The 43,226-nt window shown below is 70.8% G+C and carries 44 protein-coding genes, 1 rRNA gene and 3 pseudogenes; 15 read left to right on the forward strand and 33 right to left on the reverse strand.

Annotation, left to right across the window (positions count from 1 at the left end):
- Positions 1 to 465: 465 nt before the first annotated feature.
- Positions 466 to 1,365 (reverse strand): NADP-dependent oxidoreductase, encoded by a 900-nt coding sequence (locus ABZ865_RS38800; protein WP_361241173.1) that lies wholly within the window; start codon positions 1,363 to 1,365, stop codon positions 466 to 468.
- Positions 1,366 to 1,499: 134 nt separating this feature from the next.
- Between ABZ865_RS38800 and ABZ865_RS38805 the strand changes: the two genes are divergently transcribed.
- Positions 1,500 to 1,922, forward strand: a complete 423-nt coding sequence (locus tag ABZ865_RS38805; protein WP_361241176.1) for a helix-turn-helix domain-containing protein — start codon at positions 1,500 to 1,502, stop codon at positions 1,920 to 1,922.
- Here the strand turns inward: ABZ865_RS38805 and ABZ865_RS38810 are convergent.
- Positions 1,919 to 2,398 carry a MarR family winged helix-turn-helix transcriptional regulator gene (locus tag ABZ865_RS38810; RefSeq protein WP_361241179.1) on the reverse strand — a complete coding sequence of 160 codons (480 nt, stop codon included), beginning with the start codon at positions 2,396 to 2,398 and terminating at the stop codon, positions 1,919 to 1,921. The two genes, ABZ865_RS38805 and ABZ865_RS38810, sit on opposite strands and share 4 nt — an antisense overlap.
- Positions 2,399 to 2,510: 112 nt before the next feature.
- The gene (locus ABZ865_RS38815) at positions 2,511 to 2,858 is read right to left on the reverse strand and encodes a hypothetical protein (protein ID WP_361241182.1); all 348 of its coding nucleotides are present in this window, start codon (positions 2,856 to 2,858) and stop codon (positions 2,511 to 2,513) included.
- Positions 2,859 to 3,160: 302 nt separating this feature from the next.
- Here ABZ865_RS38815 and ABZ865_RS38820 point away from each other — a divergent pair, with 302 nt between their 5' ends.
- From ABZ865_RS38820 to ABZ865_RS38830, 3 genes are read left to right on the forward strand one after another with little or no spacing between them, the layout of a single operon-like run.
- Positions 3,161 to 3,499, forward strand: coding sequence for a YnfA family protein (locus ABZ865_RS38820; protein ID WP_361241185.1), 339 nt, complete (start codon positions 3,161 to 3,163; stop codon positions 3,497 to 3,499).
- A 50-nt stretch (positions 3,500 to 3,549) separates the two neighbouring features.
- Complete coding sequence (locus ABZ865_RS38825; protein WP_361241187.1) at positions 3,550 to 4,326, forward strand: SDR family NAD(P)-dependent oxidoreductase; 777 nt, start codon at positions 3,550 to 3,552, stop codon at positions 4,324 to 4,326.
- Positions 4,326 to 4,508, forward strand: coding sequence for a hypothetical protein (locus ABZ865_RS38830; protein ID WP_361241190.1), 183 nt, complete (start codon positions 4,326 to 4,328; stop codon positions 4,506 to 4,508). The genes ABZ865_RS38825 and ABZ865_RS38830 overlap by 1 nt, the downstream gene beginning before the upstream one ends.
- 18 nt (positions 4,509 to 4,526) lie before the next feature.
- Here the strand turns inward: ABZ865_RS38830 and ABZ865_RS38835 are convergent, their stop codons facing one another.
- From ABZ865_RS38835 to ABZ865_RS38850, 4 genes are all read right to left on the reverse strand, one after another.
- Positions 4,527 to 5,165: a hypothetical protein gene (locus tag ABZ865_RS38835; protein WP_361241192.1), complete on the reverse strand. Its 639-nt coding sequence runs from the start codon at positions 5,163 to 5,165 to the stop codon at positions 4,527 to 4,529.
- Positions 5,162 to 5,725, reverse strand: a complete 564-nt coding sequence (locus ABZ865_RS38840; RefSeq protein ID WP_361241195.1) for a SigE family RNA polymerase sigma factor — start codon at positions 5,723 to 5,725, stop codon at positions 5,162 to 5,164. The genes ABZ865_RS38835 and ABZ865_RS38840 overlap by 4 nt, the downstream gene beginning before the upstream one ends.
- A 77-nt stretch (positions 5,726 to 5,802) precedes the next feature.
- Positions 5,803 to 6,351 carry a hypothetical protein gene (locus ABZ865_RS38845; RefSeq protein WP_361241198.1) on the reverse strand — a complete coding sequence of 183 codons (549 nt, stop codon included), beginning with the start codon at positions 6,349 to 6,351 and terminating at the stop codon, positions 5,803 to 5,805.
- Positions 6,352 to 6,506: 155 nt separating this feature from the next.
- Entirely contained in the window at positions 6,507 to 7,700 is a 1,194-nt protein-coding gene (locus ABZ865_RS38850) for an RtcB family protein (protein WP_361241200.1), read from the reverse strand.
- Between the two features lie 238 nt (positions 7,701 to 7,938).
- Between ABZ865_RS38850 and ABZ865_RS38855 the strand changes: the two genes are divergently transcribed.
- From ABZ865_RS38855 to ABZ865_RS38865, 3 genes are all read left to right on the forward strand, one after another.
- Positions 7,939 to 8,835, forward strand: coding sequence for a DUF3558 domain-containing protein (locus ABZ865_RS38855; RefSeq protein WP_361241203.1), 897 nt, complete (start codon positions 7,939 to 7,941; stop codon positions 8,833 to 8,835).
- Positions 8,836 to 8,948: 113 nt separating this feature from the next.
- Positions 8,949 to 9,866, forward strand: a complete 918-nt coding sequence (locus ABZ865_RS38860) for a DUF3558 family protein (protein WP_361241206.1) — start codon at positions 8,949 to 8,951, stop codon at positions 9,864 to 9,866.
- Positions 9,867 to 9,962: 96 nt separating this feature from the next.
- The gene (locus tag ABZ865_RS38865) at positions 9,963 to 11,270 is read left to right on the forward strand and encodes a DUF2637 domain-containing protein (protein ID WP_361241301.1); all 1,308 of its coding nucleotides are present in this window, start codon (positions 9,963 to 9,965) and stop codon (positions 11,268 to 11,270) included.
- Between the two features lie 79 nt (positions 11,271 to 11,349).
- Here the strand turns inward: ABZ865_RS38865 and lysS are convergent, their stop codons facing one another.
- Positions 11,350 to 13,092, reverse strand: coding sequence for a lysine--tRNA ligase (gene lysS, locus ABZ865_RS38870; RefSeq protein ID WP_361241209.1), 1,743 nt, complete (start codon positions 13,090 to 13,092; stop codon positions 11,350 to 11,352).
- A 128-nt stretch (positions 13,093 to 13,220) separates the two neighbouring features.
- Here lysS and argS point away from each other — a divergent pair, with 128 nt between their 5' ends.
- Both argS and ABZ865_RS38880 read left to right on the forward strand, forming a co-directional pair.
- Positions 13,221 to 15,002 (forward strand): arginine--tRNA ligase, encoded by a 1,782-nt coding sequence (gene argS / locus ABZ865_RS38875; RefSeq protein WP_361241212.1) that lies wholly within the window; start codon positions 13,221 to 13,223, stop codon positions 15,000 to 15,002.
- Between the two features lie 133 nt (positions 15,003 to 15,135).
- Positions 15,136 to 15,351: pseudogene (locus ABZ865_RS38880) on the forward strand (helix-turn-helix domain-containing protein); the annotation flags it as partial.
- Between the two features lie 68 nt (positions 15,352 to 15,419).
- Here the strand turns inward: ABZ865_RS38880 and ABZ865_RS38885 are convergent.
- On the reverse strand, positions 15,420 to 16,115 hold the full coding sequence (locus tag ABZ865_RS38885) for a DUF5701 family protein (protein ID WP_361241304.1): 696 nt from the start codon (positions 16,113 to 16,115) through the stop codon (positions 15,420 to 15,422).
- A 153-nt stretch (positions 16,116 to 16,268) separates the two neighbouring features.
- Between ABZ865_RS38885 and ABZ865_RS38890 the strand changes: the two genes are divergently transcribed.
- Positions 16,269 to 17,120 (forward strand): DUF4253 domain-containing protein, encoded by an 852-nt coding sequence (locus tag ABZ865_RS38890; RefSeq protein WP_361241215.1) that lies wholly within the window; start codon positions 16,269 to 16,271, stop codon positions 17,118 to 17,120.
- 13 nt (positions 17,121 to 17,133) lie between these two features.
- Here the strand turns inward: ABZ865_RS38890 and ABZ865_RS38895 are convergent, their stop codons facing one another.
- From ABZ865_RS38895 to hemB, 3 genes are all read right to left on the reverse strand, one after another.
- Positions 17,134 to 18,348, reverse strand: coding sequence for a PLP-dependent aminotransferase family protein (locus ABZ865_RS38895; RefSeq protein WP_361241218.1), 1,215 nt, complete (start codon positions 18,346 to 18,348; stop codon positions 17,134 to 17,136).
- A gap of 180 nt (positions 18,349 to 18,528) precedes the next feature.
- Positions 18,529 to 18,885 (reverse strand): DUF805 domain-containing protein, encoded by a 357-nt coding sequence (locus ABZ865_RS38900; RefSeq protein WP_361241221.1) that lies wholly within the window; start codon positions 18,883 to 18,885, stop codon positions 18,529 to 18,531.
- A 277-nt stretch (positions 18,886 to 19,162) separates the two neighbouring features.
- Positions 19,163 to 20,155, reverse strand: a complete 993-nt coding sequence (gene hemB / locus ABZ865_RS38905; protein ID WP_361241224.1) for a porphobilinogen synthase — start codon at positions 20,153 to 20,155, stop codon at positions 19,163 to 19,165.
- 201 nt (positions 20,156 to 20,356) lie between these two features.
- On the opposite strand from hemB, the gene ABZ865_RS38910 reads away from it, so the two are divergent.
- Positions 20,357 to 20,737, forward strand: a complete 381-nt coding sequence (locus tag ABZ865_RS38910) for a phospholipase D-like domain-containing protein (RefSeq protein ID WP_361241227.1) — start codon at positions 20,357 to 20,359, stop codon at positions 20,735 to 20,737.
- Between the two features lie 39 nt (positions 20,738 to 20,776).
- Here the strand turns inward: ABZ865_RS38910 and ABZ865_RS38915 are convergent, their stop codons facing one another.
- The 5 genes and pseudogenes from ABZ865_RS38915 to ABZ865_RS38935 form a co-directional block, all read right to left on the reverse strand.
- Positions 20,777 to 21,556 (reverse strand): hypothetical protein, encoded by a 780-nt coding sequence (locus tag ABZ865_RS38915; protein WP_361241230.1) that lies wholly within the window; start codon positions 21,554 to 21,556, stop codon positions 20,777 to 20,779.
- Between the two features lie 29 nt (positions 21,557 to 21,585).
- The gene (locus tag ABZ865_RS38920) at positions 21,586 to 22,341 is read right to left on the reverse strand and encodes a hypothetical protein (protein ID WP_361241233.1); all 756 of its coding nucleotides are present in this window, start codon (positions 22,339 to 22,341) and stop codon (positions 21,586 to 21,588) included.
- 13 nt (positions 22,342 to 22,354) lie between these two features.
- Positions 22,355 to 23,239, reverse strand: a complete 885-nt coding sequence (locus ABZ865_RS38925) for a DNA-processing protein DprA (RefSeq protein ID WP_361241236.1) — start codon at positions 23,237 to 23,239, stop codon at positions 22,355 to 22,357.
- A 71-nt stretch (positions 23,240 to 23,310) separates the two neighbouring features.
- Positions 23,311 to 24,306, reverse strand: a complete 996-nt coding sequence (locus ABZ865_RS38930; protein WP_361241239.1) for a helix-turn-helix domain-containing protein — start codon at positions 24,304 to 24,306, stop codon at positions 23,311 to 23,313.
- A gap of 273 nt (positions 24,307 to 24,579) precedes the next feature.
- A pseudogene (locus ABZ865_RS38935) lies at positions 24,580 to 24,851 on the reverse strand (hypothetical protein).
- Here ABZ865_RS38935 and ABZ865_RS38940 point away from each other — a divergent pair.
- Positions 24,835 to 24,981: pseudogene (locus ABZ865_RS38940) on the forward strand (transcriptional regulator); the annotation flags it as partial. The pseudogenes ABZ865_RS38935 and ABZ865_RS38940 sit on opposite strands and share 17 nt — an antisense overlap.
- Positions 24,982 to 25,114: 133 nt before the next feature.
- Here ABZ865_RS38940 and ABZ865_RS38945 read toward each other — a convergent pair.
- The 6 genes from ABZ865_RS38945 to ABZ865_RS38970 all read right to left on the reverse strand — a co-directional run bounded on the left by ABZ865_RS38945 (position 25,115) and on the right by ABZ865_RS38970 (position 31,216).
- Positions 25,115 to 25,351 carry a hypothetical protein gene (locus tag ABZ865_RS38945; RefSeq protein WP_361241242.1) on the reverse strand — a complete coding sequence of 79 codons (237 nt, stop codon included), beginning with the start codon at positions 25,349 to 25,351 and terminating at the stop codon, positions 25,115 to 25,117.
- 85 nt (positions 25,352 to 25,436) lie between these two features.
- Positions 25,437 to 27,149: a bifunctional uroporphyrinogen-III C-methyltransferase/uroporphyrinogen-III synthase gene (locus ABZ865_RS38950; protein WP_361241245.1), complete on the reverse strand. Its 1,713-nt coding sequence runs from the start codon at positions 27,147 to 27,149 to the stop codon at positions 25,437 to 25,439.
- On the reverse strand, positions 27,146 to 28,105 hold the full coding sequence (gene hemC, locus ABZ865_RS38955; protein ID WP_361241248.1) for a hydroxymethylbilane synthase: 960 nt from the start codon (positions 28,103 to 28,105) through the stop codon (positions 27,146 to 27,148). The genes ABZ865_RS38950 and hemC overlap by 4 nt, the downstream gene beginning before the upstream one ends.
- Positions 28,102 to 29,838, reverse strand: coding sequence for a glutamyl-tRNA reductase (locus tag ABZ865_RS38960; RefSeq protein WP_361241250.1), 1,737 nt, complete (start codon positions 29,836 to 29,838; stop codon positions 28,102 to 28,104). Before ABZ865_RS38960 ends, hemC begins: the two co-directional genes overlap by 4 nt.
- Positions 29,835 to 30,599, reverse strand: coding sequence for a redox-sensing transcriptional repressor Rex (locus ABZ865_RS38965; RefSeq protein WP_361241253.1), 765 nt, complete (start codon positions 30,597 to 30,599; stop codon positions 29,835 to 29,837). Before ABZ865_RS38965 ends, ABZ865_RS38960 begins: the two co-directional genes overlap by 4 nt.
- A 332-nt stretch (positions 30,600 to 30,931) precedes the next feature.
- A complete protein-coding gene (locus ABZ865_RS38970; protein ID WP_361241256.1) occupies positions 30,932 to 31,216 on the reverse strand; it encodes a glutaredoxin family protein in 285 nt (94 codons plus the stop codon).
- A 94-nt stretch (positions 31,217 to 31,310) separates the two neighbouring features.
- Here ABZ865_RS38970 and ABZ865_RS38975 point away from each other — a divergent pair, with 94 nt between their 5' ends.
- The 3 genes from ABZ865_RS38975 (at position 31,311) to ABZ865_RS38985 (ending at position 34,864) form a co-directional block, all read left to right on the forward strand.
- The gene (locus tag ABZ865_RS38975) at positions 31,311 to 32,240 is read left to right on the forward strand and encodes an HAD-IB family hydrolase (protein WP_361241259.1); all 930 of its coding nucleotides are present in this window, start codon (positions 31,311 to 31,313) and stop codon (positions 32,238 to 32,240) included.
- A gap of 356 nt (positions 32,241 to 32,596) precedes the next feature.
- A complete protein-coding gene (locus ABZ865_RS38980) occupies positions 32,597 to 33,376 on the forward strand; it encodes an ECF subfamily RNA polymerase sigma factor, BldN family (protein WP_361241262.1) in 780 nt (259 codons plus the stop codon).
- 249 nt (positions 33,377 to 33,625) lie between these two features.
- The gene (locus ABZ865_RS38985) at positions 33,626 to 34,864 is read left to right on the forward strand and encodes a DUF5667 domain-containing protein (RefSeq protein ID WP_361241265.1); all 1,239 of its coding nucleotides are present in this window, start codon (positions 33,626 to 33,628) and stop codon (positions 34,862 to 34,864) included.
- Between the two features lie 247 nt (positions 34,865 to 35,111).
- Here ABZ865_RS38985 and ABZ865_RS38990 read toward each other — a convergent pair whose 3' ends face one another.
- From ABZ865_RS38990 to rrf, 10 genes are all read right to left on the reverse strand, one after another.
- Positions 35,112 to 36,167 (reverse strand): lysophospholipid acyltransferase family protein, encoded by a 1,056-nt coding sequence (locus ABZ865_RS38990; protein ID WP_361241267.1) that lies wholly within the window; start codon positions 36,165 to 36,167, stop codon positions 35,112 to 35,114.
- 34 nt (positions 36,168 to 36,201) lie between these two features.
- Positions 36,202 to 37,263 (reverse strand): NAD-dependent epimerase/dehydratase family protein, encoded by a 1,062-nt coding sequence (locus ABZ865_RS38995; RefSeq protein ID WP_361241270.1) that lies wholly within the window; start codon positions 37,261 to 37,263, stop codon positions 36,202 to 36,204.
- A 233-nt stretch (positions 37,264 to 37,496) separates the two neighbouring features.
- Positions 37,497 to 37,595, reverse strand: a complete 99-nt coding sequence (locus ABZ865_RS39000; RefSeq protein ID WP_003948845.1) for an AURKAIP1/COX24 domain-containing protein — start codon at positions 37,593 to 37,595, stop codon at positions 37,497 to 37,499.
- A gap of 133 nt (positions 37,596 to 37,728) precedes the next feature.
- Positions 37,729 to 37,941 carry a helix-turn-helix domain-containing protein gene (locus ABZ865_RS39005; protein ID WP_159399367.1) on the reverse strand — a complete coding sequence of 71 codons (213 nt, stop codon included), beginning with the start codon at positions 37,939 to 37,941 and terminating at the stop codon, positions 37,729 to 37,731.
- A gap of 129 nt (positions 37,942 to 38,070) precedes the next feature.
- Positions 38,071 to 38,886 carry a phosphatase gene (locus tag ABZ865_RS39010; RefSeq protein WP_361241273.1) on the reverse strand — a complete coding sequence of 272 codons (816 nt, stop codon included), beginning with the start codon at positions 38,884 to 38,886 and terminating at the stop codon, positions 38,071 to 38,073.
- Between the two features lie 228 nt (positions 38,887 to 39,114).
- Entirely contained in the window at positions 39,115 to 40,287 is a 1,173-nt protein-coding gene (locus tag ABZ865_RS39015) for an acetoin utilization protein AcuC (protein ID WP_361241275.1), read from the reverse strand.
- A complete protein-coding gene (locus tag ABZ865_RS39020; protein ID WP_361241278.1) occupies positions 40,238 to 41,476 on the reverse strand; it encodes an MFS transporter in 1,239 nt (412 codons plus the stop codon). Before ABZ865_RS39020 ends, ABZ865_RS39015 begins: the two co-directional genes overlap by 50 nt.
- A gap of 86 nt (positions 41,477 to 41,562) precedes the next feature.
- Positions 41,563 to 42,327: a VC0807 family protein gene (locus ABZ865_RS39025; RefSeq protein WP_361241281.1), complete on the reverse strand. Its 765-nt coding sequence runs from the start codon at positions 42,325 to 42,327 to the stop codon at positions 41,563 to 41,565.
- Positions 42,328 to 42,419: 92 nt separating this feature from the next.
- On the reverse strand, positions 42,420 to 43,064 hold the full coding sequence (locus tag ABZ865_RS39030; protein WP_361241284.1) for an HAD family hydrolase: 645 nt from the start codon (positions 43,062 to 43,064) through the stop codon (positions 42,420 to 42,422).
- Between the two features lie 71 nt (positions 43,065 to 43,135).
- Positions 43,136 to 43,226: ribosomal RNA gene (gene rrf / locus ABZ865_RS39035) — 5S ribosomal RNA — on the reverse strand; the annotation flags it as partial.

Genomic DNA, 43,226 nt, shown 5'->3' on the forward strand with positions numbered 1-43,226 from the left:
ACCCCCTGACGACCCGCACCCGACCGCCTGCGATCGCCACAGCCGACGACCCACCCCACCGACCGCACCCCCAACGGCCGACGCCCCATCCGCCGACCGCGCTCCCCACCCCAGACCACCCGCACCCGCCGACGGCGGCTCCGCCCCCAGAACCCCTGACGACCCGCACCCGACCGCCCGCGCTCGCCGCGGCCGACGATCCACCCCACCGACCGCACCCCCGACGACAGGCGACCCACCCCACCGACCGCACCCCCAACGGCCGACGACCCACCCCACCGACCGCGCCCTCAGCGGCCGACGCCCCATCCGCCGACCGCGCTCCCCACCCCAGACCACCCGCACCCGCCGACGGCGGCTCCGCCCCACAGGGGCCACCCGCACCCGACGACGAAAGTGGTACGGGTGGTGCGGGTGGGAACCCGATCCCGGCCGAAGGCCGGGCACTGAACCACCCCGCCACCCCTACGGCACCAGCACCAACCTCCCCCGCACCCCACCCTCCGCCATCCGCGCATGCGCCTTCCCGGCATCCTCCAGCGCGTACGTCTCAGCCACCCGCAGCCTCAGCACACCCTCCTCCACCAGCCGCACCAGCTCCCCGAGCCGCGCCCCGTCGGCCCGCACCTCCACCGCCCCGGTCCGCACCCCCCACACCGACCCCGGCTGCCGCCCCGGCATCACACCGACGTACGCACCCCCGTCCCGCACCCACTCCAGCGCCCGCTCACCGAGCACCGCCGCGTCCAGCACCGCGTCCACCGCACCCGGCGCCACCCCCTCGGCCCCCTCGGCCGTGAAGCGCGCGGCCCCCAGCGACCGCACCAGCTCCTCGTCACCGGCCCGCGCCAGCCCCGTCACCGTGATCCCCCGGTGCGCGGCCAGCGCCACCGCGAACCCGCCGACCGCCCCCGCCGCACCGGTCACCAGCAGCGACGCCCCCGGCGCCAGATCCAGCAGGTCCAGCGCCTGCGCGGCGGTCAGGGCGTTCAGCGGCAACGTGCCCGCGTGCACCGCGTCCACCGTCTCCGGCGCCTTGGCCACCGCGCCCGCGTCCACGACGACGTACTCGGCGTGCGCCCCCAGCGGCTCGGCCACCCCCGGCACCAGCGCGACCACCTCGTCACCGACCTGCCAGGCCGCGGCCACGCCCACCGCGTCCACCGTCCCGGCGACGTCCCAGCCGAGCCCGAGCGTCTTGCCCGCACCGCCGAAGAAGCCGGCCCGCACGGCCGCGTCCACCGGGTTCAGCGCACCGGCCGCCACCTTGATCCGCACCTGCCCGGCCCCCGGCTCCGGCACGGCCACGTCCACGATCTCCACGGCCTCCGGACCACCGAACGCCGTCACCACAGCAGCACGCATGTCAACTCTCCTACAAATAAGCCCAATTGATGGATTTCATGTCGGTTTCCCGACCACTGCGTCCACCGTAGGAGAGCTACTATCTATCCGTAAGTAGTTACCTCAGAGTGCGTAGGTGTCCCCGAGGAGAGCCCATGGCGACCATGACCGCGGCCCAGCGACGCGAGCAGGCCCGTATCGAGTACGACGCCTTCCTGCGCGAATGCCCCACCAACCAGCTCCTCGGCCGGCTCAGCGACAAGTGGGTCAGCCTCGTCGTCGCCGCGCTGGCCTCCGGCCCCATGCGCTACAGCGACATCGGCCGCAAGGTCGCCGGCGTCAGCCCCAAGATGCTCACCCAGACCCTGCGCAGCGTGGAACGCGACGGCATCGTCTCCCGCACGGTCACCCCGTCCGTCCCGGTCCGGGTCGACTACGAACTCACCCCGCTCGGGCACAGCCTGGCCGCCCTGCTCACCGCGGTGAAGACCTGGGCCGAGACCCACTTCGAAGAGGTCCGGGACGCCCGCGAACGCTACGACGCGGAGAACCCCGAACAGAACCGCTCGGGGGACTAGACCCGGCCCTCCCGCAGCCGCGCGATCTGCTCCCCGCCGAACTCCACCGTCCGCTCCATGTGCCGGACGATCACCGCCAGCTCGGTGTCGTCCAGCTCGTCGAAGATCCTCGACCAGTCACCGGCCAGGCCCTCCCACATCCGCCCGAACTCGGCGATCTTCTCCGGCACGGTCACCACCAGCACCCGCCGCCGGTCCCTCTCGTCCCGCCGCCGCACGACGTACCCGGCCCGCTCCAGCCGGTCCACCAGCCGGGTCGCCGACCCCGTCGTCAGCCCCGTCAGCTCCGCGACCCGGCCCGTCGTCACCGGCTCCCGCTCCAGCGTGAGCAGGTTCAGGCACTGCAGATCCGTGGGGTGCAGCCCGATCCGGTCGGCGACGGCCTGGTTGAACAGGGCGTACGAGGCCATGTACCGGCGGGACACCACGTTCAGCTCTGCCAGCAGCCTGGACCGCGCGGTCCCGTTCCCGGCCATGCCGCACTCCCTTTCGTCTGCGCGATGCAGAGATCGTACGACGCCGGTACCGCCGCCCCACCGGACGGAAGCCCCACTACACGGACCCACCGGACGGACCCCGCCGGACGGATCAGAAGGAGTACGCGTCCCCGGTGTCCAGCACCAGCACCTTCTGCTGGTCGTTCGAGCGGTCCGTGTCCTCCACGCCCCCGCCCCACGCGGTGTCCACCTCCAGCGTCACCTCCGCCGGCCGCTCCCGCAGCCACACCGCCATCTGGAGCTCCTGCCCCACCTCACCCACGGCCAGCGCCCCCGTCCCGCACACCACGGACCGCTCGTCCGTCCGCGCGCACCCCTCCGGCAGCAGCTGCCGCTCGGCCAACGGCACCGACCAGCGCAGCAGCACACTCGCGTCCGGCACGGCCATGGGCCCGTTGTTGCGCGGGGTGAGCCGGACCTGCACCTGATCCCCGTTCATCACCGCGCTCCCGTGGAACGCGAGGTCGGCTTGCGGACCCGAGTCCGCCCGCGCCGCACCCCCCACCCCCAGAACGGCCCCCGCGCACGCACCCACCAACGCCCAGGCCCTCATTCGCACACCACTCGCCATTCCACGCCTCCGATCCCGTATATGCCGTAAATACCGCATATACCGAATGTGCCGTACGGATGTATGCCACGCGAGCCGCCCCCCAGGCGCCCTCCAACAGGTGACACCCCCCATCTGCACGCCGCTGTCCCCCGATCCGCCCCCGAATCCCCGCATGCGAAGCTGCCCCCATGTCGATCCTCCGATCCGCCGCCCTCTTCGTCGTCGCCGCGCTCTTCGAGATCGGTGGCGCCTGGCTGATCTGGCAGGGCGTACGCGAACACCGGGGTTGGCTGTGGACGGCCGGCGGGGTCCTCTCCCTCGGCGCGTACGGATTCGTCGCCACCTTCCAGCCGGACGCCCACTTCGGCCGCATCCTCGCCGCGTACGGCGGGATCTTCGTCGCCGGCTCGATCCTGTGGGGCGTGATCGCCGACGGGTTCCGTCCCGACCGCTGGGACATCATCGGAGCCGTGATCTGCCTCGCGGGAATGGCCGTGATCATGTGGGTGCCGAGGAACGGCGGCTGACCCTCGCCTACGCTGGAGGAGCGCCCACCCCTCTCGTCCTGGAGCAGCCCATGGCCACCGCCGTCCCGCCCGCCGCCTCCCGTATCGCCGTCGTCACGGGTGCGAGCAGCGGCATCGGCGCCGCCACGGCCCGGCAGCTCGCCGCGGCCGGCTACCGCGTCGTCCTCACCGCCCGCCGCCAGGACCGTATCGAGGCGCTGGCGAAGGAGATCAACGCGGCGGGCCACTCCGCCACGGCCTACCAGCTGGACGTGACCGACCGCGCGGCGGTGGACGAGTTCGCGACGGCCTTCGACACGATCGGCGTCCTGGTCAACAACGCCGGCGGAGCCCTCGGCGCCGACCCGGTGGCCTCCGGCGACCCGGCCCACTGGCGCACGATGTACGAGACGAACGTCATCGGCACCCTCAACCTCACCCAGGCCCTCCTCCCCAAGCTGGAGGCGAGCGGCGACGGCGTGGTGGTCGTGGTGTCCTCCACCGCCGGCCACGGCACCTACGAGGGCGGCGCGGGCTATGTCGCCGCCAAGCACGGCGCCCACGTCCTCGCCGAGACCCTCCGCCTGGAGATCGTCGGCACGCCCGTCCGCGTCGTCGAGATCGCCCCCGGCATGGTGAAGACGGAGGAGTTCGCCCTGACCCGGTTCTCCGGCGACGAGACGAAGGCGGCCAAGGTCTACGAGGGCGTCGCCGAGCCCCTCACCGCGGACGACGTGGCGGAGACGATCACCTGGGCGGTCACCCGCCCCAGCCACGTCAACGTCGACCTCCTGGTCCTGCGCCCCCGCGCCCAGGCGTCCAACACCAAGGTGCACAGGGAGCAGTGATGTCCGACGAGTCCGCCGTCGACCGGACCCCCGAGCAACCCCTCGACCGGTCGCTCGAGAAGCGCCGCCTGGAACAGGAGAAGAAGGACGAACGCAAGGTCTGGTACTTCCTCGCGTACTTCCTCTTCGGCATCCACATCGTCGCCTTCGTCATGATCTACGCGGTCCGCCACGCGAAATGAGCCACCCTGCCTCCGGTGTCACAGGCGGGTGGTCAGCAGCAGGGAGCCATCGGCGGCGTAGACACGGATGGTGGGCTTGACGGAGGCGTGGCCGGGGGTGGACGTTTCCGCGCAGTAGGCGACCCAGCCCGGGGAGCCGGTCAGGGTGTACAACCGGGCCCGCACCGTCCGGGAGCCGACCTCCAGGGTGATCCTGGACGGTGCCTCCGGGCCGCGGTAGACCCCGGCCCAGACGGTGCCCGAGCCGGTGCCCCACGCCACGCCGCCGACGTGCCCGGCGGGCGTGTCCGCGACGAGGGCGGTGTCCGGTGCGGAGGCGGGATGACCGGCACCCGCCAGGAACACCCCCCGCCCGGTCAGCCACAGGGACGCGCCCGAGGGGGTCGTGACCTTCTCGCCGGACGCCACGACCTCGGCCTGCGCGGAGGTGCTCGCCGAGGCCGTGCTGCCAGGCCGGACGGGTGAGGTGTCACCGTGCGGGACGGCCAGGAGGCACACGGGGGCAAGAACCGTCGCGGCCACGGCCAGGCCGACGGCGCGACGGCGGCGCCGCAGGGCGCGTCCCTGTCGGACCACCGCGGCCACGGGAGGTGGACCGACCGAGATCCGGGAGGCGGCCTGACGCAGCGCCTGGGCCAAGGCGTCGTCGGTGTTCATCGGCCGTCCTTTGCTGTCGAGCGAATGGGTGCGCAAGGCGCGAGCGGGGCGGCGGCGGTGCGGCCGGTCAGCTCGGCCAGCAAGCCATCCTGGCGCAGCTTGGCCAGGGCGCGGGAGAGCTGGCTGCGCACCGTGCTCTCCCTGGTCCCCAGCGCTTTCGCCGCCTGGGCGTGGGTCATGTCTTCGAAGAAGTGCAGTACCACCGCCGTACGCTGTCGGGACGGCAGCTGTCCCAATGCCTGCACCAGGGCCTCGCGTTGGTCCCTTGACGTCTCGGGGGAGGGCGCCGCGGTGTCGGGCAGGTGCGCGGTGAGCCATTCGCGGACCCGGCTGCGGCGGAACTGGTCCGCGTGGCAGCGGATCATGATCTGGCGCACGTAGGCGGCCGGATCGTTGCTGTCGCGCACTCGGTGCCACTTCACGAAGGCTCTGGCCAGCGCGGTTTGCGCGAGGTCCTCGGCACTGTGGTGGCCCCCGGTGAGCAGATAGGCGGTGCGGACCAGGGCCGACCAGCGGGCGGCCATGAAGTCCTGGAACTCGTCGTCGATGGTGCTGGTCACTTGGTCCTTGCCCGAAGTCGGCGTACAGCCCAGCAAGCGGGCGGCCGCCGCCCGGGGGGCGGCGGCCGCTTGTTTCGCTAGCTCTCCACGGTGATGACCGGCTTGTCCGCGCCGACCTTGTGCGTGTCGAACACGTAGTAGGCGCCCCAGCCGGGCTTGCCCGCCAGCGTGACCACCTGGGCGTCCAGGGTGCGGTCGCCCAGCTTGATGGTGACCTTCGTGGAGGCGGAGACCGGGCCCCGGTAGATTCCGGCCCACAGGGTGCCGGATGCGTCCCCGCAGGCCACGGTGGTGACCTTGCGCGGCAGGACGTCGGCGACCCGGACCAGCTCCGGCTGGTCGGAGCCCGAGGACTTCGGCGCCACGATGGACAGCCCCTCCGGGGTCAGCCACAGCGTGTCACCACCAGCGGTGAGCTTCTGGCCCGGCGTGACCGTCCGCACACCGCCGGCCGACGCCTTCACCGCCTTGGCGACGGTGGCCGCGTGCGCCGGGGACGCCTTGGCCGGCGCGTTCGCGGCAGCAGCCGCCGCCACCCCGGCACCCGTCGCCAGCACTGCGGCCACGGCCACCGCCACCAGCGACGCGCGCCCCCGGTTCCGCTTCTGCACACCAAAAGACGTCACAACAACTCCCTTGCGTCTGGAAGGCGTTGCTCCAGCCCAGAAGGCGGAGCGGACGGGCCCACTTGCCCATCCACCCCCCAGACGGACCCCCGCCGCCCGAACGCTGCTCCGGCTGCTCGACGATTCGCTGTGACGCCCCTCACATGACCACAGGCCTAGCCCTTCACGCAGACGACCTGCTTCAGCTTGGCCACGACCTCCACCAAGTCCCGCTGCTGGTCGATGACCTGGTCGATGGACTTGTAGGCACCCGGGATCTCGTCCACGACGCCGGAGTCCTTGCGGCACTCCACGCCCCGCGTCTGCTCCTCCAGGTCCTTCGTCGAGTAGCGCTTCTTGGCCGCGTTGCGGCTCATGCGCCGGCCCGCGCCGTGCGAGGCCGAGTTGAAGGCCTTCTCGTTCCCGAGGCCCTTCACGATGTACGACCCCGTGCCCATCGAGCCCGGGATGATCCCGTACTCGCCGGAGCCGGCCCGGATCGCGCCCTTGCGGGTGACGAGCAGGTCCATGCCGTCGTAGCGCTCCTCGGCCACGTAATTGTGGTGGCAGGAGATCTCCGGCTCGAAGGTCGGCTTCGCCTTCTTGAACTCCTTGCGGATCACGTCCTTCAGGAGCGCCATCATCAGCGTGCGGTTGTACTTGGCGTACTCCTGCGCCCAGAACAGGTCGTTGCGGTAGGCCGCCATCTGCGGGGTGTCCGAAACGAAGACCGCCAGGTCGCGGTCGACCAGGCCCTGGTTGTGCGGGAGCTTCTGGGCCACGCCGATGTGGTGTTCGGCGAGTTCCTTGCCGATGTTCCGGGATCCGGAGTGCAGCATGAGCCACACAGAGCCGGTCGTATCCGTGCAGACTTCGACAAAATGATTTCCGCTGCCGAGCGTTCCCATCTGCTTTCCGGCGCGCTCGTGACGGAACTTGACCGAGTCGGCAACCTTGTCGAACCGCCCCCAGAAGTCGTCCCACCCGGCGGTGGCCAGGCCGTGGAAGTCCCCCGGTTCAACGGGGTCCTCGTGCATCCCCCGTCCCACCGGGATCGCCTGCTCGATCTTCGAGCGGAGTCGGGAGAGGTCTCCGGGGAGGTCGTTCGCCGTCAGGGACGTTTTCACCGCGGACATTCCGCAGCCGATGTCCACGCCCACCGCCGCGGGGCACACCGCGCCCTGCATCGCGATGACCGAGCCGACCGTCGCGCCCTTGCCGTAGTGGACGTCCGGCATCACGGCCAGGCCCTTGATCCAGGGCAGGGTGGCGACGTTCTGGAGCTGGCGCAGGGCGACGTCCTCGACGGTCGCGGGGTCGGTCCACATGCGGATCGGGACCTTCGCGCCCGGCATCTCCACGTACGACATGGCTTCCTCGTTCCCCCGGTTTCGGCAACAAACGTGATTGAGCGACAAAACGCAAAAGCGGCGCCAAGGTCGTCGAAAAGGGACAAGGGACCGGCGTCCACGGCAGTGCGTGCGATACACATTGTCTCCAGGGGGCGCCCCGCTGCGGCAAGCGAATAACCAGCGGGGACACTGGAGCACCGGAGCACCGGGCGATCACCACCGTCACGGATCGCCCACTGTCGAGAGGAGCCCGACCGTGCAGCGGAAGGCGTATGTACCCGGCACCGCCGCCCTCCTCGCGGCGCTGCTCGCCGGCTGCACGAGCGGTTCCGGGGGCGGCGGCCCGACGGATGACGCCAATCCCGGCACCACCAGCGCCGCCACGGCCGAGGCCCAGCCCGGCAAGTACCGCACGCTCCCCGAGCCCTGCGGCGCGGTCGGCCATGACACGCTCGACTCGCTGCTCCCGGGCATCCCGCAGATCGCCGACGCCGACCTGCGGGACAAGGCCTACCGGGGCGAGGCCGCGCTGACGTACGACACCGACCGCAAGGTGGGCTGTCACTGGAAGGTCGAGTCGACGGCCGCGACCGACCGGCTCTCGGTCGACTTCGAGCGCGTGGTGTCGTACGACAACACGGTCAGCGACGACGACCAGGCGCAGACGCTGTTCCAGCGGATGGAGACGGCCGCCGACCTGCCCGAGCCCAGCCCGTCGGCCCCCTCGGCTTCCTCGGCTTCCTCGGCTTCTTCGACTCCCCCCGCCTCCTCGACCTCCTCGGCCTCGGCCACGCCGTCGGCGACCGCGAGCGGCAAGGCCTCCTCGCCGTCGTCCTCCGACCCCTCCGCCAACCCCTCGTCCGGGACGTCCGGCAGTTCCTCCGGGTCCGCCTCCGGCTCCGCTTCGGCCGATCTCCAGCCCCGCGCCTTGTCCGATCTCGGTGACGAGGCGTACCTCGACGACCAGCTCGGCGGCTCCGGTTCGACGGCCGAACAGCGGACGGTGACTGTGGTGTTCCGCACGTCCAACGTCGTCGTCACCATCCAGTACGAGGAGCAGCCGATGGCCGTCGGCGTGGTCCCGGACAGCAAGGAAATGCAGGACAGGGCCCGTAATCTGGCCTCTCAACTGGCCGACGCGCTCAACGGGTGACGGCCCCGTGGGCCCCACCCGTCGCCCACCGCAATGCACTCGAACGGAGACCGCACCGCTCCTTCACCGCGTACCGTGGGGCCCCGCAGGAACCCGCACGAACACACAGCGTCATGAGTGAAGGAACCATGCAGCGAGCAGCCCAGCGAGACGACCGTGCCCAGCGAGACCAGCGAGCCAAGCGCCTGCGCCGTGCTCTTGTGTGCGCGGCAGCCGTTCCCGCGGTGCTGATCACCGCCGCCTGCTCCTCGGACTCGGACTCAAAGGGCACGGACGGTTCGAGCGCCCAGCAGAGTGCCGGAAGCGGTTCGGGGCAGTCGTCGGCCAGCGCCTCCCCGACCGTGCAGGCGGCCGCGTTCCGCACGCTGCCCGAGGCGTGTGGGGTGCTGTCGAAGGACACTCTGGGTGATCTGGTGCCGAAGGGTGCCAAGTCCGGCAAGGAGGGCAGCAGTGACGACACGGCGACCCGTGCCTCCTGCTCCTGGAACAGCCTGGACAACAACGGCGTCAAGGGCTCCCAGTTCCGCTGGCTGAACGTCTCCCTGCTGCGTTTCGACTCGGACGCCGGCCGTGGCTCCGGTGACAAGCAGGCGCAGGCGTACTACACGCAGCAGGTCTCGGACGCCAAGGGCGTGGCCGGTGCGAAGAACACCACGTCGGAGCCGGTCGCCGGGACGGGCGACGAGGCGACGATCGTGCGCTACGACCTGAAGAAGAAGGAAGGCGCCTTCAAGCAGCAGACGGTCGTCACCCGGGTCGAGAACGTCGTCATCACCCTCGACTACAACGGTGCCGGTCTGGCGGGCGAGAAGACCCCGGACGCCGGTGACCTGGCCAAGGCCGCCGAGAAGGCCGCGAAGGAAGCGGTGGCGTCCGTCACCGCCGCCAACAGTGGGGATTCCGGGTCGGGTTCGTCCACGAAGAGCCCGTCCTCGTCCGCGAAGCCGGGTTCGACGGCGTCGTCCGATTCGTCGTCCAAGTCCCCGTCCGCGAGCGCTTCGCCGTCGAAGTCGGCCGCGAAGAAGGGCTGACCGGCACCACGTCCGCCGCACACGTGTGCCACCCTGTTGCGCGCAACAACACGCAAGGGGAGGGGAGTACGAGTGGCCGCGCCACAGCTGACCCGAATGCACCGCGTTCTCATCGGCGTGGTCGTTTCCGGTGCTTTGATCATCGCCGGTATCGGCTTCGCCGGTTCGTACGCGGCCGTCCGTGAGCTGGCCATCAAGAAGGGCTTCGGGAACTTCTCCTATGTCTTCCCGATCGGCATCGACGCGGGCATCTGTGTGCTGCTCGCGCTGGACCTGCTGCTGACCTGGATCCGGATCCCCTTCCCGCTGCTGCGGCAGACGGCCTGGCTGCTGACAGCGGCGACCATCGCCTTCAACGGCGCCGCCGCCTGGCCGGACCCGCTGGGTGTGGGCATGCACGCGGTGATCCCGGTCCTGTTCGTGGTCGCCGTCGAGGCGGCCCGGCACGCGATCGGCCGGATCGCGGACATCACGGCCGACAAGCACATGGAGGGTGTCCGCATCACCCGCTGGCTGCTCTCGCCGGTGCCGACGTTCCTTCTGTGGCGCCGCATGAAGCTGTGGGAGCTGCGCTCCTACGACCAGGTCATCAAGCTGGAGCAGGAACGCCTCGTCTACCAGGCCCGCCTGCGCTCCCGCTTCGGCCGCGCCTGGCGCCGCAAGGCCCCGGTGGAGTCCCTGATGCCGCTCCGTCTCGCCCGCTTCGGCGTCCCCCTGGCGGAGACGGCCCCGGCGGGCCTGGCGGCGGCGGGCATCGAGCCGGTGCTCATACCGCCGGCGCCCGCGGACGGTCGTGCCGCCGGGCCGGCGCCGGTCCTCCAGCAGGCGGCGCCTCCCGTCGGGCAGCGCCCCGTCCTGCCGGGCCAGCGCACCGGTGAGCCGGAGCACCTCCGGGCCCCGGAGGGCAGCCCCTGGCTGCACGCCAGGCACCCTCAGCAGATCGACTACCACGGCGGCTACGACCCCACCTACGACCCTGCCCCGGACCCCCAGTACGTCCCCGAGGAGCAGTACGAGGAGTGGTACGAGGAACAGCCCGCGGAACACTTCCAGCAGCCGTCCCCCGAGCAGTTCCAGCAGCCCTCCCCGGAGCAGTTCCAGCAGCCGTCCCCCGAGCAGTTCCAGCAGGCGTCCCCCGAGGACACCGGCAGCTTCCCCATTCCGGTCACCGGCAACCGCACCCGCGAACTGGGCGAGGGCGGCGGCACGCCGGAACCGGCCGAGGACGACTACTACCAGGTCTTCCGCCAGTCGATCGACGGCAGCTACCCCACGGCCGCTCAGTTCCGCGAAGACGTGGAGGCGACGTTCAGCATCACCTTGCCCAAGGGTGAGGCCGAGCGCATGGTGGCCCGCTTCGCCAACCGCCACGCGGCGCAGTTGGAAGACGAGCACATCGCCTGACGGCGCTGAACAACAGGAACGGAAGAGGGGCCCTCGAAACCGAGGGCCCCTTTCCGTTGCCGTTGTCGCCGGTTGGCGCTTACTCGCCGAGCAGGCGTCGCACGCGGTCCTGGCCCACGGCCAGGAGGAGGGTGGGCAGGCGGGGTCCGGTGTCCCGGCCGACGAGCAGGTGGTACAGGAGGGCGAAGAAGGTCCGCTGGGCCGTCTTGATCTCCGGCGGCAGCTCCTTGGGCGTGGCGTCGGCGGAGAACCCGGCCTGCACCTTGGGGACGCCGTAGACGAGGTGGGTCAGCCCGTCGAGGGACCAGTGCTCGGCGAGGCCGTCGAGCAGGAGTCGTACGGACTGCTGGGACGCCTCGTCGAGGGACTTCAGCAGCTCGGCGTCCGGCTCGTCCCGCACGATCGTCCGCTGGTCGGCGGGGACGTGGGTGTTGATCCACGCCTCGGCCTTGTCGTACCGGGGCCGGGCCTCGTCCAGGGAGGACAGGGGCTGGTCCGGGTCCAGCTCGGACAGGATGCGCAGGGCCTGGTCCTCGTGGCCGGCGGTGATGTCGGCGACGGAGGCGAGCGTGCGGTACGGCATCGGACGCGGGGTCTTGCGCAGCTCACCGGCGGCCGTGCCCACGGCGCGCGAGTAGGCGGCGACGTCACCCGGGAGAGCGGAGCCGTCGGCGACCTTGCCGGCGAGCTTGTCCCACTCGTCGTACAGCCGCTGGATCTCCTGGTCGAAGGCGATCTTGAAGGACTGGTTGGGCCGGCGGCGGGCGTAGAGCCAGCGCAGGAGCTGCGGCTCCATGATCTTCAGGGCGTCCGCGGGGGTCGGGACACCGCCGCGCGAGGACGACATCTTCGCCATGCCGGAGATGCCGACGAACGCGTACATGGGCCCGATGGGCTGCTTGCCGCCGAAGATCCCGACGATCTGCCCGCCGACCTGGAACGAGGAGCCCGGCGAGGAGTGGTCGACGCCGGAGGGCTCGAAGATCACGCCCTCGTAGGCCCAGCGCATCGGCCAGTCGACCTTCCAGACCAGCTTGCCGCGGTTGAACTCGCTGAGCCGGACGGTCTCGGAGAAGGCGCAGTCGTTGCAGGTGTACGTCAGCTGGGTGGTGTCGTCGTCGTACGAGGTGACGGTGGTGAGGTCCTTGCCGCACCGGCCGCAGTACGGCTTGTACGGGAAGTACCCGGCGGAGCCGGAGCTGCCGTCGTCCTCGGCGGCGGCGCCGGAGCCCTCCTCGGCCTCCAGCTCGGCCTCGTCCACCGGCTTCTGCTGCTGCTTCTTGGCCGGCTTCGGCTTGGTCCGGTACTGGGCGAGGATCGCGTCGATGTCACCGCGGTGCTTCATGGCGTGCAGGATCTGCTCGCGGTAGACGCCCGAGGTGTACTGCTCGGTCTGACTGATCCCGTCGAACTCGACGCCCAGCTCGGCCAGCGACTCGATCATGGCCGCCTTGAAGTGCTCGGCCCAGTTCGGGTACGCGGAGCCCTTCGGGGCGGGCACGGAGGTCAGCGGCTTGCCGATGTGCTCGGCCCAGGAGTCGTCGATCCCGGCGATGCCCTGGGGCACCTTGCGGTACCGGTCGTAGTCGTCCCAGGAGATCAGGTGCCGGACCTGGTACCCGCGCCGCCGGATCTCGTCGGCGACGAGGTGCGGGGTCATGACCTCGCGGAGATTGCCCAGGTGAATGGGGCCGGAGGGGGAGAGTCCGGACGCGACGACCACAGGTTTGCCCGGGGCCCGGCGCTCCGACTCCTCGATGACCTCATCCGCGAAACGGGAGACCCAGTCGGTGGTCTCGGTGCTCTGAGCCACGATCGGCACGTCCTTCTTTCTGAACGGGGTGACACCCCATTCTCACAGACCGCCACGCGACGGCGAAAACCGCTTTACCCACCGTGAGAGACTGGGCGTGTCTATCCATCCCCACGAGGAGAACGGCACCCCTTCCTATGGCCTCGGTCACGTCCCTCAGCGATTCCGTCCAGCAGCACCTCGCGTCCGCTCTCTCGGCCACTCTGCCCGAGGCCGCCGGCGCGGACCCGCTGCTGCGACGAAGCGACAGGGCCGACTACCAGGCCAACGGGATCCTGGCGCTCGCCAAGAAGGCGAAGGCGAACCCCCGGGAGCTGGCCGTGCAGGTCGTCTCCCAGGTGGTGACCGGTGACGTGATCGAGGAGATCGAGGTCTCCGGGCCCGGCTTCCTGAACATCACGATCGCGGACCGGGCGATCATCGAGAACCTGGCCGCGCGGTACGCGGACGAGGCGGGCCGGCTCGGCGTGCCGTACGCCGAGCAGCCGGGCACGACGGTGATCGACTACGCGCAGCCGAACGTGGCGAAGGAGATGCACGTCGGCCACCTGCGGTCGGCGGTCATCGGTGACGCGGTGGTGCAGCTGCTGGAGTTCACCGGCGAGAGCGTGGTCCGCCGCCACCACATCGGCGACTGGGGCACCCAGTTCGGCATGCTCATCCAGTACCTGGACGAGCACCCGCACGAGCTGGACCACAAGGCGTCCGCCGCGGACACCGCGGCCTCGGGTGAGGAGGCGATGTCGAACCTCGACCGCCTCTACAAGGCCGCGCGGAAGAAATTCGACGCGGACGAGGAGTTCAAGACCCGCTCCCGCCGCCGGGTGGTGGACCTGCAGGCCGGTGAGCCGCACACGCTCGCCATGTGGCAGAAGTTCGTGGACGAGTCGAAGATCTACTTCTTCTCCGTCTTCGAGAAGCTGGACATGGAGATCCGGGACCCCGACATCGTCGGCGAGTCCGGCTACAACGACATGCTCGCGGAGACCTGCCGGCTGCTGGAGGAGTCCGGCGTCGCGGTGCGCTCCGAGGGCGCGCTGTGCGTGTTCTTCGAGGACATCAAGGGCCCGGACGGCAACCCGGTCCCGCTGATCGTGCAGAAGTCGGACGGCGGCTACGGCTACGCGGCGACCGACCTCTCCGCGATCCGCGACCGCGTCTTCAACCTGAAGGCGAACTCGCTGCTGTACGTGGTGGACGCCCGTCAGGCCCTGCACTTCCGGATGGTCTTCGAGACGGCCCGCCGGGCGGGCTGGCTGAACGGCGACGTGAAGGCGTTCCAGCTGGCCTTCGGCACGGTCCTCGGCAAGGACGGCAAGCCGTTCAAGACGCGTGAGGGCGAGACGGTCAAGCTGCAGGACCTGCTGGACGAGGCCGTCGACCGGGCCACGGCGGTGGTGCGGGAGAAGGCCGAGAAGGTGGGCCTGACGGAGCAGGAGATCACGGAGAACGGCCGCTACGTCGGTATCGGCGCCGTGAAGTACGCGGACCTGTCCACCTCGGCGGTCCGGGACTACAAGTTCGACCTGGACCAGATGGTCTCGCTCAACGGCGACACGTCCGTCTACCTCCAGTACGCGTACGCCCGTATCCAGTCCATCCTCCGCAAGGCCGGCGAGGCCCGCCCCGTCGCCCACCCGGAGCTGGGGCTGGCCCCGGCGGAGCGCGCGCTGGGTCTGCACCTGGACCAGTTCGGTGAGAACGTCCTGGAGGTCGCGGCGTCCTACGAGCCCCACAAGCTCGCCTCGTACCTGTACCAGCTGGCGACGCTGCTGACGTCCTTCTACGACCAGTGCCCGGTCCTGAAGGCGGAGACGCCGGAGCAGGTGGAGAACCGCCTCTTCCTGGTCGACCTCACGGCGCGCACGCTGCACCGGGGCATGGCGCTGCTGGGCATCCGGACCCCCGAGAAGCTCTGACGCCTGACGCGCACCGGACGAGTTTCCGCACCGGCCCCGGCGCCCCTCTCGTACACGCGAGGGGCGCCGGGGCCGCTGCCGTACTCTCCGTAACAGTCCTGGATGCGTATTCGCATCGTGCTCTCGCTGCGGATCGCCATGGATGCGCCACCTGACGGTACGTCGCCTGCAGGAGGCCCGGCGGCTGCTGGCCGACACCTCCGTGCCGCAGCAGGACATCGCGCTGCGCATCGGCTACCGCAGTCAGGTCGGCTTCCACCTCGCCTTCCGCAAGGAGTTCGCCATGACCCCGGGCGAATACCGCACCCGACGAACCCCCCGCCCCAAAGCCCCCAAGACCCGCCCCTGACGACGCGGACTCCGCCGGCACCGTCGGCGCGTTCGGCGAGGGTGCCGCCACTTCGGGGCGCATGACGGTCAGGTAAGGGCCTCGCGGGCCGTCGCCGAGGCGAATCCCAGCCAGGTGTGGCGGTTGCCCGCCCAACACCAGCCGACCTTGGGCGCGTTGCGGCGCTCGCGGCCGTCGCGGCCGGTGCCGTTGCTGATCCAGATCGCCGGGGTGCGGGCGTCCAGGGTGCCGCCCGGCTTGCGCAGCCGGGAGCCGATGGTCATGAAGCAGTGGTTGCGCTCCAGCACGGCGGGCTGCTGGAGCAGCCAGTGGATGCCCTCGGTGAGCAGCAACGGGGTGCGGGCCTCGGCGGTGAGCGCGGGCAGCGCCTCGTCCGGGCTCCAGTTGGCCATGTGGTCGCCGCGGTCGAGGCCGGTGAGGAGGTAGAGCGGGGCGTCCGGCGGCGCGGCGGTGTCGAGTGGGGCGAAGAGGTCGACGTCGGGCATGTCGGTGACGACGAAGCCCGGCTTGTCCTCGCGGCGGAGCAGCGGCGCGAGGGCGGAGGCGGGGGCCCGGTCCGGGTGAACGGCGAGCAGGGCGCCGTCGCGTACACGTCCGGCGGGGGTCTCGGCCGCCGCGGCGAAGGTGCGCAGCTCGGCGGCGGACAACCCGGCGATCTTGTGCACCCCCAGCTCGATCAGCCGTTCGGCCTGCGCGCTCAGGGAGGGGAGAGCGGGAAGGGAGGGAAGGGCGGGACGGGGGTCGGCCGGCTTGGCTGCGGGCATGGCGTCGGGCATCGCTTCGGGCATGGTGCTCCCAGGGTCGGCGATGGGTGGACGGGCCCAGGGGCAACGAGACAGTCCGCGGAAATGTTCCCGCCTCCGCCGCGACCGGTCGCGCCAACTCTGTTGTCAGTGGTGCCCTTTACAGTCACCGGCATGGCGACTCTTCCCAACCCGCTGCCCAACCTGGCCACCGATCCCAGTGGCCGCTCCCTCGGGCTCCGGCTCCCGCCCGGCAGGCTGATCGACGCCACGTACGACGGCCGCTGGCACGAGCCCCTGCTGTGGCACGCGGACAAGCCGGCCGCGCCCGGAACGTGGAAGGCTCTGGGCGCGCCGGCCGCCCGGGCCGGTCTGCTGCCGGTGCTGGTCGACGTGGGCGGGCACCAGGAGGGGCCCGGGAACTGGGAGTTGATGCCGGACCGGATGTCGTACCCCGGCGATCACGACGCCGAGGAAGTCCTCGCGGAGTACTGGGAGGACGGCGCGGAGGACGAACTGGCCGAGGCGGCCGAGGAGGCCCAGGAGACCGAACTGGCCGAGGAGGTCGAGCCGTTCGGGAGCGAGTGGCCCGGACTCGCGCCCGCTCTCACACCCACCGCCGCCCCGGACGTCCGGGCCGCCGCGGTCGCGGACTCGCTGACGGACGGCACGCACACCTGGTTCAAGGAACCACACCTGGCCCTGGTCCCGGCCCGTCGCTCCGCCGACATCCCCGCGGCGATCGGCTGGACGGGCCCGCTGAACTACGACAACGACGTGGCCCGTCTCTGCGCCGTCCTGCGCTCCTGGGAGGAACGCTTCGGCATACGGGTGGTGGCGCTCGGCTTCGACACCCTGACCGTGTCCGTCGCGGCCCCGCCGGCCACCCGGGCCGAGGCCGAGGCGGTGGCGGCGGAGCACTTCGCGTTCTGCCCGGACACCCTCACCCAGAACGGCTCGGACGCCCTGCGCGCCTACGCCGAGGAACTGATCGGCGAGCCGGCCTGGTCCTTCTGGTGGGACTGAGCCGTGCCGGCAATCACCCACTGAGCCCCTTGCCGAGCCTGCGCAGCCCCTCGGCGATCTCCTCCGGGGTCTGCGTGACGAAGCACAGCCGGAGGGTGGAGGGGTCGGGGTCGCCGGCGTAGAAGGGCGCGCCGGGGACGTAGGCCACGTCCTGCCGCACCACCTGGGGCAGCAGGGCCGTGGTGTCGTACGACTCCGGGAGCCGGGCCCACAGGAACATGCCGCCCTCGGGACGGCTCCAGGTGGAGCCCTCCGGGAGGGCGGCGGGGAGGCCGGCCAGCATGGCGTCCCGGCGTGCGCCGTAGACGGCGCGGACGCGGGCCACATGGGCGTCCAGGACGTCCAGGTAGCGGGCTGCGGCGAGCTGGTTGAGGGTCGGCGTGTGCAGGTCCACCGCCTGCTTGGCGACCGCGCACGCCCGCCGGAGTTCCGCGGGCGCCCGGAGCCAGCCGAGGCGGAGGCCGGGGGCCATGATCTTGGAGAAGGAGCCGAGCAGGACGACACGGTCCTCGGCGCCGGGCCGGGAGGCGATCCAGGGGACGCGCTCGCCGTCGTAGCGGAGTTCACCGTAGGGGTCGTCCTCGACGATCCACAGGCCCTGGCGGGCGGCGACGGCGGCGACCTCCTGCCGGCGCGGCGCGGGCATCGTGCGGCCGGTGGGATTCTGGAAGGTGGGGACCAGGTAGAGGAGCTTCGGGCGCTCCCGCTCGACGAGCGTGTCCAGGGCCTCCGGGTCCACCCCGTCCTCGTCCCCGGGCACCGCCACCACACGGGCGCCCGCCAGTCCGAAGACCTGAAGTGCCGCCAGATAGCAGGGGCTTTCGACCAGGACCGTGTCGCCGGGTTCGAGCAGCGCCGTCGCCAGCAGGGACAGGGCCTGCTGGGAGCCGGTGGTGACGAGGAGGTCGTCGGGGTCGGTGGGCAGGCCGAACGCGCTGATGCGGGCGGCCAGTCCGGAGCGGAGGGCCGGTTCGCCCTCGGTGGTGGAGTACTGGAGCGCCTGCGCCGGGGCCTGGTCCAGCACGTCCCGGAACGCGGCCGCTATGCCGTCCCGGTCGAACAGTTCGGGCGCCGGGAGGCCGCCCGCGAAGTTGATCACCTCGGGGCGTGCGGTGACCGCGAGGATGTCCCGCACCGGCGAGCCGCCCACCCTGCGGGCACGGGCGGCGAGCGGCGGAACGGGGGCGCGGGTGGGCGTGGGTGTGGGCGCGGGCTCGGTGACGGCCATGGCACGGCTCTCCTTCGGCTCCGGGGCGGGTCTCCCGTCGCGCAGCCTAGGGATGTACGTGCCGTATGCACCCGGAATTCCATGATCCGGAACGGCGGTGAGGCCGCCCGGAACGACGGCCGGGCGGCCTCACCTGTGCGCATGCCGGACGAGCGGTCACCCGGCACGGAACGCTCGGCGTCAGACGACCGCCGGGGTCTCCTTCGGGTTCGGGCCGTACTTGTTGGCGCCGGGCTCGCCTTCCGAGGCGTAGAAGACCAGCAGCACGATGAAGCCGACGAGCGGGATGATCCCGAGCAGGATCCACCAGCCGGAGCGGCCCGTGTCGTGCAGGCGGCGCACCGACACACCCCAGTGCGGCAGCAGGAGGCCGACCACGACGATGGCGACGAGGGCCGGGACCTTGATCGCGAGGCCCACGCCGAAGAAGACGGCGTAGAGGATGACGTAGAAGAGCAAGAAGTACCAGTACTCCGAGCGGCGCGCGCGCCCGCTGAACACGGCGTACTTCTTGAGCGCCTCGAGGAACCAGCTCATGGGAAACCCCCTGGGGACGACGTTCAGCCGGATCCGAACAGACCAGGCCAAGCGCAGAGATTAAGGGTTTTGCCAAGAACACGTCAGACCTTGGCGAGCCTGGTTCAAACGTCGCTTCCCGGACAGATTTCAGGACAGATACGAGCAACGCCGCAGGTCGTTTCCACTACAGCAGCCCGGAGTTCCCGGAACCGACGTCGTTCCGTTGCCGAACCGAGGGCGTACCGAGGCCGGTTCGCCTCCGATTCGGTACCGGAACGATGTCGGTCCGTGTCCGTCAGCGCAGCTTCTGCGCCGCCTCCGTCGCCCAGTAGGTGAGGATGGTGCGCGCCCCGGCCCGCTTGATGCCGGTCAGCGTCTCGAAGATGGCCCGGTCGCGGTCGAGCCAGCCCTTCTCGGCGGCGGCCTCGACCATCGAGTACTCGCCGGAGATCTGGTAGGCGACGACGGGCACGTCCACCGAGTCCGCGACCCGGGCGAGGATGTCGAGGTACGGTCCGGCCGGCTTGACCATCACCATGTCGGCGCCCTCGGCCAGGTCCAGCTCCAACTCCCGCAGGGACTCACGCCAGTTGGCGGGGTCCTGCTGGTACGTCTTGCGGTCGCCCTGCAGGGAGGAGGCGACGGCCTCGCGGAAGGGGCCGTAGAAGGCGGAGGAGTACTTGGCGGTGTAGGCGAGGATGGCGACGTCCTCGCGGCCGATCTGGTCCAGCGCGTCGCGGACGACGCCGATCTGACCGTCCATCATCCCGCTCGGGCCGACCACATGGGCGCCGGCGTCGGCCTGCACCTGGGCCATCTCGGCGTACCGCTCCAGGGTGGCGTCGTTGTCGACGCGGCCGTGCTCGTCGAGCACACCGCAGTGCCCATGGTCGGTCGTCTCGTCGAGGCAGAGATCGGACATGACGAGCAGTTCGTCCCCGACCTCGGCGCGCACATCGCGGATGGCGACCTGCAGGATCCCGTCCGGGTCGGTCCCCGGGGTCCCGATCGCGTCCTTCTTGCTCTCCTCCGGCACGCCGAACAGCATGATCCCGGAGACGCCGGCCTCGACCGCCTCCAGCGCGGCCTTCTTCAGGCTGTCCCGGGTGTGCTGCACGACCCCGGGCATGGCCGCGATCGGCACGGGCTCGCTCACGCCCTCCCGGACGAACGCCGGGAGGATGAAGTCGGCGGGGTGCAGGCGCGTCTCGGCGACCATCCGCCGCATGACGGGCGTGGTCCGCAGCCGTCGGGGACGCGTACCGGGGAAGGATCCGTACTTCGTCATGCCCTCTACGCTACGCCCGCCCGGCCCCCGCCTTTGCCGACGCCATGTCGGCCCAAGACGGGCATAGCGGCCGCTCGATACGAAGTTCTTGCGCTCTTCTGGTCACCCCTGGAATCACCGGTCTCCACAGCGTTCTACGCGCGTGGCGTCATGCCCGCGCCACCCCCTCCAGGCTCTCCCCCACCAGGAGTCCCCCAAGCTGTGGAAGGTCCTCGCCCGGCGGGCGTCGCCCTGGCGGCCGGCACCGCCGTCGTCGCCACCGCCGTCCCCGCGAACGCCGCGAGCTACTCCGCCTTCGCCTTCTCCCGGACCGGCAGCCAGCCCACCGTCTACGACTTCGTCAACTCGGCCACCAGCACCCTCGACATGACGATCTACGAGCTGGAGGACACGACGGCCGTCAACGACCTCATAGCCCTGAGGAACAAGGGCGTCACGGTCCGCGTGATCCTCGACCGCCAGCACCAGAGCGCCAACAGCGGGCATCATCCTGACCGGCACGGGCGTGGCCCAGCCGGTGGCGCAGACCGTCGAGACGACCTTCAACAGCGACTACGCGGGCGGCGCGGCGGCCTGACCTGACAGCGGCCGGCGGATCACCACTCCGGGCCAGCCGGCCGCTCAGCCCCCACCGAACTCGGTGAGCACCCTGTCGGCGAGCTGGCCCCGGTCGCTGTCGCGCGGCATCCGGGAGCGGAACTCCTCCAAGCGGCGGACCACACCAAGCGGAACGTGCTCCGCTCCCGTCTCTTCAACGCCTCTGCCGACCACGCGCAGCCCCCAGTACTGGTTGAAGGCGAGCGGTTCAGCGGTCACGACGTCGACCAGGGCGCCGAGCAGCTCCGGCTCGGGCAGCGCGTACAGGCGCGCGTAGGCCGCGAGCCGCAGCCCGGCGTCCTGCGAGCGCAGCAGCGTCTTGGCGTCGAAGTCCCGCACCCGCTGCGTCGCTCGTACCAGGCGGGCGAAGATCTGGTCCATCCTGTGGGTCCGCGCCGGACCGCTGGGCAGTTCTTCGCGCACCTTCCCGTACTCGGCGGTCAGTTCCTGGACCGCTTCCCAGGTTGCGGTGTCGTCCCCGATCCCATCCTGCGGACCGTCACCGACAAGAGCCGCGTTCGCCGTCCGCTGCACTGCTTCGAGCTGACGTTGCATGTCCCGGAACTCGATCCGCCCGAGGCCCGGTACGTCGATACTGCGGACCAGGTCCCCGAGCCACGGCACCACCGCCACCGCGAGCAGCGCGACCGTGACACCGTCGATCCTCAGCCCGGGCGCCACGACGTGGACAATGGCGGCCCCCACCCCGACGCATGTCAGCACCACCGCCACAGCACGTCGCCGAAACCAGGCAGCAACGCCCTGGCCCCGTCCCCGATCACCCTCGCCCATGCCGGCCAGCATCGCAGACGCGCGGTTACCGGGCGGACGATTCAGCCACCCGGATGGTTCCAAGGACGCAGGGCGCAGGCATCCCAGGAAAAGCAGCGTAAGCGTGCCTGCTCGACGTGGTCGGCCGTGTGGTCGTAGTTGATGTTGAGGTGGCGACCGAGAACCACGATGGCCACGCTGTCGGCACCGGCCGCCTTCAGCGCGGCGGCAGCGGACTGCGCGTGGTTGCCCGTGGTCCAGGTGTCATCGATGAGCAGGACGTTCTCGCCCCAGAGCGCCGCTGACGCATAGCGCCCAGAGGAGGCCGCCCGGCCCAGGTCGACGGCCTCCGGTGTCGGCGTGAGCAGGTCGCGATAGCGGTCCCGGGTGACACCGACCGTTTCGGCGAGCATGGCGCGGAGGGGATGATCTGGACGCCCGCTGGTGCTGGGCACCATGGTCACGGTGTCGAAGGAAGGCGCTGCACAGTGAGCCCTGATGCAGCCCTCGTGCAGAGTGAGAAAACGCCACAGAACGGCCGCCAGACCCATGCGGAAGTACTGCTGCTGAGGGCCAACCGCGTTCTTGTAACGCCAGAGTTCGTTGGCATATTGCTCGCCCTTGAGGGCCAGGCTGACAGGGACGACGGCATCGGCCACTCCCGTCCCGAGCAGCTTGGCGGCCTCGTTGCAGGGCCAGCACATGGGATACCCGATCTTGGCGGGACCGCGGCAGACCTGACATACGCCTGGGCCGGGCAGCAGCGGATGGACCAGAAAGTTGGCGTAGCGGGCGGACAGCCCGACGACGGTTGCCACGCCGGTCCGCCGGCTAGGCCCAGGTCAGCTCGCCCGTGGTGGGGACGAGAGAGCCAAGGTGGCTGAAGACATCCTCCGGGCCGTCGATCACCGTCGTGTTGGGCCTGGTGGCGTACTCCCTCGCCCATGTGTGAGTCATCAGAGAGCGCATGAGGAACACCCGGCGACCGTGCTCCAGGGCGAGTCGGGCCTGCATTCGGGCGCCACTGCGGTAGGCGGCCTCGATCACGACGGTGGCCAGGCTGTAACCGCTCATCACCGCGTTGCGCATGGGGAAGGACGTCTTCGAGGGAGCGGCGTCCGGCCAGAACTGCGAGATCAGCAGCCCCTTCTGAGCGATCTCCTGCTGGAGACCTGCGTTCTGGGCCGGGTAGACACGGCGCAGACCGGTGCCGATCACGGCGACGGTTCGGCCACCGGCGGCCAGGGCGCTGCCATGCGCGGCAGTGTCGATGCCTGCGGCCAGCCCGCTGACAACGGTGACACCGCGCTCGGCAAGACCACCCGCGATGGTACGGGCGTGGGTGACACCCTCAGGAGTGGGTGTGCGGGTGCCCACGACAGCGACCCGAAGGTCGTCGTCGGCTTTCGTCCCCCGGAGGAAGAGGAAGGGTGGACGCTGGTGGACCAGTCTGAGGTAGAGCGGATAGTCGTCATCGAGGATGGTGACCAGCCGCATGCCCTCGCGCTCCCAGGCGGCGATCTCCGACACGACACTGTCCAGGTCGACCGAGGGGCCGGTGTCGAAGAGCTTCCCCTGCCCGGAGAGATCGAGTGCGTTCTCGAGAACATCGCGGGCGCTTCCCACCGCTTCGACCTGGTCGGTGACCTCGGACCATGAACGGTCGCCGCGCCGCAGCAGCGCTACGAGGGCGGCTCGCTCCAGGTCCTGGTCCATGGCGCAAGTATAGGAACGGCTCCCACTGACGCAGGCGGCTTGCGCAGACGGCACGGATCGGTGCAGCAGACTCATGCGGCGCATGCGCTCTCCTCGGGGACCGTCCGGTCTGCGCGGCAGTCACGGCAGCGGCCGGGACATGGGGCACGGAAGGCGCGGTCACAGCCGTCGCAGGTCTGGAAGGGATCGGGCCGATGGGCGGCCCCGGATCCCGTCGCCGCGATCGGTGAGGGCGCGGGACGAGCGGGCAGCGGTACAGGCAGCAGCTCATCGAGGCGGTACGCGATCAGCTTCGCCGGGTTCCTCAGGTCGCCGGGAAGGCTGTCGGTCAGCGCGTGGTGGATGACGGCGGCCGTCGCCCCGCTGTCGAACCAGGCGGTGACGGCGGGCGCGAGCCGGTCCACGTCGCGGCGGGAGAGGATGAGGCGGTCGTCGGCTCGGCGGAGGCCTGCGAGGAGGGTGACGGCCCTGTCGTATCGACGGTCGCGAGGGCCGTGCTCTTCTGGGGTCGCGGTCGGCCTCGGCGGTGTCGGAGGCAGCGCGGGCGCGGGTGCGGGCGCAGGTTCGGGCGTATGCGGGTGACGGGGATGGTCGTCCTCCTCGGGAGCCGCCGGAGGAGTATTGCCTGCGCTGAGCCTGCGGTCGCCGGTACGACGGGGCGCCGCAGGGCGGCCGGCCACGCGAAGGGGCGCGGCGGCAGCGGCAACCGGGGTGTGGTGGGCGTACGTACGAGTGACCAGTCGGCCCGACTCGGTGTGCTCGCGGACCCGCTCCAGGTAGCCATGCGCCTCCAGCTCGCGCAGCGCGGACGCAATCCGGTCGCGTCCCTCGGGGAAGCGGTCCGCGAGGCTGCGGATGTCGACCGGGGTGCCCTCGGGCACCGACAGGATGTGGGTCGCCAGCCCGATGGCGGTCAGCGACAGCTCGCGGTGCTGGGCGAGATGGTTGCCGACGACGACGTACTGACCGGACTGATACGTGCGTACGTGGGTGACACCGGAGGGGGTGGTGGATCGCCGAACACCCGGAATCGGGCGCAGGGCGGCGTTAGGCTTCTTCTCAGCCATGGGGAAGGGTTCGCTTCCTCGTTGGTCAGGCCCTCGCACTGGGATTGCCGTCCCGGCGGGGGCCGATGCATGTGTGGGGTTGTGAGTTGGTGAGACGCATATGCCTCGGGCGCCTCGGGCTGAGCCTGCACGCCCGAACCGCCGCTGCGCCAGCCGGACCGACCAGTTTCACCCGCCCGGGTGACGGATGCCGGGTTTGGTTTGGTTGGTTGGTTATTTCCCCGGGTTCTTTGGTCTTTTACGGCCCGAAGCCCCGGCCGCGGCGCTGCCGGATCACGCCTTTCCCGGCTCCGGTGCGAGGTGCACCGACGGACTGGCCAGATCGACCTCCGCCCACACCGTCTTGCACGGCGACGGTCCATGCCGCACACCCCACTGGTCCGCCAACTCCTCGTCAACTCGGCGACGATCAGCCGAGCGGGGTCCAACGGCAGTCTCGAGGAGCGCAGTTGCTCCGTTGCGAGCAGTCGGCCGAGGCGGGCACCACGGCGGGTCGCGGAGAGAGGGACGCAGAACTGGCATGCCGAGGAGTTCGGGGCGGCCATCGGGTACGGGGAGGAGTTGGTCTCCTCGGTGGAGCGCATGCGGCGCATTCCACGGCCGGAATACCTGGACGCGGCGGACGAGGTACTGGAGGCGGGCGGCAAGATCGCCGTCATGAAGAGTGACGTGGCTGCACGCCGCCGCCCAATGACACATCTACCAACGCGGGCCGCGCTCACGTCGTCACTCGGCAGCCGGAGCCGCCTCCGGTGCCTCGCCCTCGCCGCGCGCCTGCTGCAACGTCTCCGCGACCGCGGCGAACTCCTCAAGCGCTGCCTGAAGATCCTCGACGATCTCGGCGGCCAGCACCTCGGGGCGGGGGCAGTTCGTCCGCGTCGTCGAGGCTCGGGTCGCGGAGCCAGGTGATGCCGAGGTTGGCTTTGTCGCGGGCGATCAGTTCCTCGTACGTGAACGCCTTGAAGCGCTCGGTCTCGACGCGCTTGGAGCGGTCCTCGTACGGGCGGTAGTACTGCACGAAGTCCGGATGGTCTCGCCCGCGCACCCGACAAGCGCGCGAGTCTGGACCTGGCCAACCTGCCCTTCGGCAATCCGGCGGAGCGCCCCGGCAAGGAGCACTCCGCCACACCTCACGTCGTCGTACGGCGCCTGCGCGCCCCCGGCCGGCGCTCGCTCGGCCGGGTCACCGGGTCGCCCGCCTCCAGCGCGGCGGCGCGGCGCTTCAGGCCGAAGTCGGCCAGCGCCTCCGCCAGCTTGTGCACGGACGGCTCCGGGGCCATGACGTCGACCCGCAGGCCATGCTCCTCGGCCGTCTTGGCCGTGGCCGGGCCGATGCACGCGATCACCGTCACGTTGTGCGGCTTGCCCGCGATACCCACCAGGTTCCGGACAGTCGAGGACGACGTGAACAGAACGGCGTCGAAGCCACCGCCCTTGATCGCCTCACGCGTCTCCGCCGGCGGCGGCGAGGCCCGCACGGTCCGGTACGCCGTGACGTCGTCGACCTCCCAGCCCAGCTCGATGAGCCCGGCCACCAGTGTCTCCGTGGCGATGTCGGCGCGCGGCAGGAAGACGCGGTCGATCGGGTCGAACACCGGGTCGTACGGCGGCCAGTCCTCCAGCAGGCCCGCGGCGGACTGCTCGCCGCTCGGCACCAGGTCCGGCTTCACGCCGAAGGCGATCAGCGCCTTGGCGGTCTGCTCGCCCACCGCGGCCACCTTGATGCCCGCGAAGGCACGCGCGTCGAGGCCGTACTCCTCGAACTTCTCGCGGACCGCCTTGACCGCGTTCACCGAGGTGAAGGCGATCCACTCGTAGCGGCCGGTCACCAGGCCCTTGACGGCCCGCTCCATCTGCTGGGGCGTGCGCGGCGGCTCCACCGCGATCGTCGGGACCTCGTGCGGCACGGCGCCGTAGGACCGCAGCTGGTCGGAGAGCGACGCCGCCTGCTCCTTCGTACGCGGCACGAGCACCTTCCAGCCGAACAGCGGCTTGGACTCGAACCACGACAGCTGGTCGCGCTGGGCGGCGGCGGAACGCTCACCGACCACGGCTATCACCGGCCGGCCGCCGTCCGGCGACGGCAGCACCTTCGCCTGCTTCAGCGTCTGCGCGATCGTGCCGAGCGTCGCCGTCCAGGTGCGCTGGCGGGTCGTCGTACCGGCGACGGTGACCGTCAGCGGGGTGTCCGGCTTGCGGCCCGCCGACACCAGCTCCCCGGCGGCCGCCGCCACCGAGTCCAGGGTCGTCGAGACGACGACCGTGCCGTCCGACGCGCCCACCTCCGTCCAGCAGCGGTCCGACGCCGTACGGGCGTCCACGAACCGGACGTCCGCGCCCTGCGCGTCCCGCAGCGGCACACCGGCGTACGCGGGCACGCCGACCGCGGCCGCGATGCCCGGGACGACCTCGAAGGGCACCCCGGCGGCGGCGCAGGCGAGCATTTCCTCGGCCGCGTACGTATCAAGTCCCGGGTCCCCGGACACCGCACGGACGACCCGCCTGCCGCCCCGCGCGGCCTCCATGACAAGATGAGCGGCATCCCGGGCAGCGCCCGGGGGAGCGGCGGTTGTTGACGTGCCGTCAACGACCGTCAGCTGGGGCGTGCCCGTGCCCGGCGGCGAGATCGAGGAATGGTCTGCGTCCGTCTCCAGCACGGAGACGCCCTGTCGGGCGTGCGTCCGGATCATGTCGAGCACCTCGTGCTCGGCGACCAGAACGTCCGCGTTCGACAGCGCCTCCACGGCGCGCAGAGTCAGCAGTCCCGGATCCCCGGGTCCGGCACCGAGGAAGGTGACGTGCCCGTGTTCCGGACCGGCGGCAGGAAGGGCGGTGGGGCTCAATGTGCTCGCTCCCCCATCAGACCGGCCGCGCCCTGGGCGAGCATCCCGGTGGCGAGTCCGCGACCGAGTGCCTCCGCCTGCTCGTGCGTCTGGGGCACGGGACCGGTGGTGGACAGCTGCACCATGCGAGTGCCGTCGGTCGTGCCGACGACGCCCCGCAGGCGCATTTCCTTGACGAACTGCCCGTCGGCCAGAAGGTCGGCCAGCGCGCCCACAGGGGCGCTGCAGCCGGCCTCCAGGGCGGCGAGCAGTGACCGCTCGGCGGTCACGGCGGCCCGCGTGAACGGGTCGTCGAGTTCGCCGAGCGCCGCGATCAGGTCCGCGTTGTCCGCGGCACACTCGATCGCCAGGGCCCCCTGGCCGGGGGCGGGCAGAACCGTGTCGACCGACAGGAAGTCGGTGACCTCGTCGATCCGGCCGATCCGGTTGAGTCCGGCGGCCGCGAGCACGACGGCGTCCAGGTCGCCGTCCCGCACGTATCCGATCCGGGTATCCACGTTGCCCCGGATCGGGACCGTCTCGATGTCCAGGCCGTGGGTGCGCGCGTACGCGTTCAGCTGCGCCATGCGGCGCGGGGAGCCGGTGCCTATGCGGGCGCCGCGCGGCAGGTCGGTGAACTTCAGCGCGTCCCGGGCGACGATCACGTCCCGCGGGTCCTCGCGCACCGGGACGGCGGCCAGGACCAGTTCCTCGGGCTGCGTGGTCGGCAGGTCCTTGAGCGAATGAACCGCGAAGTCGACCTCGCCCTTCAGCAGCGCGTCGCGCAGCGCCGTGACGAACACGCCGGTGCCGCCGATCTGCGCGAGCGCCTCGCGGGAGACGTCGCCGTACGTGGTGATCTCGACCAGCTCGACGGATCGTCCGGTCACCTGGCGGACGGCCTCCGCCACCTGCCCGGACTGGGCCATGGCGAGCTTGCTCCGCCTGGTCCCCAGCCTCAGTGGTTTCTCGCTCATGCCGGTCGGTCCTTCTTGTCTGTGCTGTCCTCGGCCCGGGAGACGGAGGCGACCGTCTCGGGGTCGAGGTCGAACAGGGTGCGCAGCGCGTCCGCGTACCCGGCGCCGCCGGGCTCGGCCGCGAGCTGCTTGACCCGTACGGTCGGCGCGTGCAGCAGCTTGTCGACGACCCGGTGCACCGCCTGCCGGATCTCGCCGCGCTGGCGTTCGTCCAGGTCGGGCAGGCGGCCGTCGAGCCGCGCGATCTCGCCGGCGACGACGTCGGCGGCCATGGTGCGCAGCGCGACCACGGTCGGCGTGATGTGCGCCGCCCGCTGTGCCGCGCCGAAGGCCGCGACCTCGTCGGAGACGATACGCCGGACCAGGTCCACATCGGACGCCATCGGCGCGTCCGCCGAGGCCTCGGCGAGGGACTCGATGTCCACCAGGCGCACCCCGGCCAGCCGGTGCACGGCCGCGTCGATGTCGCGGGGCATGGCGAGGTCGAGGAGGAACATGGTGGGGGCCGGGCGCGGGATCTCGGCGACCGGTTCGGGCTTGCGGTGCTCGGGGATGCGGCCGACGGTGGCGACGGCCGCGGCGAGCGCGCCGATCAGCTCCGCGTCGGCCTCGGGGGTGCGGGCCTCGGCCTCCGCCGTACGACGCGAGGTCTCGCGGCGGTCCACGGTCCCGCCCGCCACCCAGGCCGCGTGCTGCTCCAGGGTGGCCGCGTCCATGCCGGCCACGGCGGCCTCGCCGTGCACGGAGAAGCCGGTCGCGCCCTGTACGGCGGCCAGGTCCAGAGGGCAGTTCTCCTCGGTGCCGACGCTGGTGGGCGGCAGCGGGGTGTCCTGCTTCAGCGGGGGCTCGGGCTGCGCGGCCGCGGCACCGGTGCCGGTCGCGGGCCGCCCGGTGCGGCCCTCGACGGCCTTCGCGATCGCCTCGGCGGTGAGTACCAGACCGGTCGCGCCGGTGCAGGAGACGACGACGTCGGCACGTGTCAGCTCGTCCGGCACGGAGTCCATCCGTACCGCACGGGCGGTCACCGCGTTGTCCTCGGCCTCGTTCAGGATCTGGGCCAGGCGCTCGGCGCGCTCGAAGGTGCGGTTGGCGACGACGACCTCGGCGACACCGGCCCGCGCGAGCGTCGCGGCCGCCAGGGAGGACATCGACCCGGCGCCGATGACCAGCGCCTTGCGGCCCGCGGCCCATTCCCGCACGTCGCCGCCCGCGGCCAGCTGCTCCAGGCCGAAGGTGACCAGGGACTGGCCGGCGCGGTCGATGCCGGTCTCGGAGTGGGCGCGCTTGCCGACCCGCAGGGACTGCTGGAACAGGTCGTTCATCAGCTTGCCGGCGCTGTGCAGCTCCTGGGCGCGGGCCAGGGAGTCCTTGATCTGGGCGAGGATCTGCCCCTCGCCGACGACCATGGAGTCGAGCCCGCAGGCCACCGAGAACAGGTGGTGGACGGCCCGGTCCTCGTAGTGCACGTAGAGGTAGGGCGTCAGCTCTTCCAGGCCGACCCCGCTGTGCTGGGCGAGCAGCGTGGACAGCTCGGCGACACCGGCGTGGAACTTGTCCACGTCGGCGTACAGCTCGATGCGGTTGCAGGTGGCGAGGACCGCGGCCTCGGTGGCCGGCTCGGCGGCGACCGTGTCCTGGGCCAGCTTGACCTGGGCGTCCCCGCTCAGCGAGGCCCGCTCCAGCACGCTCACGGGCGCGCTGCGGTGGCTCAGTCCGACGACGAGGAGGCTCATGCCGGCATCACGGCGGGCACGTCCCCGTCAGGTCCCTGGTCGGCGGTGTCCTCGCGGGTGGTGGCGGCGGGCAGTCCGCTCTCGCCCACGGTGGTCTCCTCGCCGGCCTTGCGCTGCTCGTGGAAGGCGAGGATCTGCAGCTCGATGGAGAGGTCCACCTTGCGCACGTCGACGCCGTCCGGGACGGACAGCACGGTCGGCGCGAAGTTCAGGATGGAGGTGACCCCGGCAGCCACGAGCCGGTCGCAGACCTGCTGGGCGGCGCCGGCCGGGGTGGCGATCACGCCGATGGAGACCCCGTTGTCCTTGATGATCTTCTCGAGGTCGTCGGTGTGCTGGACGGGGATGCCCGCGACCGGCTTTCCGGCCATCGCCGGGTCGGCGTCGATCAGCGCGGCGACCCGGAAACCACGGGAGGCGAACCCGCCGTAGTTGGCGAGGGCGGCGCCGAGGTTACCGATACCGACGATGACAACCGGCCAGTCCTGGGTCAGGCCGAGTTCACGGGAGATCTGGTAGACGAGATACTCCACGTCGTAGCCGACACCGCGCGTTCCGTAGGAGCCCAGGTACGAGAAATCCTTGCGCAGCTTCGCGGAGTTGACCCCCGCCGCCGCGGCCAGCTCCTCGGAGGAGACCGTGGGTACCGAGCGCTCCGACAGTGCGGTCAGGGCTCGGAGGTACAGCGGAAGCCTGGCGACGGTGGCCTCGGGAATCCCTCGGCTACGGGTCGCCGGTCGGTGTGTTCGGCCAGTTGCCACGGTGCTCCTGCGGGTAGAGCGGGGCTGCGGGCGGTCATACTTCCCCAGACCGCCCCGTCGACAGCAGGCTATGTCTTTGTGAACGCGTGCACAAAGATGGTGTCCGATTTGCCCGGCCAACGTGACCGGGGTCACGCGCGTCGATCCCGGGGCAACACCAGGGGGCAAAACGACACACTCCTCATGAATCCCGCCCCCGAGACCAAACCGTCGTCGATCCTAAGCGACATTCGACCCGGACTTGTACTGCTCGGTCAGTTCCCGGTCACCTCCCCGCCGGTTCCCGTTCGCTTCCGTGCCCTTTCCCGGTCACCGGCCCGTCGCCCTGTCCGTCATCCGCCGGTCAGCTCCTTGCGCAGACGGCCCTCGTCCACCCGCCAGAAGGTGTGCTGACGGCCGTCGACGAGGACGACGGGGATCTGCTCCCAGTACTGGTCGTGCAGCTGCTGGTCCTGGGTGATGTCCTTCTGTTCCCAGGGCACGCCGAGTTCGCCGCAGACCTTCTCGATCACGGCCTGCGCGTCGTCGCACAGATGGCAGCCGGGCTTGCGGATGAGGGTGACCAACCGCTCCTGAGGTGCGGTCTTGCGCCGGAAGAGAGGACTCATGTCGGCCATTCTCGCGCTTCTTTAACGACGCGGTCGCGGAGAGTTCACACCGTTCAAACCCCACGACTCCGGAAGTGCCGAACAGACTGGCTATGCTCACCGCATGGCCGCTCTCGGATGGCTCACTCCCCGTAGGCGCTCCGCCACGGCGCGGAGCGTGTTGGCAGGCGAGGCCTCGGCAGAGGCCGCCCGCAAGTCCTCGCAGGAGGCACAGGAAGCCCAGCAGGTCGCCGACCAGGAACCCGAGTTCCCGGTCATCGGCGACGACAAGGCCGCCGCCTTCTTCGACCTCGACAACACCGTGATGCAGGGCGCCGCGATCTTCCACTTCGGGCGCGGCCTGTACAAGCGGAAGTTCTTCGAGACCCGCGATCTCGCCAGGTTCGCCTGGCAGCAGGCCTGGTTCCGGCTCGCCGGGGTCGAGGACCCCGAGCACATGCAGGATGTACGGGACTCCGCGCTGTCCATCGTCAAGGGCCACCGCGTCGCCGAACTGGAGACGATCGGCGAGGAGATCTACGACGAGTACATGGCCGACCGCATGTGGCCCGGCACTCGCGCCCTCGCCCAGGCCCACCTGGACGCCGGCCAGAAGGTCTGGCTGGTCACGGCCGCGCCCGTCGAGATCGCCCAGGTCATCGCCCGCCGCCTCGGCCTCACCGGCGCGCTCGGCACGGTGGCGGAGTCGGTCGACGGCATCTACACCGGCAAGCTGGTGGGCGAGCCGCTGCACGGCCCGGCGAAGGCGGAGGCGGTGCGCGCGCTGGCCGCGGCGGAGGGCCTGGACCTCTCCCGCTGCGCCGCGTACAGCGACAGCCACAACGACATCCCCATGCTGTCCCTGGTCGGCCACCCCTACGCCATCAACCCGGACTCCAAGCTCCGCAAACACGCCCGGGAAAAGGACTGGCGCCTGCGCGACTACCGCACCGGCCGCAAGGCCGCCAAGGTCGGCATCCCGGCGGCAGCGGGCGTCGGCGCGGTCGCGGGCGGCACGGCAGCGGCGATCGCCCTGAGCCGACGCCGGCGGTAGCCCGGCGCCGTCGGCCGCCTGACCGCCGCAGATGCCAGCGGCACCTCTCAGCGAGCAGCGCCCCATCCCCGGTCCAGCAACAGTCCCGCGCGCCCGAATTATGCCGCGGCCATTTCAACACGCCCCGTACCTCACCGAAACAGGGCTCATTTCGATCAACAACCGGTCAAGCTACGGCACTTGAGCAGGCGTCAATCGGTAACAGAAGCGACGCAATCGATGATTTGAGCAACTCGGTGTAGCAGGGCCTGCACGAAGCGTTATTCTCCTCAGACGCAAACCGGTACCTCTCCGTCCCTACGACGGGTGAACGGTTCCGCACTGAACGTGATGGAAGCTCTGCCTCTGGGAGTCCCGTGTACCCACACGTCGGGGTTGACGCCTCGGGCCTGGCTACGCTGCGCGCATCGGTCGCGGCGGTCAAAGCGACGCTGCGCGGCCTCGTCCCCACCGCGTACGCCGTCCCCGCCTTCGCCACCGCCGCACCCCTGGGCCCGTGCTACGCACTGGCCGAGGGCAGCGCCGCCGTCGGCAGACGCGGCCGCTCCGCCGGCGCCGCCACCGCCCGCCGCCCGGCCGCCGACAGCGACAGCGCCCGGATGATGGACCTCGTCGAGCGCGCCCAGGCGGGGGAGGCCGAGGCCTTCGGGCGGCTGTACGACCAGTACAGCGACACCGTGTACCGCTACATCTACTACCGGGTCGGCGGCAAGGCGACCGCCGAGGATCTCACCAGCGAGACCTTTCTGCGGGCCCTGCGGCGCATCGGCACCTTCACCTGGCAGGGCCGCGACTTCGGCGCCTGGCTGGTGACGATCGCCCGCAACCTCGTCGCGGACCACTTCAAGTCCAGCCGCTTCCGCCTCGAGGTCACCACCGGCGAGATGCTCGACGCCAACGAGGTGGAGCGTTCCCCGGAGGACTCCGTCCTGGAGTCCCTCTCGAACGCCGCCCTGCTGGACGCCGTACGCCGGCTCAACCCCCAGCAGCAGGAGTGCGTGACGCTCCGCTTCCTCCAGGGCCTCTCGGTCGCCGAGACCGCCCGGGTGATGGGCAAGAACGAGGGCGCCATCAAGACGCTCCAGTACCGGGCCGTACGCACCCTCGCCCGGCTCCTGCCGGACGACGCGCGCTGAGCCGGGCCCCGGGCCGCGACCACTCAGAGCAACAATCAACTCACGTTCCGTGAAAGCACGTTGACTTTCCGATCGGATCATCCGGCGTCCGTAACCCAAGTGCCGAGCCGCTCGTTGTGCGGGATACAGGCTCCCTGTGGTCACGCCCTGGCCGCCCCTGATCGCTCGATCGGGTGGAACTGGTCGTGGGCGTGCAACCCTCAGGACCCCCTGGGGAGTCGACCGTCATGACGAGAGGAGGTGCCGCCAGTGATCGCGAACGTATCGGCCCACCGGCGGGCGAACGCCTTCGCCCAGGCCCTGGAGGAGCAGTCCGACCGGGACACGGCGGCCGAGCAGTCCGCAGCACGGGCGGGATCGCCGCCGACCACCGAGGAACTGTCCGAGCAGGGCGAGCTGTTGGCCCTCGCGGCAGATCTCGGCGCGCTGCCCAGGCCGCAGCTCGACCCCGAGGTCAAGGTCGTCCAGCGCGCCCAGCTGGTGGCCGCGATGGAGGCCATGCTCCAGGAGGGCACGGCGGGCGGGGCGGCGGATGCGTCGGTGCCCGGGCAAAGAGCACGGGGGCGGGGCGCGCACCGGGCGAGTCCGCTGGGCAAACTGCGACCGCGGTCCCGGCTGGCCAAGGGGCTCACCGCGGGCGGGCTCAGTGTCGGCGTGGCCGCGAGCGCCTTCGGCGGAGTCGCCGCCGCGAGTTCCGACTCGCTGCCCGGCGACTCGCTGTACGGGCTCAAGCGCGGCATCGAGGACTTCAGGCTCAACTACCTGAGCGACGGTGACGACGAGCGCGGCCAGACCTACCTCGACCAGGCCTCCACCCGGCTGAGCGAGGCCCGCCGGCTCATGGAGCGCGGCCGCGGCGGCCAGCTCGACCACGAGTCCATCGGCGAGATCCGCCGCACCCTGTCCGGGATGCAGCACGACGTGACCGAGGGCCATCGCCTGCTGCACGCGGCCTATGAGGCCGACCCCGACTCCCTGGGCCCCATCCAGGCCCTCTCCGCCTTCTCCCGGTCCCACCGCGAGACCTGGAGCGCGCTGAGCGACAAGCTGCCCCTGCAGCTCGGGGACGTCAGGGACCAGGTGTCGTCCGTCTTCGACGCCATAGACCAAGAGGTCGCCCCGCTGCAGTCCCTGCTCCCGCAGCCGTCCGCCGAACCCGGCGACGGCACGCGGCAGGGCTCCGGCTCGGCGTCCACCGGCTCCTCCTCCGGCACCCACCGGTCGACCGCCCCCAGCAGCGGCGGCACACCGTCCTCCGGCAAGCACGCGAGCCCCGGGAGCCCCAGCGGCTCGGCGGCCACCGGCGACACCGAGGACGGCCTGCTCGGGGGCACCACGGGCGGCCTGCTCGACCCGCCGCACATCGGCTCCCAGGGCAGCTCCCCGTCCGCCGGCAAGTCCCCGACGAGCGAACCGGACGTCACCCTCCCACCGCTCCTGCCAGGCCTGCTCCCCGGCCTGGGCATCGACAGCCAGGACGCGAACTAGCCCATACGGCAACGATGGTGGGGGCACCCCTTCCCGAGCAGGGGCGCCCCCACCATCGTCGTACCCGCACAAACCCCCGACTCAGAAGAACACCGACCGCCTCTGTACCAGCAGCTTGGCCCCTCTTGTCTGCTGTCCTCGCACTGCTTCGCAGGCTTCGGTCAGCTGCGCCGGACTCCGTCCGGCGACCCCGACCGGCCGGGACCCAGCGCCCTTCGGGCGAGCTGCCCTGGAAAACACGTCCTCCTCAGAAGAACACCGACCGCCGCTGCACCAGCAGCTTGTACAGCGTGTGCTGGATCTGTTCCCGGACCTGGTCCGTCAGGTTGAACATCAGCATCGGGTCCTCGGCCGCCTCCGGCGGATAGCCGTCCGTCGGGATCGGCTCGCCGAACTGGATCGTCCACTTGGTGGGCAGCGGCACCGCACCGAGCGGGCCCAGCCAGGGGAAGGTCGGCGTCAGCGGGAAGTAGGGGAAGCCCAGCAGCCTGGCCAGCGTCTTCGCGTTGCCGATCATCGGGTAGATCTCCTCGGCCCCGACGATCGAGCACGGGATGATCGGAGCGCCCACGCGCAGCGCCGTGGAGACGAAACCGCCCCGACCGAACCGCTGGAGCTTGTACCGCTCGCTGAAGGGCTTGCCGATGCCCTTGAAGCCCTCCGGCATCACCCCGACCAGCTCACCCTGCCCCAGCAGCCGTTCGGCGTCCTCGGAGCAGGCGAGGGTGTGGCCCAGCTTGCGGGCGAGCTCGTTGACGACCGGGAGGACGAACACCAGGTCGGCGGCGAGCAGCCGCAGATGCCGGTCGGCAGGGTGGTGGTCGTGCACGGCGACCTGCATCATCAGGCCGTCCAGCGGCAGCGTCCCGGAGTGGTTGGCGACGATCAGCGCCCCGCCCTCGGCCGGGATGTTCTCGACGCCCTTCACCTCGACCCGGAAGTACTTCTCGTACACCGGCCGCAGCAGCGACATCAGGACCTGGTCGGTCAGCTCCTCGTCGTAACCGAAGTCGTCGACCTCGTAGTCCCCGGTCAGCCGGCGGCGCAGGAAGGCCAGGCCGCCGGCGATACGCCGCTCCAGGCCGCCGTCGCCCGACGGCTCCGTACGCGGCTGCTCCTTCGGGGTCACGGGATCATCATCCTGCGGAACCGTCCTGGTGGGCAGGGGCTGGACCGCACCGACCGGTGCCGCCTCCCCGGCACCGCCGCGCCTGCTCCCCGCACCCCGGCGCCGCGCCGGCCGCGGCACGGCACTCGCGCGGGAGCGGTCGTCGTCGAAGGGAATGACCTTGGCGTCCGCCATCGTTGCTGCGCTCCTCGGTTGGCGCTGTCTGGCGCTAATTGGCGCTGTGCGTGGAGAGGTGAGCGCTGCCCTTCGCGGCCAGCGCGGCGATCCGGTCGACGGCCCCGGCGAGAGCCTCCGGCGGCAGCAGCCCCGGTCCCTGGCCGCGCGCGAAGTCCGCGAACGTCTCCGCCGTCGTGTACTTGGGCGTGAAGCCCAGCGTCTCGCGCATCTGGTCGGTGGCCACCACCCGCCCATGGGTGAGCAGCCGGATCTGCTCCGGCGAGAAGTCCGTCATGCCCAGCGTACGCACCAGCGAACCGGCCCAGGTGACCGCGGGCAGCAGCAGCGGCACGATGGGCCGCCCGAGCCGTCGCGAACACTGCGACAGCAGCAGCACGCCGTCCCCGGCGATGTTGAAGGTGCCGCTGTTGAGCGTGCCCCGGCGCGGCTCGTGCGCGGCGATCCGCAGCACCTCGATGACGTCGTCCTCGTGCACGAACTGCAGCCGGGGGTCGTAGCCGAACACGGTCGGCAGGACGGGCAGCGCGAAGAACGCGGCGAGCGGGGTGTCCGCGGTCGGCCCGAGGATGTTGGCGAACCGCAGCACGCACACGGCGACGTCCGGCCGCCGCCGCGCGAACCCGCGCACATACCCCTCGACCTCTACGGCGTCCTTGGCGAACCCGCCGCTCGGCAGCGATTTGGCCGGGGTCGTCTCGGTGAACACGGCCGGATCACGTGACGCGGACCCGTAGACGTTCGTACTGGACTTCACCACCAGGCGCCGCACATTCGGCGACTTCTGGCAGGCACCGAGCAGCTGCATGGTGCCGATGACGTTGGTCTCCTTGACCGTGGCCCGGCTGCCACCGCCCAGCGCGGTGCCGGTCACGTCCATGTGGACGACCGTGTCGGCGCTCGTCTCGGCGAGCACCCGGGCGATCGTCGGCTGCCGGATGTCGGCCTGGATGAACTCGGCACCGCCCAGATGGTGCGCCGGCGGCACCGCGTCCACGGCGATCACCCGGTCGACCTCCGGGTCCCGCTGGATCCGCCGCACGAACCGGCCGCCCAGTTGCCGGGCCACTCCGGTGACGAGCACGACCTTCCCCAAGATCAGCGCCTTCCTTCCCGGTCTCGTGCGAAACCTGGTCCCAGCCCGCGTTCCCCGTGTGCGGCCAACTTAGCGGGTCGACGTTGCGCTGTGATGACCACGCGATGCACGAGGTGGCGGAAATTCCCCAGTCGGAATATGCCTGGCACCCCAATGCCCGGCACCCCCGGACATGGCTGTGGCCCCCCGTCACCTGGACAGGGGGCCACAGCGAGACGCTCTCGCGGCGTCGCTTACTTCTTGTTGCGACGCTGAACGCGCGTGCGCTTGAGCAGCTTGCGGTGCTTCTTCTTGGCCATCCGCTTGCGCCGCTTCTTGATAACAGAGCCCACGACTACCCTCGCTCACTTCTCATCACTCGGTTGTTTGGGCGCCATGGGCCCACACGACCTACGAGGGGCTAGCCTACCCGCTCGAGCGTTGAGCTTGTAATCGAGGTGTCCTCCGGGTCTCCCCGAAGCGTCGTCAGGCTGTCTCCACCCCCACAAAACTCTCGCGAAGGTACTCGTGTACCGCTTGCTCCGGGACGCGGAAGGACCGCCCCACCCGGATCGCGGGCAGATGACCGCTGTGCACCAGCCGGTACACGGTCATCTTCGACACCCTCATCACCGCGGCGACCTCCGCCACGGTAAGGAACTGAACCTCGTTCAGAGGCCTCTCGCCAGCTGCAGCCATGACACACCTGAACCTTCCGCACTCGACGGCCACCGGCTTCCCCTTCCGGTGACTCTTCGTCGTTGCGTGCTCACTCCCCAATGTAGGGGCCTGTGATGCGAGTGGGGAAGAGGTGCACCCACCGCAGGCCTACTGTGACAGACACGCTCGTTTGAGTACGTAGCGGGTAAGCGGACGGTAGTAACTAGACCGCACCCCGTCATCAAGTGGAACGACGACGGACACGGCCCCCTCGGCCTCCCCCACGAACGGCGCGGGATCGTCCGTGTCCGCCAGCCCGATCGCCTCGAACCCCAGCTGACCTGCGCCGCAGACCCAACCATGATCACCGATCACCAGCCCGGGCAGCGGCCCGCCGGCCTCGGCGGCGGCTTCCAGCGCGAGCCGAACCGGGAGCGGCGAGTGACTGTGGACCCAGGGCTCACAACCGGGGCGCTCGGTCCCGGGTTCCCGCACCAACGCAACACCTCGTACGTAGTCCAGGCGGTGCGTGCGTAGACCGAACCGGGTCAATATGTCGACACAGCGACCCTGCGCAGGGGTGAGCACCTCACACCCCGCCGCCGACAGGGCGTCTGCCAGGGCGGCGTAGAACCCGAGCAGCCGGTGCGGATGCCCCGTGCCGAACAGCACCGGCACACCGCCGCGCGCCGCGCTCCGGATCCGCCCGGCGAAGGCGTCCAGCGCGGTCAGCGTCCGCTCCGGGTCGATCACATCCCACCCCGAAGTGTGCCGCGGATCGGCCGACACCCCACACCTGTCCGCCATCAGATCGAGCAACTCCCGCTGCCCCCAGGCACCTTCGGGATCAATCCCGATCAACACCCGGGGATCCCGCGCAGCGAACAGCCGATACCTGCGAAGACTGTCCTCCCTGGCCGTCCCCACCACCCCGGCCAGCCGAGCAGCCAACAGGTGCGTACGCAGGGCAGAGGTCTCCGACACGGCTGCGATGGTGACTCATCCACCCACCCCCACACCCCAAAACCCCAAAACACCCCCCTCTTGGCCTAACCCCGACCCCACACCCCCAGCACCGAGCGCTGGCTCCACCAGCAGGGCGACGCTCGACCCGCACTCGCCCACCCACCGGACCCCCCACCTGTCGGGCACCCTCTCGGCAAAACAGCCACGGGCGGGCGGGCGGGAAAACGGGTTCCACCGGCGGAGCCACTACGCCAACAACCCCCGCAACGGAAACACCGCCCGCCGCGTCGCCAACACCGCCTGATCCAAGCGATCAGCGGGGTCGTACCCCGCCTCCCACGCCGCGAAGGACACCGGCCATCGCCCATCCGTCATCCGCTGCGGAGCAACCCGCCGGGTCCGCGCGTACACCTCCCGCCGCCACCCCTCGGGAATCTCCGTCTCCGGCGCGACCTCCCGCCCCGCGGCGATCCCCACCAGATGCGTCCACGACCGCGGCACCACATCCACCACCGCGTACCCGCCGCCGCCCAGGGCGACCCACTTGCCGCCCGCGTACTCGTGCGCCAGCTCATGACACGCCACCTGCAGGGCCCGCTGCGCGTCCAGCGAGACAGCGAGATGCGCCAACGGATCCTCGAAGTGCGTGTCGGCCCCGTGCTGCGACACCACCACCTGCGGCCGGAACTCCGCGAGCAGCTCCGGCACCACCGCGTGGAACGCCCGTACCCACCCCGCGTCCCCGGTCCCCGCCGGAAGGGCGACGTTCACGGCCGCCCCCTCCCCGGCCCCGGCCCCGGTCTCCTGCGGCCACCCGGTCCCCGGGAACAACGTACGAGGATGCTCGTGCAGCGAGATCGTCAGTACCCGCGGATCCTCCCAGAAGGCGGCCTGCACCCCGTCCCCGTGATGCACGTCCACGTCCACGTACGCGACCCGCTCCGCCCCCAGCTCCAGCAGCCGCGCGATCGCGAGGGCCGCGTCGTTGTAGATGCAGAACCCCGACGCGCCCCCGGGCATCGCATGATGCAGCCCGCCCGCGAAGTTCACGGCGTGCTCGACGTCGCCCCGCCACACCGCCTCCGCGGCCCCGACGGACTGCCCGGCGATCAGCGCGGAGACCTCGTGCATCCCGGCGAAGGCCGGATCGTCGAGCGTGCCGAGCCCGTACTCACCCTGGGCCCCGGCCGGATCCGCCGACGCGACCTTCACCGCGTGGATGTAGTCCTCCCGGTGGACCAGCCGCAGCGTCGACTCCCCGGCCGGCTTCGCCGCGACGACCTCCATCTCCCGGTCGAGCCCGAAGGCCCCCACGAGTTTCCGGGTCAGCTCCAGCCGGACCGGATCCATCGGATGGTCCGGGCCGAAGTCATAGCCCGTTACTGCCTCGTCCCACATCAGCTGTGCGCGGCCGCTCATGCCCGCCACCGTATCGGTCCGGTTGAGCGGCGAACGACCTGGCGTACACCAACGTCACCAGCACCAACACCATCGGCACAAGCATCGCTCCCCGATAGCTCCACACATCGCCGAGCGCCCCCACCAACGGCGAACCGACCAGGAAACCGACGTAATTGAAGATGTTCAGCCGTGCGACGGCCGCGTCCGACGCCCCGGGGAACAACCGCCCCGCCGCCGCGAACGTCTGCGGCACCAGCACGCACAACCCCAGCCCCAGCAGGGTGAACCCGAGCATCCCCACCCAGGCCCCCGGCGCCGAGGCCACCACCGCGAACCCACCGGCCGCCACCAGCGTCCCCAGCCGTACGACCGTCACGGCCCCGAACCGCCGCACCCCGAAGTCCCCGATGGCCCGCCCCACCAGCGTGGTCACCATGTACACGTTGTACGGCACGGTCGCCAGCTGCTCCGAACTCCCCAGCACATCCTTCAGATACTTCGCGCTCCAGTTGGAGACGGTCGAGTCCCCGATGTACGCGAAGGTCATCACCAGACACAGCGGCAGCAGCAGCTTGAAGACCACACCCCCACCGGCACCCCCACCGACGGCTTCGCCACCCGACCCGGCCCGCTCCGCCGCGGCCCCCGCGGCCCCGTCGACGTACCACCGGCTCCCCACCAGCGTCGCCGGCAACAGCACCGCCACCACCGGCAGATACGACACCCACAGCGCCAGATGCCAGTGCGCCCCCGCCCAGGCCAGCGAGGCCCCGAGGATCCCGCCCAGGCTGTAGGCCGCGTGAAAGCTGAGCATGATGCTGCGCCCGTACGACCGCTGCAGGCTCACCCCGAGCATGTTCATGGAGGCGTCCAGCGCCCCCACGGCCAGCCCGAACACCCCGAGCGCGACCGCCAGCTCGGCCACCTGGCCGCCCGCCCCGGCACCGAGCAGCGCCAGCAGCACCACCGGCTGGGACCAGCGCAGCAGCCGGCTGGGCCGTATTCGCTTCACCAGCTGCTCGGTGCTCACGCTGCCGACACCGGCGAGGATCGGTACGGCGGCCAGAAAGACCGGCAGCAGCGCGTCGGAGACGCCGTACCGGTCCTGGATGGCCGGGATGCGCGTCACGAGGAGGGCGAAGGTGGCGCCCTGGGCGAAGAAGCTGAACGCCAACGAGGCCCTACCGCGCCGCAGCACATCAGTCATGGCGGCGAGCGTAGGGCCCCGGGCTACCCCTGGGTAGATCCAGCCAAAGATGAATTTCCTTCAGCTTTGGCGGAGCGGAGGGTGGGTCAGGCGGCGACGGCGACCTCCGTCGCCCTGGCGGTGTCCTCCCCGGCCTCCCCCGCCTCCCCGGACTCCCCGGCCTCCACCTCGGCGGCGAGCAGGCGCCCCATCGGCTCGGCGGCGAGACCACCACTGATCACAAAGGTCATCCCCATCACGACGACCATCATGACCCCGCCCAGCCAGACCATGGTGTCCACGGGGAGGGTGTACGCGCCCACCACCCGAGCCACGCACTCGACGAGCAGCGCCACGCCCCACACCACGGAGAACATCCGCTCACGGCGCAGGAACTCGGCCGAGCCGGCCACCGCCCCCGACACCAGCCGCTGCCAGGCGGCCTCCTTCGCCGCGTCGCCCTTCACCAGGAAGGGCTTCATGCCCGCGGTCATCATCGGGCGGCCGAGGGCCACGGAGACCAGGATGCCGATGGCGACCGTGCTGCTGACCGCACCGTCCTTGGCGAGCATCAGCCGCGGATCCCCGGAGACGAAGCTGAGCAGCAGCGAGACGACATTGACGACCAGGATGAGGCCGGCCAGGGCGTTGGTCCTCCGCTCCCTGACCAGACCCCACACGGTCCGGACCGCCGGCACCACGCTGCTCCAGGCGAGCGCCGCGAAGGTGCTCGTCCCGAAGGCGTCCTTGAAGAGGTAGTACGAGCCGAGCGGCACCGCCACATCCACGAGCAGCGGCCTGAAGTGGTCCAGCGCGCTCGGGTTCTGCTTCCGGTCCTTGCCTCGGCCCTGGTTCCCCGTGTTCTTCGTCATGCCCTCAGCTTCGCCGCCGGCAGGGGTCCGCCAGTAGAAACGATCGTCCGGAGGTCCGCATGACAATTGTCAGCCCGGGCGGCTGTCTCAGGTCATACCAGCAGGTCAGCCAACTCACCCATGCCGACGAAGAGTTGCGTAGCCCCCGCGAGCCGCTCCGCCGGCGTCATCGCGGTGAACCCGTACACGTCCATCCCGGCTGCCACGGCCGCCTGTACGCCCAGCGGAGAGTCCTCCACGACCGCACAGCGCTCCGGGGCGACACCCATCCGCTCGGCCGCGTACAGGAAGAGGTCGGGTGCCGGCTTGCCCCGTCCGACATCCTGCGAGCTGAAGACGCGGTCCTCCTCGAACCACCGGTCGAGGCCCGTCGTCCGGTGCCCCACCCGGATGCGCTCATGACTCCCGGAGGACGCCACGCAGTACGGCACTCCGTCCGCGGCCAGCTTCTCCAGTACGTCGCCGACGCCAGCCACGGGCTTCAACTCCCGCTCGAACGCGGCGAACACGCGCGCATGGAAGACATCGTCGAAGTCGTCCGGCAACCGCTGCCCCGTCCGCTCCAGCACCAGGTCGTGAATGCGGTGCATCGCCGACCCCATGTAGTCCCGGATGGAGTCCTCGTACGTCGTCGGGTGCCCCAACTCGGTCAGATACGTGGCGAGCAGTCGGTTGGAGATCGGCTCGCTGTCGACAAGGACGCCGTCATTGTCGAAGATGATCAAGTCGTAGCGCATACCCCGACCCTAAAGGACCCTGAACGCAGAAAACCCCCGCATCCGAAGATGCGGGGGTTTTCCCAAGATTTGTTCGGCGGCGTCCTACTCTCCCACAGGGTCCCCCCTGCAGTACCATCGGCGCTGTGAGGCTTAGCTTCCGGGTTCGGAATGTAACCGGGC

The organism is Streptomyces sp. NPDC047085 (genome assembly GCF_040643735.1).
Classification (GTDB): Bacteria; Actinomycetota; Actinomycetes; order Streptomycetales; family Streptomycetaceae; genus Streptomyces.

Bases quoted from the DNA above. Each gene is read 5' to 3' on its own strand.
- ABZ865_RS38800 (WP_361241173.1), bottom strand. From the start codon at position 1,365: ATGCGTGCTGCTGTGGTGACGGCGTTCGGTGGTCCGGAGGCCGTGGAG.
- ABZ865_RS38805 (WP_361241176.1), top strand. From the start codon at position 1,500: ATGGCGACCATGACCGCGGCCCAGCGACGCGAGCAGGCCCGTATCGAG.
- ABZ865_RS38810 (WP_361241179.1), bottom strand. From the start codon at position 2,398: ATGGCCGGGAACGGGACCGCGCGGTCCAGGCTGCTGGCAGAGCTGAAC.
- ABZ865_RS38815 (WP_361241182.1), bottom strand. From the start codon at position 2,858: ATGAACGGGGATCAGGTGCAGGTCCGGCTCACCCCGCGCAACAACGGG.
- ABZ865_RS38820 (WP_361241185.1), top strand. From the start codon at position 3,161: ATGTCGATCCTCCGATCCGCCGCCCTCTTCGTCGTCGCCGCGCTCTTC.
- ABZ865_RS38825 (WP_361241187.1), top strand. From the start codon at position 3,550: ATGGCCACCGCCGTCCCGCCCGCCGCCTCCCGTATCGCCGTCGTCACG.
- ABZ865_RS38830 (WP_361241190.1), top strand. From the start codon at position 4,326: ATGTCCGACGAGTCCGCCGTCGACCGGACCCCCGAGCAACCCCTCGAC.
- ABZ865_RS38835 (WP_361241192.1), bottom strand. From the start codon at position 5,165: ATGAACACCGACGACGCCTTGGCCCAGGCGCTGCGTCAGGCCGCCTCC.
- ABZ865_RS38850 (WP_361241200.1), bottom strand. From the start codon at position 7,700: ATGTCGTACGTGGAGATGCCGGGCGCGAAGGTCCCGATCCGCATGTGG.
- ABZ865_RS38860 (WP_361241206.1), top strand. From the start codon at position 8,949: ATGAGTGAAGGAACCATGCAGCGAGCAGCCCAGCGAGACGACCGTGCC.
- ABZ865_RS38865 (WP_361241301.1), top strand. From the start codon at position 9,963: ATGCACCGCGTTCTCATCGGCGTGGTCGTTTCCGGTGCTTTGATCATC.
- argS (WP_361241212.1), top strand. From the start codon at position 13,221: ATGGCCTCGGTCACGTCCCTCAGCGATTCCGTCCAGCAGCACCTCGCG.
- ABZ865_RS38885 (WP_361241304.1), bottom strand. From the start codon at position 16,115: ATGCCCGCAGCCAAGCCGGCCGACCCCCGTCCCGCCCTTCCCTCCCTT.
- ABZ865_RS38890 (WP_361241215.1), top strand. From the start codon at position 16,269: ATGGCGACTCTTCCCAACCCGCTGCCCAACCTGGCCACCGATCCCAGT.
- ABZ865_RS38895 (WP_361241218.1), bottom strand. From the start codon at position 18,348: ATGGCCGTCACCGAGCCCGCGCCCACACCCACGCCCACCCGCGCCCCC.
- ABZ865_RS38900 (WP_361241221.1), bottom strand. From the start codon at position 18,885: ATGAGCTGGTTCCTCGAGGCGCTCAAGAAGTACGCCGTGTTCAGCGGG.
- hemB (WP_361241224.1), bottom strand. From the start codon at position 20,155: ATGACGAAGTACGGATCCTTCCCCGGTACGCGTCCCCGACGGCTGCGG.
- ABZ865_RS38915 (WP_361241230.1), bottom strand. From the start codon at position 21,556: ATGCTGGCCGGCATGGGCGAGGGTGATCGGGGACGGGGCCAGGGCGTT.
- ABZ865_RS38925 (WP_361241236.1), bottom strand. From the start codon at position 23,239: ATGGACCAGGACCTGGAGCGAGCCGCCCTCGTAGCGCTGCTGCGGCGC.
- ABZ865_RS38930 (WP_361241239.1), bottom strand. From the start codon at position 24,306: ATGGCTGAGAAGAAGCCTAACGCCGCCCTGCGCCCGATTCCGGGTGTT.
- hemC (WP_361241248.1), bottom strand. From the start codon at position 28,105: ATGAGCGAGAAACCACTGAGGCTGGGGACCAGGCGGAGCAAGCTCGCC.
- ABZ865_RS38960 (WP_361241250.1), bottom strand. From the start codon at position 29,838: ATGAGCCTCCTCGTCGTCGGACTGAGCCACCGCAGCGCGCCCGTGAGC.
- ABZ865_RS38970 (WP_361241256.1), bottom strand. From the start codon at position 31,216: ATGGCCGACATGAGTCCTCTCTTCCGGCGCAAGACCGCACCTCAGGAG.
- ABZ865_RS38975 (WP_361241259.1), top strand. From the start codon at position 31,311: ATGGCCGCTCTCGGATGGCTCACTCCCCGTAGGCGCTCCGCCACGGCG.
- ABZ865_RS38990 (WP_361241267.1), bottom strand. From the start codon at position 36,167: ATGGCGGACGCCAAGGTCATTCCCTTCGACGACGACCGCTCCCGCGCG.
- ABZ865_RS39005 (WP_159399367.1), bottom strand. From the start codon at position 37,941: ATGGCTGCAGCTGGCGAGAGGCCTCTGAACGAGGTTCAGTTCCTTACC.
- ABZ865_RS39015 (WP_361241275.1), bottom strand. From the start codon at position 40,287: ATGAGCGGCCGCGCACAGCTGATGTGGGACGAGGCAGTAACGGGCTAT.
- ABZ865_RS39020 (WP_361241278.1), bottom strand. From the start codon at position 41,476: ATGACTGATGTGCTGCGGCGCGGTAGGGCCTCGTTGGCGTTCAGCTTC.
- ABZ865_RS39025 (WP_361241281.1), bottom strand. From the start codon at position 42,327: ATGACGAAGAACACGGGGAACCAGGGCCGAGGCAAGGACCGGAAGCAG.
- ABZ865_RS39030 (WP_361241284.1), bottom strand. From the start codon at position 43,064: ATGCGCTACGACTTGATCATCTTCGACAATGACGGCGTCCTTGTCGAC.